Source organism: Gammaproteobacteria bacterium (genome assembly GCA_037388465.1).
GTDB lineage: Bacteria > Pseudomonadota > Gammaproteobacteria > SpSt-1174 > SpSt-1174 > JARRKE01.
Genome location: JARRKE010000002.1, coordinates 1 through 56923, shown reverse-complemented (window position 1 = coordinate 56923; position 56923 = coordinate 1). Strand labels below are relative to the sequence as shown.

56 protein-coding genes (1 of these 56 cut by a window edge) are annotated in these 56923 nt (G+C 63.0%); 22 read left to right on the top strand and 34 right to left on the bottom strand.

The features are described 5' to 3' along the window. Both P8Y64_00675 and P8Y64_00670 read left to right on the top strand, forming a co-directional pair. Positions 1-58, top strand: partial view of a HypC/HybG/HupF family hydrogenase formation chaperone gene (locus P8Y64_00675; GenBank protein MEJ2058990.1) — the end only. The gene continues 182 nt to the left of window position 1, outside the view; the window shows 58 of its 240 coding nt (coding positions 183-240); the start codon falls outside the window, past its left edge; the stop codon is at positions 56-58. Next, positions 55-513 (top strand): universal stress protein, encoded by a 459-nt coding sequence (locus tag P8Y64_00670; GenBank protein ID MEJ2058989.1) that lies wholly within the window; start codon positions 55-57, stop codon positions 511-513. Before P8Y64_00675 ends, P8Y64_00670 begins: the two co-directional genes overlap by 4 nt. A gap of 74 nt (positions 514-587) precedes the next feature. Here the strand turns inward: P8Y64_00670 and P8Y64_00665 are convergent, their stop codons facing one another. From P8Y64_00665 to P8Y64_00590, 16 genes are all read right to left on the bottom strand, one after another. Then, a complete protein-coding gene (locus P8Y64_00665) occupies positions 588-1010 on the bottom strand; it encodes a rhodanese-like domain-containing protein (GenBank protein ID MEJ2058988.1) in 423 nt (140 codons plus the stop codon). Between the two features lie 22 nt (positions 1011-1032). Then, on the bottom strand, positions 1033-2070 hold the full coding sequence (gene hypE, locus P8Y64_00660; GenBank protein ID MEJ2058987.1) for a hydrogenase expression/formation protein HypE: 1038 nt from the start codon (positions 2068-2070) through the stop codon (positions 1033-1035). Then, positions 2067-3215: a hydrogenase formation protein HypD gene (gene hypD / locus P8Y64_00655; GenBank protein MEJ2058986.1), complete on the bottom strand. Its 1149-nt coding sequence runs from the start codon at positions 3213-3215 to the stop codon at positions 2067-2069. The genes hypE and hypD overlap by 4 nt, the downstream gene beginning before the upstream one ends. An 83-nt stretch (positions 3216-3298) precedes the next feature. Further along, positions 3299-3964: an SIS domain-containing protein gene (locus P8Y64_00650; protein MEJ2058985.1), complete on the bottom strand. Its 666-nt coding sequence runs from the start codon at positions 3962-3964 to the stop codon at positions 3299-3301. A 26-nt stretch (positions 3965-3990) separates the two neighbouring features. Beyond that, positions 3991-4263, bottom strand: a complete 273-nt coding sequence (gene hypC / locus P8Y64_00645; GenBank protein ID MEJ2058984.1) for a HypC/HybG/HupF family hydrogenase formation chaperone — start codon at positions 4261-4263, stop codon at positions 3991-3993. A gap of 25 nt (positions 4264-4288) precedes the next feature. Continuing rightward, positions 4289-5347, bottom strand: coding sequence for a HoxN/HupN/NixA family nickel/cobalt transporter (locus tag P8Y64_00640; GenBank protein ID MEJ2058983.1), 1059 nt, complete (start codon positions 5345-5347; stop codon positions 4289-4291). Between the two features lie 35 nt (positions 5348-5382). Beyond that, complete coding sequence (gene hypB / locus P8Y64_00635) at positions 5383-6312, bottom strand: hydrogenase nickel incorporation protein HypB (GenBank protein ID MEJ2058982.1); 930 nt, start codon at positions 6310-6312, stop codon at positions 5383-5385. A gap of 150 nt (positions 6313-6462) precedes the next feature. Then, complete coding sequence (gene hypA / locus P8Y64_00630) at positions 6463-6804, bottom strand: hydrogenase maturation nickel metallochaperone HypA (protein MEJ2058981.1); 342 nt, start codon at positions 6802-6804, stop codon at positions 6463-6465. Next, entirely contained in the window at positions 6797-7987 is a 1191-nt protein-coding gene (locus P8Y64_00625) for a nickel-dependent hydrogenase large subunit (GenBank protein ID MEJ2058980.1), read from the bottom strand. Before P8Y64_00625 ends, hypA begins: the two co-directional genes overlap by 8 nt. Next, complete coding sequence (hybE, locus tag P8Y64_00620) at positions 7984-8448, bottom strand: [NiFe]-hydrogenase assembly chaperone HybE (GenBank protein ID MEJ2058979.1); 465 nt, start codon at positions 8446-8448, stop codon at positions 7984-7986. The genes P8Y64_00625 and hybE overlap by 4 nt, the downstream gene beginning before the upstream one ends. Then, the gene (gene hypF / locus P8Y64_00615; GenBank protein ID MEJ2058978.1) at positions 8445-10817 is read right to left on the bottom strand and encodes a carbamoyltransferase HypF; all 2373 of its coding nucleotides are present in this window, start codon (positions 10815-10817) and stop codon (positions 8445-8447) included. Before hypF ends, hybE begins: the two co-directional genes overlap by 4 nt. 123 nt (positions 10818-10940) lie before the next feature. Next, complete coding sequence (locus P8Y64_00610; GenBank protein ID MEJ2058977.1) at positions 10941-11426, bottom strand: hydrogenase maturation protease; 486 nt, start codon at positions 11424-11426, stop codon at positions 10941-10943. Continuing rightward, positions 11423-12721, bottom strand: coding sequence for a Ni/Fe hydrogenase subunit alpha (locus P8Y64_00605; GenBank protein MEJ2058976.1), 1299 nt, complete (start codon positions 12719-12721; stop codon positions 11423-11425). The genes P8Y64_00610 and P8Y64_00605 overlap by 4 nt, the downstream gene beginning before the upstream one ends. Then, on the bottom strand, positions 12714-13508 hold the full coding sequence (locus P8Y64_00600; protein MEJ2058975.1) for a sulfhydrogenase subunit delta: 795 nt from the start codon (positions 13506-13508) through the stop codon (positions 12714-12716). Before P8Y64_00600 ends, P8Y64_00605 begins: the two co-directional genes overlap by 8 nt. Positions 13509-13528: 20 nt before the next feature. After that, the gene (locus P8Y64_00595) at positions 13529-14362 is read right to left on the bottom strand and encodes an FAD/NAD(P)-binding protein (protein ID MEJ2058974.1); all 834 of its coding nucleotides are present in this window, start codon (positions 14360-14362) and stop codon (positions 13529-13531) included. Then, positions 14355-15452, bottom strand: coding sequence for a 4Fe-4S dicluster domain-containing protein (locus P8Y64_00590; GenBank protein MEJ2058973.1), 1098 nt, complete (start codon positions 15450-15452; stop codon positions 14355-14357). Before P8Y64_00590 ends, P8Y64_00595 begins: the two co-directional genes overlap by 8 nt. A 387-nt stretch (positions 15453-15839) precedes the next feature. On the opposite strand from P8Y64_00590, the gene ppsA reads away from it, so the two are divergent. From ppsA to P8Y64_00520, 14 genes are all read left to right on the top strand, one after another. Next, on the top strand, positions 15840-18248 hold the full coding sequence (gene ppsA / locus P8Y64_00585) for a phosphoenolpyruvate synthase (protein ID MEJ2058972.1): 2409 nt from the start codon (positions 15840-15842) through the stop codon (positions 18246-18248). Positions 18249-18312: 64 nt separating this feature from the next. Beyond that, a complete protein-coding gene (locus tag P8Y64_00580; GenBank protein MEJ2058971.1) occupies positions 18313-18858 on the top strand; it encodes a hemerythrin domain-containing protein in 546 nt (181 codons plus the stop codon). A 118-nt stretch (positions 18859-18976) separates the two neighbouring features. Beyond that, positions 18977-19465: a c-type cytochrome gene (locus P8Y64_00575; GenBank protein MEJ2058970.1), complete on the top strand. Its 489-nt coding sequence runs from the start codon at positions 18977-18979 to the stop codon at positions 19463-19465. A 173-nt stretch (positions 19466-19638) separates the two neighbouring features. After that, entirely contained in the window at positions 19639-19866 is a 228-nt protein-coding gene (locus P8Y64_00570) for a hypothetical protein (GenBank protein MEJ2058969.1), read from the top strand. Positions 19867-20159: 293 nt separating this feature from the next. After that, positions 20160-21134 (top strand): hypothetical protein, encoded by a 975-nt coding sequence (locus tag P8Y64_00565; GenBank protein MEJ2058968.1) that lies wholly within the window; start codon positions 20160-20162, stop codon positions 21132-21134. A 143-nt stretch (positions 21135-21277) separates the two neighbouring features. Next, entirely contained in the window at positions 21278-21790 is a 513-nt protein-coding gene (locus P8Y64_00560) for a hypothetical protein (protein MEJ2058967.1), read from the top strand. After that, positions 21777-23249: an ATP-binding protein gene (locus tag P8Y64_00555; protein MEJ2058966.1), complete on the top strand. Its 1473-nt coding sequence runs from the start codon at positions 21777-21779 to the stop codon at positions 23247-23249. Before P8Y64_00560 ends, P8Y64_00555 begins: the two co-directional genes overlap by 14 nt. Continuing rightward, entirely contained in the window at positions 23242-24633 is a 1392-nt protein-coding gene (locus tag P8Y64_00550) for a sigma-54 dependent transcriptional regulator (GenBank protein MEJ2058965.1), read from the top strand. The genes P8Y64_00555 and P8Y64_00550 overlap by 8 nt, the downstream gene beginning before the upstream one ends. Positions 24634-24854: 221 nt before the next feature. Then, on the top strand, positions 24855-25985 hold the full coding sequence (tal, locus tag P8Y64_00545; GenBank protein MEJ2058964.1) for a transaldolase: 1131 nt from the start codon (positions 24855-24857) through the stop codon (positions 25983-25985). Between the two features lie 5 nt (positions 25986-25990). Next, positions 25991-27481 carry a glucose-6-phosphate dehydrogenase gene (gene zwf / locus P8Y64_00540; protein ID MEJ2058963.1) on the top strand — a complete coding sequence of 497 codons (1491 nt, stop codon included), beginning with the start codon at positions 25991-25993 and terminating at the stop codon, positions 27479-27481. A 6-nt stretch (positions 27482-27487) separates the two neighbouring features. Further along, a complete protein-coding gene (locus P8Y64_00535; protein MEJ2058962.1) occupies positions 27488-28105 on the top strand; it encodes a DedA family protein in 618 nt (205 codons plus the stop codon). Then, entirely contained in the window at positions 28102-30450 is a 2349-nt protein-coding gene (locus P8Y64_00530) for a glycoside hydrolase family 15 protein (protein MEJ2058961.1), read from the top strand. Before P8Y64_00535 ends, P8Y64_00530 begins: the two co-directional genes overlap by 4 nt. 94 nt (positions 30451-30544) lie before the next feature. Beyond that, positions 30545-32116, top strand: coding sequence for an FMN-binding glutamate synthase family protein (locus P8Y64_00525; protein ID MEJ2058960.1), 1572 nt, complete (start codon positions 30545-30547; stop codon positions 32114-32116). Positions 32117-32146: 30 nt separating this feature from the next. Beyond that, on the top strand, positions 32147-33427 hold the full coding sequence (locus P8Y64_00520) for an APC family permease (protein MEJ2058959.1): 1281 nt from the start codon (positions 32147-32149) through the stop codon (positions 33425-33427). 50 nt (positions 33428-33477) lie between these two features. Here the strand turns inward: P8Y64_00520 and P8Y64_00515 are convergent, their stop codons facing one another. From P8Y64_00515 to P8Y64_00505, 3 genes are all read right to left on the bottom strand, one after another. Further along, positions 33478-36525 carry an efflux RND transporter permease subunit gene (locus tag P8Y64_00515; protein ID MEJ2058958.1) on the bottom strand — a complete coding sequence of 1016 codons (3048 nt, stop codon included), beginning with the start codon at positions 36523-36525 and terminating at the stop codon, positions 33478-33480. Next, positions 36525-37649, bottom strand: coding sequence for an efflux RND transporter periplasmic adaptor subunit (locus P8Y64_00510; protein ID MEJ2058957.1), 1125 nt, complete (start codon positions 37647-37649; stop codon positions 36525-36527). The genes P8Y64_00515 and P8Y64_00510 overlap by 1 nt, the downstream gene beginning before the upstream one ends. Positions 37650-38057: 408 nt before the next feature. Beyond that, positions 38058-39410 (bottom strand): phospholipase D-like domain-containing protein, encoded by a 1353-nt coding sequence (locus P8Y64_00505; GenBank protein MEJ2058956.1) that lies wholly within the window; start codon positions 39408-39410, stop codon positions 38058-38060. Positions 39411-39591: 181 nt separating this feature from the next. Here P8Y64_00505 and P8Y64_00500 point away from each other — a divergent pair, with 181 nt between their 5' ends. Both P8Y64_00500 and P8Y64_00495 read left to right on the top strand, forming a co-directional pair. After that, entirely contained in the window at positions 39592-40893 is a 1302-nt protein-coding gene (locus P8Y64_00500; protein ID MEJ2058955.1) for a citrate synthase, read from the top strand. A gap of 71 nt (positions 40894-40964) precedes the next feature. Next, positions 40965-41168, top strand: coding sequence for a DUF2892 domain-containing protein (locus P8Y64_00495; GenBank protein MEJ2058954.1), 204 nt, complete (start codon positions 40965-40967; stop codon positions 41166-41168). Positions 41169-41251: 83 nt separating this feature from the next. Here the strand turns inward: P8Y64_00495 and P8Y64_00490 are convergent, their stop codons facing one another. The 15 genes from P8Y64_00490 to P8Y64_00420 form a co-directional block, all read right to left on the bottom strand. Continuing rightward, entirely contained in the window at positions 41252-42403 is a 1152-nt protein-coding gene (locus P8Y64_00490) for a radical SAM protein (GenBank protein MEJ2058953.1), read from the bottom strand. 75 nt (positions 42404-42478) lie between these two features. Continuing rightward, on the bottom strand, positions 42479-43555 hold the full coding sequence (locus tag P8Y64_00485) for a geranylgeranyl reductase family protein (GenBank protein ID MEJ2058952.1): 1077 nt from the start codon (positions 43553-43555) through the stop codon (positions 42479-42481). Further along, entirely contained in the window at positions 43552-44592 is a 1041-nt protein-coding gene (locus P8Y64_00480) for a biotin/lipoate A/B protein ligase family protein (GenBank protein MEJ2058951.1), read from the bottom strand. The genes P8Y64_00485 and P8Y64_00480 overlap by 4 nt, the downstream gene beginning before the upstream one ends. A gap of 62 nt (positions 44593-44654) precedes the next feature. Beyond that, on the bottom strand, positions 44655-45839 hold the full coding sequence (locus tag P8Y64_00475; protein MEJ2058950.1) for a radical SAM protein: 1185 nt from the start codon (positions 45837-45839) through the stop codon (positions 44655-44657). 72 nt (positions 45840-45911) lie between these two features. Next, the gene (gene gcvH / locus P8Y64_00470; protein ID MEJ2058949.1) at positions 45912-46349 is read right to left on the bottom strand and encodes a glycine cleavage system protein GcvH; all 438 of its coding nucleotides are present in this window, start codon (positions 46347-46349) and stop codon (positions 45912-45914) included. A 60-nt stretch (positions 46350-46409) separates the two neighbouring features. Beyond that, the gene (locus P8Y64_00465) at positions 46410-46808 is read right to left on the bottom strand and encodes a DsrE family protein (GenBank protein MEJ2058948.1); all 399 of its coding nucleotides are present in this window, start codon (positions 46806-46808) and stop codon (positions 46410-46412) included. A gap of 5 nt (positions 46809-46813) precedes the next feature. Continuing rightward, positions 46814-47260: a glycine cleavage system protein H gene (locus tag P8Y64_00460; protein MEJ2058947.1), complete on the bottom strand. Its 447-nt coding sequence runs from the start codon at positions 47258-47260 to the stop codon at positions 46814-46816. 99 nt (positions 47261-47359) lie between these two features. Further along, on the bottom strand, positions 47360-48271 hold the full coding sequence (locus P8Y64_00455) for a CoB--CoM heterodisulfide reductase iron-sulfur subunit B family protein (protein MEJ2058946.1): 912 nt from the start codon (positions 48269-48271) through the stop codon (positions 47360-47362). Then, on the bottom strand, positions 48264-48980 hold the full coding sequence (locus P8Y64_00450; GenBank protein ID MEJ2058945.1) for a 4Fe-4S dicluster domain-containing protein: 717 nt from the start codon (positions 48978-48980) through the stop codon (positions 48264-48266). Before P8Y64_00450 ends, P8Y64_00455 begins: the two co-directional genes overlap by 8 nt. A 47-nt stretch (positions 48981-49027) precedes the next feature. Further along, entirely contained in the window at positions 49028-49873 is an 846-nt protein-coding gene (locus tag P8Y64_00445; protein ID MEJ2058944.1) for a hypothetical protein, read from the bottom strand. After that, complete coding sequence (locus P8Y64_00440) at positions 49848-50897, bottom strand: FAD-dependent oxidoreductase (GenBank protein ID MEJ2058943.1); 1050 nt, start codon at positions 50895-50897, stop codon at positions 49848-49850. The genes P8Y64_00445 and P8Y64_00440 overlap by 26 nt, the downstream gene beginning before the upstream one ends. Beyond that, positions 50898-52247, bottom strand: a complete 1350-nt coding sequence (locus P8Y64_00435) for a heterodisulfide reductase-related iron-sulfur binding cluster (protein ID MEJ2058942.1) — start codon at positions 52245-52247, stop codon at positions 50898-50900. A gap of 55 nt (positions 52248-52302) precedes the next feature. Beyond that, a complete protein-coding gene (locus P8Y64_00430) occupies positions 52303-52977 on the bottom strand; it encodes a 4Fe-4S dicluster domain-containing protein (GenBank protein MEJ2058941.1) in 675 nt (224 codons plus the stop codon). 139 nt (positions 52978-53116) lie between these two features. Then, the gene (locus P8Y64_00425; GenBank protein MEJ2058940.1) at positions 53117-53584 is read right to left on the bottom strand and encodes a DsrE/DsrF/DrsH-like family protein; all 468 of its coding nucleotides are present in this window, start codon (positions 53582-53584) and stop codon (positions 53117-53119) included. Between the two features lie 260 nt (positions 53585-53844). Next, a complete protein-coding gene (locus P8Y64_00420) occupies positions 53845-54201 on the bottom strand; it encodes a rhodanese-like domain-containing protein (protein ID MEJ2058939.1) in 357 nt (118 codons plus the stop codon). A 200-nt stretch (positions 54202-54401) separates the two neighbouring features. On the opposite strand from P8Y64_00420, the gene P8Y64_00415 reads away from it, so the two are divergent. From P8Y64_00415 to P8Y64_00400, 4 genes are all read left to right on the top strand, one after another. Then, complete coding sequence (locus P8Y64_00415; protein ID MEJ2058938.1) at positions 54402-54707, top strand: hypothetical protein; 306 nt, start codon at positions 54402-54404, stop codon at positions 54705-54707. 3 nt (positions 54708-54710) lie between these two features. Beyond that, positions 54711-56195, top strand: coding sequence for a M48 family metalloprotease (locus tag P8Y64_00410; GenBank protein ID MEJ2058937.1), 1485 nt, complete (start codon positions 54711-54713; stop codon positions 56193-56195). Between the two features lie 213 nt (positions 56196-56408). After that, positions 56409-56783 carry a sulfur oxidation c-type cytochrome SoxX gene (soxX, locus tag P8Y64_00405; GenBank protein MEJ2058936.1) on the top strand — a complete coding sequence of 125 codons (375 nt, stop codon included), beginning with the start codon at positions 56409-56411 and terminating at the stop codon, positions 56781-56783. A 21-nt stretch (positions 56784-56804) separates the two neighbouring features. Beyond that, positions 56805-56923: twin-arginine translocation signal domain-containing protein (locus tag P8Y64_00400; protein ID MEJ2058935.1), on the top strand; the 119-nt coding region annotated here is incomplete at its 3' end.

Genomic DNA, 56923 nt, shown 5'->3' with positions numbered 1-56923 from the left:
CGCCTCATGGGCGCTATATGACGAACTCTTCGCCCGGCTCGACGGAACGGCGGAATGATTCCCGCGGGCGACACCCTGTTCCACAATCTGCTGCTCGCTTACGACGGCTCGCAGCATTGCCGTGACGTCCTGCACAAGGCCGCGACGCTGGCCAGCCAGTGCGGGGCCCGCGTTCACCTGCTCTCGGTGGCACCCTACCCCGGCCCGATGGCGATCGGCGAAGGATTTGAAACCGGCCTGCTGCTGGAAGCGGACAAGGAACGCTACCAGCAGATACTGGATCAGGGCATTGCGGAAATGAAGACCTTCGGACTCGAGGTCAGCGGCCATCTGGAGATCGGCGATGCGGCGGAACGCATCGCCACCATCGCCGCGGAAGTGGACGCCGATCTCGTCATCGTCGGCCATCATCCCCGGCACGGACTGGAACGCTGGCTGCGCGCCTCGGTCGGCTCCGCCCTGCTCGACCGGCTGGACTGCAATCTGCTGATCTTTCAGGAAAGCACGGATTAATCGCGCGCACAGAATCTGTCTCAAAATCGCGGACCAGGTGTTCAGGCAAGGTGTGGCCCCTTTAGAGACGGGTTCTAGTTCTGCTCCCAGGGCAGCCCTTCATGACGCCACCCTGCGATGGCGCTGCGATGATGGTGCTCATCCAGCGGACCTTCGAAACCGTCTTTGATGGAATAGATGCGGTTGAAACCGGATTCCAGCAGCACCTTGCCGGCCTCCATGGAGCGACGTCCGCTGCGGCAGATGAGCAGGATGGCGGGGCATTCCCCGTCGTCGCAGATCACGCCGCCCAGCATCAGCTCGCGCACCTGCACCACGAAGCGCGGATTGGGCGCCCAGTCGGGCTCGTCCAACCAGGGGATGTGAACCGCCCCGACGGGATGGCCGATCATCAGGTACTCCATGGTCGAGCGCACGTCGACCAGGACGGCCTGCGGCTGTTCCTGCAAAAGCCGGTGGGCTTCGGACGGTTCGAGTTCTTGAGGTGTTGAATCCATAGGCTGACTCCGGGCCTTTAATCTAGCAGATGCGCGGCAATTGTTCGCCGATCAGGCGATCGACGATGCGCTCGCCGCCGAATTGGGTCTGCATGACCACCCTGTTCGCAGGGGCGCTCACCACCTCGCCGATGACCACAGCGTCCCGACCCGCCGGATGTTCGCGCATGGCCTGCAGCACCGCCTCGGCATGGGTCGGGGGGATCACGGCCACCAGCTTGCCCTCGTTGGCCAGGTAAAGCGGATCGAGACCGAGAATCTCGCACACGCCGCGCACTTCGCCGCGAATGGGCAGGTGTTGCTCGTCGACGCGAATCCCCACCGCCGCACTCTCGGCGAACTCGTTCAGCACGGTTGCCACCCCGCCGCGTGTCGCGTCGCGCAGGCAGTGGATGTCGGGACAGGCCGCCAGCATGGCTTCGATCAGGCCATGCAGCGCCTGACAGTCGCTTTGGATGTCGGTTTCCAGGGCCAGCTCACCGCGCGCCTTGAGGATCGCCGCCCCGTGGTCGCCCAGGTAGCCGTTGACGATCACCACGTCGCCCGGCGCGGCGCGCGCGGCCGAGATGTTCACCCCGGCCGGGATCACGCCGATACCGGCGGTGTTGATGAACACCTTGTCGCCCTTGCCGCGCGGCACGACCTTGGTATCGCCGGTGACGATGGTGACGCCGGCATCAAGAGCCGCCGCGCGCATGCTGGCGACGATGTCGCGCAGCAACTCCACCGACAGCCCCTCCTCCAGGATCAGACCGCAGCTGAGAAACAGCGGCCTGGCTCCGCCCACGGCCAGATCGTTGACCGTGCCGTTGACGGCCAGGGTGCCGATATCGCCGCCCGGGAATACCAGCGGGTCGACGACGTAGCTGTCGGTAGTGAATGCCAGCCGGTCGCCCTGCGGCGTGATGTCCTTCAGGTCCAGACGCGCCTGATCCTCCAGCTGCGACAGCCAGGTGTTGTCGAAGCTGCCGACCATCACGTCCTCGATCAGGTCGCGCATGGCGCTGCCACCGCTGCCGTGTGCCAGCGTGATGGTGGCGGCCTTCAAACGACGGCTCACGAAACGGTCTCCGGTGCCGGCTCGTCCACCTGGCGCGTCTTGGCGCCGTATTGAAAATACGCCGCACAGGCGCCCTCGCTGGAGACCATCAACGCTCCCAGCGGTGTTTCCGGGGTACAGGCCGTACCGAATACCTTGCACTCGCGCGGCTTGATGACGCCCTTGAGCACTTCGCCGCACTGGCAGGCCTTGGGATCGGCAATACGCACATTGGGCAGCGCGAACTTTCGCTCCGCGTCGAAAGCGGCGTAGGCGTCGCGCAGGCGCACCCCGGAATGGTCGATGGACCCCAGGCCGCGCCACTCGAAGAACTCGCGCAGCTCGAACACCTCGTTCACGGCACCCAGCGCCTGCGGGTTGCCGTCCTCGGGCACCAGCCTGCGATACTGGTTTTCGATTTCGCAGCGCCCCTCGTCCAGCTGTTTGATCACCATCCAGATCGACTGCAGGATATCCAGCGGTTCGAAGCCGGCGATCACCAGCGGCCGGTGATACTGCTCGGCGATGAACCGGTAGGGCTGCGAACCGATCACCAGGCTGACATGCCCCGGCCCCAGAAATCCGTCGATCTGCATGTCGGGGGAGTCGAGGATCGCCTTGATGGTCGGGATGATGGTGATGTGATTGCAGAACAGGGAAAAGTTATTAATACCCTGCTGCTCGGCCGCCAGCACCGTCAAGGCGGTGCTGGGCATGGTGGTTTCGAAACCAAGCCCGAAGAACACGACCTCGCGATCGGGGTTTTCCCGCGCAATCTTGAGCGCATCCAGCGGCGAATACACCATGCGCACGTCGGCGCCGTCCGCCTTGGCCTGCATCAGACTTTTGCGCGAACCCGGCACGCGCATGGCGTCGCCGAAGGTGGTGAAGATCACTTCGGGGCGCTCGGCGATCGCCACGCAGTCGTCGACCCGCCCCATGGGCAGCACGCAGACCGGGCAGCCGGGACCATGCACCAGTTCGATGGCGTCAGGCAGCATGTTCTTGAGGCCGAACTTGAAAATGGCGTGCGTGTGCCCGCCGCACACCTCCATCAACTGCAGCGGGCGATGCCGTACGGTGGTGTTGCGCGCCAGCAGGCGCTCGATGTCCTTGATCAGACGTCGTGCCTTGTCCGGGTCCCTGAATTCGTCGACGTATTTCATTCTATTCCGCAAATATTGCCAGGCCGGCCGGATCGCTGCGTATCAGCTGCCGACATGGGTTGATTGTTTGTTTTGATACGGCGTCATGCCGACGGGCCGCGATCGTCTGCAAGCAGCGTATGCACCAGATCCCAAAGAATGTGGTACGAGGCCAGCTGGCACTCCTGAATGCGATGAATGCTGTCGCTGTGCACCACCAGGCAGTGATCGAGCCCGGCACGCGCCATCTCGCCGCCATCCATGCCCGCCAGCCCGATGGTCAGCAGGCCCAGTTCCTTCGCCTTGGCGAAGGCGGCCAGCAGGTTGTCCGAATTGCCGCTGGTCGAGACGCCGAGCAGCGCATCGCCCGAACGGGCCAGCGCCACCAACTGACGCACGAACACGTGCCGAAAGCCGACATCGTTACCGACCGCCGTCAGCATGGCATTGTCCGCCGAGAGGTTGACCGCCGGCAGGGCCGGCCGCCCGGCCGTCACCGGATGCAGGAACTCCACCGCGATATGCGACGAGTCGCAGCTGGAACCGCCGTTACCCATGGTAAACAGCCGGCCCTTGCGGCGATAGACATCGGCCAATCCACGTGCAGCCGCCACCAGGGCCTCGCCCTGTTCGGCAAAGAATGTCTGTTTTGCCTGTACGCTTTCGGCGGCCTTTTCGCGTACCGATTCGAGCAGCGAATTCGCCTCCCGCTCGGGGTTCTTACGGCCGCCGCCGAGAAACGGATAAAGGGAATTAAGACCGTCGTCCATCGCTGGTAACGGGCGCAAGCCGCCGGTCAGGCCCGCCCGAACGCCTCCATCTCGTTCTGGAGTTCATCCAGCTGGTCGAGCAACTCGAGGGTGTTTCTGGCTTCCTCGGCGTCGATACGACTCATGGCGAATCCCACGTGCACCAGCACCCAGTCTCCGATGCAATCCGTCGCGGAATGGCCGTCGTCGACGATGCAGGCGATGTTCACTTCGCGCCGCACCCCGCTGACATCCACCGTCGCCAGCAGGTTTGCCTCATCGATAACTGCAACGATTTGTCCGGGAATGCCCAGGCACATGAAGTGAATCTCCTGATACGCGTGGTCAGTCGCCGTCGGCCGTCAATGCGGCACGCGGCGCGACGCGCAAACGGTAATAGGCGATGGCGAACGCCCAGGTGACGAGCATGATCAGTACCACCGCGAAACCGATGGTGCCGAAATCCAGGCCGTCCAGCCAGACCCAGAACGGCCCCCGGCCGCCCAGACGCGGACCCAGGATCTGCAACCACTCCAGGGTTCCGACGATCAACGCGACCCCCACCGCCATGGCGGTAATGATGGTGTTGAAGTACAGCCTGCGCAGCGCATCGGACAGGGCCCACTGATAGGCGCGCAGCATGACCAGCCCGTCCAGCGAATCCAGCAGGGTCATGCCCGCGGTAAACAACAGCGGAAAGATCATGATGCCCCAGAGCGGAAAATCGGAGGTGGTCGCCAGGGCTGCGGAAATGCCGAGGATGGCGATCTCGGTGGCGGTATCGAAGCCGAGGCCGAACAGCACGCCCAGCGGATACATGTGCCAGCTCCGGTTCACGCGCCGGAACAAAAAGCGGAATACGTTGGCGAACAGGCCGCGCTGATCGAGCAGCACATTGATGTCCTCTTCGCGCAGCGCCTGGGTATCGCGTCCACGGCGGTGGTCTCGCCAGGCCTTGATCAGTTGCCACAGGACCACCAGGTTGATCAGGCCGATCAGGGTCAGGAAGGTGGCCGAAACGCTGGTGCCGAAAATGCCGCCGAAATGACTGAACTCGCCGAACTGCGTTTTCAGGCCGCGCGCGCCGAGCGCGACCACGGCCGACAGCGCGATCACCACGGTGGAATGGCCGAGGGCGAAAAAGAAACCGACCGCAACGGGACGTTTGCCTTCCTGGCGCAGCTTGCGGGTGACGTTGTCGATGGCGGCGATATGATCGACGTCGAAGGCATGCCGCGCACCGAACACCCAGGCCAGACCGGCAAGAGCGAGAATGCTGGGCTGGATGGCGGCGAGACCGAAGGCGGCGAGCCAGGACAGGACGTTGAAGGCCAGCAGCGTGAGCAGCAGTACCGCCAGGGGACGACGGGGGATGCCCTGCAGTGCCTGATCGAGGTAACGCATGCGGTCTCTCCTGAGTGTCGGATCGGAACCGGCCGTCAAAGCTGGGTCCTGATCGCGTCCATGGCGGCTTCCAGACTGGCGAGACGATCGCGCAGCATCGTGCTGCGTTCTCCCTCGATCCACTCCAGCCAGTGCTCCATGCCTTCACCGGAACGGGCGGACAGCTGAATCACTTCGATGCGCGGATTCACGCGCCGCGCGTATTCGATGCAGCGGTCCACGTCGAAATCGACATGCGGCAGCAGGTCGGTCTTGTTGAGCAGCATCAAATCGGCCGCGTGGAACATGTCGGGATACTTGATCGGCTTGTCCTCCCCTTCCGTGACGGAAAGGATGGCGACCTTGTGCGCCTCACCGAGATCGAACCCGGCGGGACAGACCAGGTTGCCGACGTTTTCGATAAACAGCAGCCCGTTGTCGTCCAGCCCCAGGCCTTCCAGGGCATGCCCTACCATATGCGCATCCAGATGGCAGCCCTTGCCGGTATTGATCTGCCGTGCGGGCACGCCCGTCGCACGAATGCGGTCGGCATCCATCACCGTCTGCTGGTCGCCCTCGATGACCGCGATCGGCAGACGCGATTTGAGCATCTCGATGGTTTTGGTCAGCAGCGTGGTCTTGCCCGAACCGGGACTGGAGACCAGATTCAGGGCCAGGACGCCGTGTTCGGAAAAGTAGCGGCGATTGCCTTCCGCGTAGCCGTTGTTCTTGGCCAGGATGTCCTGCTCGATCTGCACCATGCGTCCCTGATCGAGCCCCGGGGCATGGGCATGCGCGGGGCCCAGACCGAAATGCAGATCCTGACGATCCCCGTCATGGTCGTGATCATGGGCATGATGACCATGACCGTGGTCATCATGATGGTGATGCTCGTGATGATGAGGGTGGGCGTGATCGTGGTGATGATCGTGCTCGTGTCCTTCGACCTTCACTTCGCCTTCACCGCAGCCACAAACCGTACACATGGTGACACCTCCCTCACTCGAAAAACACCAAACCGCATACCGGCGGTACCATCATCGCGTTGCCGGCGTACGCGAATCCAGGCCTGCCGCCTTCGTTTACACAAAGAGACACCGGTGCGGTGTCGTGGAACGCTGCAGTCTTGCGCAGGCCTACTCGACTTCGAGGTCCTTGACCCGTAACTCGTCGCCGCCCGTCACCTGCAATGTGTAACTGCCACACGCAGGGCAGGGATCGTAACGCTGGGATATTTCAACCGATTGACCACAGGTCAGACACCACGCGCGTCCCGGCAGTTCAATGATGTCGAGTGTAGCGCCTTGGGCGATGCTTTTGCGAGTCACGGCGTCGAACCCGAAGCGCATCGCCTCGAGCTCGACCCCCGCCAGGGCGCCGATCTCCAGGCGCACTGTCTTCACCCGCTGAAAGCCATTCGTCTGTGCCTGCTGCTCGATGATCTGCAGGACGCTCTCGCACAGGGACATCTCATGCATCGTGCCTGATCTCCAGTTGATACTGTACGCAGGGGTCGATCGCGGTAATCCACAGCGCCGCCTGACGCCGCAAGGCCTCCGCATCGGCGGCGCGCAGCCCGGACAACCCCTGCCACAGGGCCCCTTCAGGATGAAAGTTCCATTCCGTCGGCGCAACAATCTGATAAGTATCTACCCGCCCGTCCCGCACCGCCACGCGGTGAATCAGGCGTCCCCGAGCCGCCTCCACCTGGGCGATGCCGGCATCCTCCCCGACGGCCGAACCCTGCAACAGCGCCGGCATGGCATCCACCTCCGGTGCGCACAGCGTGTCCAGCCGCCCGGGCAGCATGGCCAGCTCGACCAGCAGCGCCGTCAGCCGGGTATAAACGCCGCTGCCCTGTCCGCTCACGGCCGCCGCGACACGCGCATGCCCCGACTGCCGCTGCAGCGGCGTGGTCTCGCGCGGCACGCCTTCCCAGTCCGGCTTGGCGACAAACCCCGCGGCGTCCGCGTGCAGACGGGCATCGACCGCCTCGGCCTTGAGCACCGGCAGCGGCTCGAACCCGCCGCCGGAGATGCCGGGGTCCGATTCGCGCACCGCGCGCAGCAACCGGGCGGCCTGCTCAGAAGAATCCGCCTCCCAACGCGCGGCGGCAGCCGCGTCCAGCTCCAGCCAGTCGACCGCCGGCATGCCGAACAGCCAGTCCGACAGCCACGCATCGAGACGGCGTGCCGTCTCCCGCACGGCCGGCCCGGCGGCGGACAGGCGTTCGCCGCTCAATCGATGCACCTGCCCGCCTTCCGCCAGCTGCGCCATCAGTGCCGGCAGCAGGCCGCGCACCTCGCGCAAACACCGGGGATCCGGCGCCTCGTTCCACAGTAGCATCGGCCAGTCGAGCAGCAGCCGCCACAGGTGTTCCTGGGCCGTCTCGGCCAGTACGGCCGCGCCCATGGCGCGCTGCGTGGCCGCATCGGTGGCCAACCCCCGGGCCGCGTCGGCGGCCAGCCGGGCCGCCACACCCTGCGCCACGCCGCACAACGAATAAAGCCGCGGCAGATGCTCCAGCACCTCGTCGACCGGTTTTCCCGCAAAGGCCCGGCTCAGGCCCACCGGCCGGCTGGAGGCGATGTGCACGTCCTGTACCACGCCGTCCCGCCAGTCGATGATAATTTCAAGTTGTCCTTCCAGCGCGGCGCTCACTTGCGCCCGCCCCTTAGCACGCCCTGCAGGAATTCACGCCGACTCATGCCGCCGGATCGCTCGGGCGATGCGGCAAGAAACAGCCCCTTCATGACCGCCTCGGCCGTTTCACGCGCCTGGGCCCGATCGGCAAACGGCTGCATGGTGGTGAACAAGGCGCAGTTGCGATAGCGCCCCAGCCCTTCCGCCTCGGCCAGAACGAATGAATACGGCCCGGCAGGAAAGTCGAGGATCAGTACGTGTCCCAGCGGCAGCTGATCCCAACCGTTCGGCGGCGGCACCAGGTAGGTCAGGTTCATGAACCAGGGGGTAATCAGCACACCGATCTCACCCGCCTCCCAGGACCGGAACCCGACCGCCTCGACCTCGAGGTCCGGATGCACGATGGGCAGTCCCCGCATCCGCTCGCGGTGGATGCGCTCGAAGGTCTCGACCAGGCGCTGCACCATCGGCGTAGTCATGAGCCCTGCGCCTCGAGCAGTTGCGCCGCCGCGATCACGGCCTGCCCCAGCGCCACCCCGCCGTCGTTGCTCGGCACCTGGGCGTGAGTCAGCACCCGCAGGCCCAGGCGTTCCAGCCGATCCTGCAGACCGGCGAGCATCAGGCGGTTCTGGAACACGCCGCCGGACAGTGCCACGGTGTCCAGATGCTGCGCCGCGGCGAGTTCGCCGGCCAGTGCGGCGAGCGCGTCCAGCAGCCCGGCATGAAAGCGCCATGCAATGCACTCGCGGCTAACGCCCGAGGCCAGGTCGGCCAGCAGGGCAGCCCACATCGGGGCCGGATCCAGCCGGGGCGGATCGCCATCGATGCGTGCAAATGGATAACCACCTGGCTCGTTGCCGACGCGGCGTGCCAGCACTTCCAGTTCGATGGCCGCCTGACCCTCGTAATGTATGACGTCGAAACAAATCCCCAGCGCCGCCGCCACCGCGTCGAACAGCCGCCCGCAGGCCGAACTGAGCGGGGCGTTTATCCCTTTCTCCAACATGGCGTCGAGGGTGGACAGCGGCTTGGCCTGGAGGCGCTGCAGCAGGTCGAGCGAGGCGTACCGTTCGCGCAGTTCGGACCAGTCCGGCAATCGCACCAGCTGGGCATAGGTCAGCCGCCAGGGTTCGAGGATGGCGCGCACCCCGCCAGGCAGCGCGACCGGCTGCAGCGCGGCCAGGCGATGCATGGCGCGATAATCCGCACGCAGGAATTCGCCGCCCCACAGGGTGGCGTCCTCGCCGTAACCCAGCCCGTCCAGGGCGATCCCCAGCACCGGCCCGGCGTTCAGCGACCAGCCATTTTCCGCCAGGCAGGCCGCGATATGAGCGTGGTGATGCTGAACGGGCGTGAAGGTCAGGCCGTCGCGCCCGGCCCGGTCCCTGCCCAGTTGGGTGGACAGGTAGCCGGGGTGGGCATCGCCGGCCAGACAGGCCGGCCGGAAGTCGAACAGGCCCTGGAACCGGTCCAGCACCTCCTCGTAGGCGGCCAGGACCCGGGCATCCTCCAGGTCGCCGAGATGCGGAGACAGAATCGCCTGGCCCTCCTTAAACAGGCAAAACGTGCTCTTGAGCTCACCGCCCAGCGCCAGCACCGGTGGAGCCTGCTCAAAGCCGGGCGGCAGCGGCAACGGCGCCGGCACGTAACCGCGCGCGCGACGCAGCAGCCGCGCCTTGCCGGTCACGACCCGCACCACGGAATCATCCACCCGGTTGACGATGTCGCGATCGTGCAGCAGCAGGCCGTCCACCAACGGCGACAGGCGTTCGCGGGCCTCGTCGTTGTCGATGCACTGCGGCTCGTCGCTCAGATTACCGCTGGTCATCACCAGCGGCGTTTCGAACCCGGCCAGCAACAGATGATGCAGCGGCGTGTAGGGCAGCATGAAACCGAGCGCGTCCTGGCCGGGCGCGATGCCCTCGGGCAACGCGGCATCCTCCCTGGCGTTCAACAGGACGATGGGCGCGGCCGGGCTCGCAAGCAGGCCCGCCTCGATTGCATCGCAGTCGGCATAACGCCGGATCACGCCCGGATCACGCGCCATCAGGGCGAAGGGTTTGGCATAGCGCCGCTTGGCCGCGCGCAGCCGGTTCACCGCCGCCGCATTGGCGGCATCGCAGGCCAGGTGAAAACCGCCCAGCCCCTTGACGGCGAGGATCGCTCCCTGCCGCAACCAGGTGGCGGCGGCCGCGACGGCGTCCTCTCCCTCGAGCGCCGTGTTACCCGCGGTCGGCTCCAGCCACACCCGCGGCCCGCATACGGGACAGGCGTTGGGCTGGGCGTGGTAACGGCGGTCGCCGGCATCCTCGTATTCGCGCCGGCAGGCGTCGCACATTACAAAGCCGGCCATGCTGGTCCCGGCCCGGTCATAGGGCACCTGTCGCTGGATGGACAAGCGCGGTCCGCAGTGGGTGCAGTTGATGAAGGGATAGCGGTAACGGCGGTCCGCCGGATCGAAGAGTTCGCGCAGACAGGCGTCGCAGGTTGCCGCATCCGGGACCACGCCGGTGCGCACCGCGCCGTGCTCGCTGGTACGGATGGAAAAACCGTGCGGCGGGGTATCATGCAGCGGCCACGTCTCCACCGCCTCGATGCGCGCCAGCGGCGGAGCCTCATCTTCGAGCCGGGCGAGAAACGCGGCCCTGACCGCCGCTGTCGCCCACAGGTGGATCAACACCCCCTCGCCGTCGTTGCACACGTCGCCGTCGACACCCAGCGCCTGCGCCAGTCGCGCCACATGGGGCCGGAAGCCCACGCCCTGCACCAGGCCGCGCACGCGCACCGCCAGACCTTCCGCGACAGGGGATTCGGGAACCGGCGTGCTCTCCTCGATACTCAAGGACATATCCGCGCTGGGAGGGTCTTCGGCAAATGGATATCCATCATAACGGATGGAGAAACCGCGGGCAGGCGGATACCGGTCTACCAGCATGCCCATGCCGCTTCGATGACACGGCCAAGCCTGCACTCAGGTCTCGCGCCACCGTTCCAACAAGCGATGAATCTCGTGAATACAGACATCGATGGCGGCCGCCACCGGAACGCTCAGGGGATGGTCACAGAACTCGGGGCGGGCGGCCAGCGGATCGATCTCGATCCCCAGCAGTGCGAAGTGATCAGGTAGCGTGCCCAGCTCACGCCCCAGCGCCAGGGCCTGCGACACGCCGAAACCGTGGCTGCTGAGGCTGTCGGGCTCGGTGATCGTCGTTTGCGGATCGAGCTGCAACAGCGTGCCCTGCGCGGCGTCGGAACACACGGCATCGATCAACACGGCACCCTGCGCACCGTCGAGGTGGGACAGCAGCGCCATGCCCGGCCGGTCGCAGGCGAGCGCGGCGCAGTCGGCGGCGTAGGCCGTCCAGGTGGCATTCGCGGTCAACGCATCGATCACCCGCCAGCCGACCTGATCGTCACCGTACGGCGAACCGATGCCGATGACACGCCAGGGTTTCAAGCGCGCTTGACGTGGATATTGAGAAAGTGGGTCGCGCAGGAAATGCAGGGATCGTAATTGCGGATCACGGTCTCCGCCCGCAGGCGCAGCGCCTCATCCGCCTGGTCCAATCCGAAGGCCGTCAGCGAACGATGCAGGTCTTCCTCGATGCGCAACTGGTTCTGGCTGGTAGGCGGCACGATGCGCGCCTCGGCCACCTTGCCTTCGTCATTGAAGACATAGCGATGCCAGAGCAGACCGCGCGGCGCCTCGGTGCCCGCCGCCCCGATACCGGCCTTGGGGACGGCCTCGACATGGGTTTCGGCCGTCGGCGCGTACTGCCTGAGTATGGCCACGGCCTCGACCAGCGCCAGGTGAATCTCCACCGCGCGCGCCACCACGCTGTGGAACATGTTGCGGCTGGGGAACGTCACATTGGCCTGAGCGAGATTGTCGGCCACCTCGGCCGGCAGGCGGTCGAGATTCAGGTTCAGGCGCGCGAGTGGACCGACCAGATACGGTCCGTCGTGATAGCGCGAAAACAGCGCCGTGGAATGCGGTGCATGGTATTCCTCGAAATGCTCGGGGTACTCGCCGGCATCGATGTCCAGCCCGTCGCCGCTGACGATGTGGCCTTCGTTCATCGCATATTCGTCGGGGTGACGCAGACAGACCGTGACGAAGTCCTGCTCATCCTCGGGCAGTGGCAGCGCCGCCGTCCAGCGCACCAGCGCCGCAGCCTCCGGGATGGCGGCCTCGAGCTGACTGCACAACTGCGCCGCGTCCTCCGCCGACGGGGCGTGATGAAAACCGCCCACCATCACGCCGACCGGATGCACGGAACGCCCGCCGAGCAGGCGCAGAATGGCATTGCCCAGCCCCTGCAGGCGCAGGCCGCGCGCCACCTCTTCCGGGTGCTGCTTGCCCATGGCCAGCGCCGATTCGAAGCCGAGAAAATCCGGCAGGGCCAGCAGGTGTATGTGCAGGCTATGGCTTTGCAGCCATTCGCCGCAATACATCAGGCGGCGCAGGGCCCGTACCCACGGCGTGGGCTGCACGCCGAAGGCCTGCTCCATGGCGTGCACCGCGCTCATCTGGTAGGCGACCGGACAAATGCCGCAGATGCGCGGCACGATATCCAGCACCTCCCAGCCCTCGCGGCCCTCGAGGAATTTTTCGAAATAGCGCGGCGGCTCGAAGATGCGCAGGTGCAGGGTCTCGATCCCGCCGTCGCGCACCTCGAGCTCCAGGGCACCTTCGCCTTCGACCCGGGCCAGCACCGGCACATGAATGCTTACATTGCGCCGTTCAGTCATCCTGCTTCCCCTTGGCCATGCCGGCGGAACGGAACGGCTCGGCATGGCTGGTGATGAAGTGGAAACGCCGCCGCACCGCCTCGGGTGCCAGACCCAGGCCCGCGAAGCGTTGACTCAGACTCGCCGGATTGGCGTTCTCGGCCGGTCCGTAGCAGGCGTAGCAATCGCGTCCGAAACGCGGGCAGATCGCGCCGCAACCGGTGCGCGTCACCGGCCCCATGCAATGGGCGCCCTGGGCGACCAGCACGCACACCGCCTGGCTGCGCTTGCACTCCAGGCAGACCTTTTCATTTTCCTCCACCGGAGCCACGCCGAACAACAGGGCGCGCACGGCGGCAAGCACCTGCCGAGTGTTCACCGGGCAGCCCCACAGTTCGAGATCCACCTTGATGTGTTCGGCCACCGGGGTGGCGGTGTCCAGCGACTCGATGTATTCGGGACTGGCGTAAATGGCCTGTTTCCAGGCTTCGGCATCGGCGAAGTTGCGCAACGCCTGCAGGCCGCCGGCGGTGGCACAGGCGCCGATGGTGATGACGTAACGGCTTTGCGCCCGCACCTGACGCACGCGTTCCAGTTCGTCGGGCGTGGAGATGCTGCCCTCGATAAAGGCGATGTCGACCGCCGCATCCGGGTCCATCGGGCCCGCCTCGGCGAAATGCACCAGGTCCACCAGCTCGCTCAGCTGCAGCAGGGCTTCGCCGGCATTCAGAAAGGCGAGCTGGCAGCCGTCGCAGGAGCTGAACTTGTGGACCGCGACGCGTGGCTTGGGAGTATCGGATTCAGACATGACTCACGCTCCTCGCCGCCTCAGAAACCCGGCGTGCCGAACAGGTCACTGATCTCGGGCCAGCTGAATACCGGACCGTTTTTACACACGAAATGCGGGCCCATCTGGCAATGGCCGCAATGACCCACCGCGCACTGCATGTTGCGCTCCAGGCTGAGCCACAGCGATTCGGCGGGAATGCCCTGCTCAAGCAACAGATGCGCGGAGGCCTGCATCATGCGCTCCGGACCGCACATCATCACCACGGCCCGTTCCGGATCGATCTCGGCCTGATCGAACAGCACCGTGACCGGGCCCTCCGCTCCGTGCCAGCCCGGGCCGGCCACGTCGGCCGCCAGCAGCACCTGGGTCTGCGGCAGGGCGGCCCAGCGTTCGTACTGGGTGCGCCAGATCAGGTCGTCGGAATGCTTGACGCCCTGAATGATGGTCAGCCTGCCGAATTCCCCACGCCGTTTGGTGACGTAATTGATCACCGACATCACCGGCGCACAGCCCAGTCCGCCGGTGACCAGCACCACGTCGCGGCCCCGTGCCTCGGCCAGCGGCCAGCCGCGGCCGAAGGGACCGCGGATGCCGACGCGCGCGCCCGCCTCCAACCTGGCCAGTCCGTCGGTGACGCGGCCCAGCGCACGGATGGTGTGGTCCAGCAGATGATCGTCCTCGGGATCGGAAACGATGGAGATGGGCACCTCGCCCACGCCGTACAGGTACAGCATGTTGAATTGGCCCGGCGCGAACTCGTAGCGCGCATGCGCCTCGGTGTCCGTCATGCGCAGGCGCAGGGTGAAAATGGTGGAAGATTCCTGGATACGCTCGACGACCTCGGCCTCGCGCGGCAGCAACGCCTCAGTCATGGCCGTCCTCCTGCAGCGCGGCAACCTCTTCGGTCAGGTCGATGCCGACCGGGCACCAGGTGACGCAGCGCCCGCAACCGACGCAGCCGCTGCGCCCGTACTGGTCGTGCCAGCCGCCTAGCTTGTGCGTGAGCCACTGGCGATACCGTTTGCGCGTGTCCTCGCGCAGCACGAAACCGGCCAGATAGCTGTGGCCGGCGGTGAAACACGAATCCCAGGCGCGTACGTGTTCGGTGACGTCGCCGGCCAGCGTCGGATGATCCGATTCGGCGTGACAGAAACAGGTGGGGCAAACGGCCGTGCAGTTGCCGCAGGACAGGCAGCGCTCCGCCACCGCCTCCCAGCGCGGATGTTCCAGGTTGCCGAACAGCAGGCCGCGCAGATCATGTGACGGCAGTCCCCGTTGCTGGCTGCGTGCGGCCTGATCGATTTCCTCGTCGGCCTTTTCCTGTGCGCCGTCCGGCACCGGCTGCAGCGGCAGCTCCTCCAGCAGGGCGGTCCCCGCCTCGGTGCCGGCCTCGACCAGAAAACCGTCGTCCAGCTCGTGCAGCGCCAGATCGTAGCCGGCTTCGGCATGCGGCCCGTCGCCGGTGGACGCGCAAAAACAGGTGTCCGCCGGATGCGTGCAATGCACGGCGACCAGGAACAGGCGCTGGCGGCGGGCGGCGAAGTTCGGCGCGGCGACCTCTCCCGCCATGAAATGCTGTTCCTGCAAACGCAGGGCCGCGAGATCACAGGCGCGCACGCCGATCACGGCCAACGGTGCCTCGTCCAAACCCGGGGATTCAAAATGCAGCGTGCCCTGGTCGTCACGGCGCGCGCGCCAAAGCGTTTCGCGCGGCACGAAGGTCAGGGGCTTGAGCGCCTGCGGGCCGTTGGCCCAGGCGAACCAGCGGGAATTGTCACTCGACTCGATGCGATACGAACCGGGAGACTGGGCGTCACGCAATCCTTGAGGAAGCTGATCCGCGCGCTCCAGGCTGTCGTACACGATGGCACCGTCACGCACCTGCGGTCCGACCAGGCGATGGCCGCGTGCGCGCAGGCTGGACAACAACACTTCAAACTGTTTCCGTGGCAACCAATCCATTCGCCCGTCTACCTTGACCCGCGTGATCTGGATGGGCGTTCATCTTGGTGCCTTCCCACCCGCCATTGCAAGTGTTCCTCTCCCCGGCCGTGCGATGACATCCCTCGCGCTGAGGGTAACGTCACCATGTAATCCCCCGACGGTTTCAGCAACATGACGCCATCGGACACATTAAAGTTGCGCAAGCCGACGCCGGTCCGGCTTGCTTGCCATCCTGCGCCGCAACAGCCGGTACGACGTTTCGCAATCCGGCAAGAAATGGCGCATGGCGGCAAGCGGATTGTCCGAATGCGTGAAACCGCCTCGCTCGTCTTGGCGGGTCATTGAACATGTGGCACATTGTGTGACGACAAGTGGGGGCAAATCGTCAACGCCAGGGAGCCATGAATGACTCAGTACCGCTACATCCGCCGTTTTGATGAACTCGGCATCGATGACGTACCGCAGGTAGGTGGCAAGAACGCCTCGCTGGGGGAGATGTATCGCGAGCTGTCCGCCGAGGGGGTGAAAGTACCCAACGGCTTTGCCACCACCGCCGAGGCCTATCGCCATTACCTGGAACACAACGGCCTGACCGAGCGCATCAGCAAGGCCCTCGACGGACTGGACAAGAACGACGTCACCGCCCTGGCCCGCACCGGCAGCCAGATCCGCAGCTGGATCATGCATGCCGAGGTGCCCGAGGACCTCGCCAAGGAAATCATCGCAGGCTATCACGAGCTGGCGACCGACAAGCTGCCGGAGCCCGACGTCGCCATCCGCAGCTCCGCCACCGCGGAGGACCTGCCGGACGCCTCCTTCGCCGGCCAGCAGGAGACCTACCTCAACATCCGCGGCGTGGACAACCTGCTGCTCAGCTGCCAGCGCGTGTTCGCATCGCTGTTCACCAACCGCGCCATTTCGTATCGCGTGGACAAGGGCTTCGGCCACATGGACGTAGCCCTGTCGATCGGCATCCAGCGCATGGTGCGCTCCGACCTGGCCGCGTCGGGGGTGATGTTCACGCTGGACACCGAAACCGGATTCCGCGACGTGGTGTTCATCACCGCCGCCTACGGCCTGGGCGAGAACGTGGTGCAGGGCGCGGTGAATCCTGACGAGTTCTATGTCTTCAAGCCTACGCTCGCCACCGGCCACCGGCCCATTCTCAAGCGCCAGCTCGGCACCAAGCATCTCAAGATGGTTTACGGCCACGACTCCATGGCCGGCCATTCCACCCGCAACGTCGCGGTCAACGAGGCGGAGCGTTCGCGCTTCACGCTCAACGACGACGAGGTGCTGGAGCTGGCCCGTTACGCCGTCATCATCGAAAAGCACTATTCCGAAAAGGCCGGCGTGTCACGCCCCATGGACATCGAATGGGCCAAGGACGGCAAGACCGGCGAGCTGTTCATCGTCCAGGCCCGCCCCGAAACCGTGCAGTCGCTGCGCGGCGCGGCCACCGAGGACATCTACCGGCTGGACGAGCGCGGCGAGGTCCTGGCCGAGGGCAAAAGCGTCGGCCAGAAGATCGCCGCCGGCAAGGCCCGCGTGATCATGGAAGCCAAGAACATGCACCAGCTCAAGCCCGGCGAGGTGCTGGTGACGGACATCACCGACCCGGACTGGGAACCGGTCATGAAGATCGCCTCGGCCATCGTCACCAACCGCGGCGGACGCACCTGCCATGCCGCCATCATCGCGCGCGAGCTGGGCATCCCGGCGGTGGTCGGCTGTGGAGACGCCACGCGCGAGGTCACCGACGGCGGCGAGGTCACCGTATCCTGTGCCGAAGGCGACACCGGTTTCGTGTATCGGGACAAACTGCCCTTCAAGTGCGAGTCGCTGGATATCTCCGGACTGCCCGAACCCGCGACCCACATCATGATGAACCTGGCGAACCCCGAACTCGCCTTCGAAACCAGCCGCCTGCCGAATGCGGGCGTGGGGCTGGCGCGCATGGAATTCATCATCAACACCAGCATCCGCGTCCATCCGCGCGCGCTGCTGGAATACGACAAGCTGGACCGCAAACTGCGGCGCAAGATCGACGACCTGGTGGCGGGCTATCCCGACCGCGAGTCCTTCTTCGCCCTGCGCCTGGCCGAAGGCATCGGCATGATCGCGGCATCGTTCTACCCCAAGCCGGTGATCGTGCGGCTGTCCGACTTCAAGTCCAACGAATACGCCGCCCTGATCGGCGGCGAGCAATTCGAGCCGGACGAGGAGAACCCGATGCTCGGCTTCCGCGGCGCCTCCCGCTACCCCTCCAAGGAATTTTCCGCCGCCTTCGCACTGGAATGCCGTGCCCTGCGCATGGTGCGCGAAGACATGGGGCTGGATAACGTCAAGGTGATGATCCCGTTCGTGCGCACCGTCGACGAAGCCGTGGCGGTGCAGGAGGTCATGGCCGAGCACGGTCTCAAGCGCGGCGAACACGGCCTGGAGATCATGCTGATGTGCGAGATCCCCGCCAACGCCCTGCTGGCCGACGAATTCCTGAAGCACTGCGACGGTTTTTCCATCGGCTCCAACGACCTGACCCAGCTTACCCTGGGCGTGGACCGCGATTCCGGCATGCTGACCGGCTACGACGAACGCAACCCGGCCGTGCTCGCCCTGATGAAGCTGGCCATCGAGGCCTGCAAGCGCCACGGTAAGTATGTCGGCATCTGCGGCCAGGCGCCCTCCGATTTCCCCGAGATCACCAAGTGGCTGGTCGAACAGGGCATTCAGTCCATGTCGCTGAATCCGGACAGCGTGTTGTCCATGACCCGGGTGGTACTCGATACCGAGGGCAAACTGCCCAAATCTTGAGCCTGCGCACCGGCGGGCATTCCCCGCCGGTGCAGACTATAGTCAGCCCTGGGAGGACGGCACGATGGGCGATATGCTGGACACGCTGCGTGAGGACCATGTCAACCTGAGCAAGCTGCTCGTCTTGCTGAGCGATCAGCTTGCCACGCTGCAGGCCGGCGACACGCCCGACTACAACCTGATGCGGGACATCGTCGATTACATCGACAATTACCCCGATCTGGTCCACCACCCGCGCGAGGATGTGATGTTCGAGGTCTATCTCGAACATCACCGCAAACAGCGCAAGGAAATCAACGAACTCATGGAAGAGCACAAGCTGCTGCCCGAACTGACCGACCGGCTGCTGGAAAGCATCGACGCCATCCTCAGCGACGCCATTCAGGAACGGGAAGCCTTCGAAACACGGCTGTACGATTACATCCAGATCCAGCGCCGTCACCTCGATACCGAAGAAGCCACCGTATTTCCGACCATTCGCGCCGCCCTGAAGGAAGATGACTGGCGGCGCATCGAAGCCGAAGTCCCGCATCGCCACGATCCCCTGTTCGGCGACATCCTCGAAAAACAGTACGCCGACCTCTACGAGCGCATCCGCGCCAGCGACTGAACTTTCATCGTTTTACGCGGTCTCCTGCCGCGGCACGGGTGCGTCCGGACGGCACGTTGAAGTGCAACGGCAAACCGGTCCGTTTTTCAATCTGCCACTCGAAATTCAGGAGGCCCTTTTGAAAGAATTCAAACTCGAGGAGCACCTCTGGCTGCAGATCCTGCTGCTGCTCGTCGGCATGGCGATCCTGCTGATCATGGCCAGCCAGGTCTCACAGTTCTATCACGCACTGGTTGCGGATCATGAACGCCACCTGCCCGACGTCATGGACTCCAGCATAAGCGAACGCCTGCAACCGATCGGACACGTCGCCGCCAGCAACCCGGATGCGCTACCCGCGCCGGTCGCCAAGGCGAAAACCGGCAAACAGGTGGTCGAGGCCGTGTGCATACACTGCCATGGCGCCGGTGTGCTGGGCGCCCCCAAGATCGGCTCGCACAGCCTGTGGGCGCCGCATTACGCCAAGGGCATCGCCACGCTGCTCGACCACGCGGAACACGGCTTCAAGAACATGCCGGCGCGCGGCGGCGATCCATCGTTGAGCAATCAGGAACTGAAAAACGCCATCCTCTACATGCTCGGCCAGTCAGGCTTTCATCCCTCGTGAGTCCCCTCCCCAACCGGGCGTGATAAACGCTCGGTTGTTTGCTTCTGTCAGCCATGATCCGGCCCTTTCGGATCATGGCGTGCTTTGTGCATCTTTTCTTCCGTGTCGGGTCTCGACCCGACGGGTCTGAACTGCCGATGTCAATCGCGCCGTTTGCCTGGAGGAAAGCGATCATGGAATCACTCACCGATTCATCCTTACGAATACTGGGACTGTTCATCATCGTCCCGATAACGCTATTCGTCATCCTGGATTTTGGTGTGTTTCTTTTGCTGTTCAGTCTGTTCTGGCTATTCGGGCTCGGCCTGTTGTGCTGTGCCAAAATCGCCCATTGGGCGCCATTGCCGCCGCTGGACACGGCGGAATTGCACCTGCTCATCCGTCATTTCGAGGATCGCTGACCTCGCGGTAGCCATCCCGGCCATGACGGCAGCGGGTTCCATGCTGACGTAACGGCGGCACGATTCAACCCGTCGCCGGCTCAAATCAACCATTCAAACTGGTTGATTTGCCCCGTTCTTCTCTCCTGTTTTCATCCTCTTTCAACCACGCCAAGGGTTTACGCACCCGCCACACGTGGAACGAATACTGCTTGGTTCAAGGCAGACGATACATCCGGAAAGCACAACTTTCGCACCGGCTTGGTGCGCATCAGGGATACATGGTGAAAATTGGACCCGTCAGGAGTGAACGCATGACACGACTGCACTTCGCCATTCCACGCTTCAAATTCGTCCTCGCGGCCGCCTGCATCGGCCTGACGATCGCCTGTGCATCAACCGTACGGGCTGCGACGTCTCTTCATGTCGACGACGGAAACCAGGGCGGGGAAAACGTCATGGACATACGCGGCATCCCTGCCGACTTCAGTCTCAAGCTGCTGAGCGATGGGCGCGATATCTACCACGATCTGCAACGCAGCCTGGAAAGCGAACAGAACCGGGACATTCAAAACACCCTCCTCTACCTGCGCGCGGCACACGACCGGATCGGCGATCTCGATGCGTCACCCGAGCTGGCTTCGGTCAGGGCGCAGACCGATATCATCCGCACCGATCTCGAAGATCAAAGCAAACGTCCCGCGGCCGATTTATGGATACCCGTTCATGCCGAACTCTCCGACGTGCTGGTCGGCGCCGACCCCAAGACACGGGCCCGGCTGCTTGACGATCTCCGCCAGGGACAACAGGCGACCTCGCGCGCGGAACGCAAAATCGCCACCGCGCGGCTCAACGACCTGCTGGACGTGATCGACTACCGCTTCGAGGTCATCCCCCTGAACCACGTGCGCGAAGACGTCAACGCCGCCCTGCGCTCGGCGACCCTGCCCGAGGTCGACTGGCACGCGGTGCGCGAAGCGACCCGCCACGCCATCGGCCTGACCGAGTGGCTGACACGCAGCGAATCGCACGGCCTCGTCCTGGCCTACTACGACGTCGTGGACGCCTACTACACCTGGCCCTGGCACAAATCGCGCGCCCGCCATGATCTCGCCATGGCGGCAAACGACCTGCGGAAAACCGCGGGCGAGCGGGTGCTGGCCGAAACGGCCTCCAAACTCGCCACCGCCGGGCACGACACCATGGCGGAACTCGTCAAACTGCGTGCCGCCCTGCTTTCCAGAATTCACCAACACGAATCGAACGCAAGGCCGCAAGCCAAGTCATAAAAACCAGAAGACAAAGCGAATGCGCCCGCTGCGGACCCGCACAAAACCGCTTACGGACTCACTACCACAGGAGCACGCCATCACATGCCCGCTGCACTACGATTTCGCCACCCAGTGCCCGCCTGCGGCACGGGGTACTGACCATGTTCTGGCTGGTTGCCGCACTGCCACGCTACTTTTATCTCGCGGTGAGCCTGATTCTCATCACCGTGGCATTGCTGCTGGTGTCCTACGGCCTGTTTGAGGTCTGGGTCGCCATGCACGCCGGGCGCGATTTTGTGACGGACGAACTGCTCAACGCCATCGGCGTCATCGTCATCTCGGTCGCATTGGTCGACGTCGCCAAGTTCCTGCTCGAAGAGGAGGTCATGCGACGGCGTTCGCCACGCTCCAGCACCGTGGAAATGCGCCGCAGTCTGAGCAAATTCGTGTCGATCATCGCCATTGCGGTTTGCATGGAATCGCTGGTCTATATCTTCAAGGCCGGCAAGATGGATATGAAGCTGCTCATCTATCCGTCCCTGCTGCTGCTTTCAGGCACGCTCATGATCATCGGGCTCGGCGTGTATCTGCGCGTCACCCAGTTCGCCCTGCGAACCGAATCGGACGCCCTGTTCCGTGATACGAAGAAACGCCCTGACGATGAACGGGCCTGACACGCAATCGCTGGGGAAACGGCTGCGCACCAGCCCTTACCGCTCGATCTGGCTGCCGAGCCTGATCAGCTTTTGCCTGCTGCTGGTCGCGCTGGGACTGCTGGTCGGCATCTCCTGGCTGAACGTGCATCGTCTGGAACCCCTGAGCACCCATCTGCGCGAACTGAGTCGCGTGCAGGACGCTCAGCTCCGGCTGCAGGAGGAACTGGTACGCAGCCTGAGCCAGGGCACATCGGTGTCGGTTGCACAGCTGCATCACCTGCGCGGCGAGGTCACGCAAATCATGAACGACGCGCAGCACCTGCTGCCGCAGACCAGCGCCCATCTCAAACTCGCGCGTCAGGCGCTCAGCAACCTGCAGGACAAACCCGAGGAGGCGTTGATTCTGACCCTGGGCCAGCTACGCCAGGTCATCACCCAGGAGACCCGCGCCCACGAGCAACTGCTCAGCGAGGTGCGGCGCAATACCGAACTCGAATTCCATATCGCCCTGGCCATCGTGATCCTGCTTCCGTTGGCCTCATTGCTGGCCCTGTTCATTTTGCGCAAACGCATCCTGCTGCCGTTGGACAATCTCAGCACGCTCATGTCGCTGCTGGCGAAACAGGATTACAGCACAGCGAACGCACAGGGGGCGGACCCGCTGATCGAGCCGCTGATACAGAACTACAACGTTCTGGTCAGCCGGCTGGCGGAGCTCGAGGCCGAACACCGCAGCCGGCACGCCGACCTGGAGGCGCAGGTGCGCAGCGCCACCCAGACCCTGCTCCAGCTGCAGCGCACGCTGGCGAACTCCGAGCGCCTCGCCGCCGTCGGGGAGGTCACCGCCCGTTTCGCGCACGAACTGCGCAATCCGATGGCCGGCATCCAGATGGCGCTCAGCAATCTTTTGCAGGAGACCGACAACCCCGAACATTGCGAACGCCTGGAACTGGTCATCAGGGAGTTACACCGCATCACCCAGCTCATCAACAGCCTGCTGGATCAAAGCCATCACCAGCCCGAGGCGGCCCGCAAGGTGGAACTGAACACCACCATCAAGGAACTCCTGAGCCTGGTTCGCTATCAAACACCTGAGAACATTCGTCTCGACCACGACGTGGCCCAGGGGCTGCGGTGCCTGGTGCCGGAGGATCGCCTGCGCCAGACCCTCATCAATCTGGTGCTGAATGCAGAACACGCAATCGGCGCACGCGAGGGGCAGATCATCCTGTCCGCGGAACCGGACAGCGGAAAACTCGTCCTGCGCGTCAGCGATAACGGACCAGGTTTTCCCGACACCCTGATCGAACACGGCATTCGCCCCTTCGTCAGCGGCCGGGCCAACGGCACCGGGCTTGGCCTGTCCATGGTCGAACGCTTCGCCCGCGATCTGGGCGGGCAAATCGAACTCAGCAACAAACCCACGGGAGGCGCCTGCGTCACCCTGAGACTGCCCTGCCTAAGCCATGATGCCTAAGACTCTGCTTATTATCGAAGACGAAAACCTGCTGGCCGCCGAACTCGAACGCCATTACCGGCGCCAGGACTGGGAAGTACTGCGCACGGACGACCTGGCCGGGGCAGCCGACCTGTTGTTCGAACAGGGTATGGAGCCTCTGGTCGTGTTGTCGGACATGAGCCTGCCGGACGGCAACGGGCTGGACCTGCTGGAGCGGGTACGCTCGCGGGGACTGACCAGCGAATGGATCTTCCTCACCGGCTACGGCACCATCCCCGACTCGGTGCGCGCGATGCAGCTGGGCGCCTTCGACTTCATCACCAAACCCTGTGACCAGCAGCACCTGGACCTGATCGTCAACGGCGCCGCCCGCAGTGCCCGGGCCCAGCAGCGACTGAACGACGAAAGCCGGGCACGCACCAAACGCTATGCGCCCGAATCCTTCGTCGGCCGCTCAAGCGCCGCGCGAACGGTGCGCGAGATGCTCTGCAAGCTGACCGAGGTGCCGTTCTCCGCCCTGATCATCAGCGGGGAGACCGGTACCGGCAAGGGACTCGCGGCACGCATCCTGCACCATGCCGCGGAACGCGCCGGTTACCCCCTGGTCGAGATCAACTGCGCCGCCCTGCCGCGCGATCTGCTGGAATCCGAACTGTTCGGCCACGAGGCCGGCGCCTTTACCGGCGCACGCGGCCGGCATCGCGGCCTGATGGAACAGGCCAACGGCGGTACGCTGTTTCTGGACGAAATCGGCGAAATGGATCTCGACCTGCAGGTCAAGCTGCTGAAGGCCATCGAAGACCGCACCATCCGCAGGCTGGGCGGCGACCGGGAAATACCCATCGATGTCCAGATACTTGCCGCAACCAATCGCGATCTCATGCAAAGCGTGCGGGAAGGCAGCTTTCGCGCCGACCTGTATCACCGGCTCAGCGTATTCCGCCTCGAACTGCCGCCGCTGCGCGACCGCAAGGAGGACCTCCAGGACCTGACGCCGATCTTCGTCGAGGAATTCAACGCCAAGGCCGGCAAGCGGGTGCGCCATATTCACGACGAGGTGATAACACGCCTGATGAGTCATACCTGGCCGGGCAACGTGCGCGAACTGCGCAACGTCGTGGAGCGCTGCGTATTGTTTTCCACCGACGAGACCTTCCCCGGCAACTGGCTGCAGCTCGGTCCGCGCCTGTCCGAACCCAGCATCGCCTTTCAGGACGAAGAACGGGTATGGCTGCCGCTGGACGGCACCATGACCCTGGAGGATATGGAACGCCATATTCTGGAGACCGCGCTCAAGCGGCATCAGTACAACGTCACCGCCACGGCGCGCGCCCTGGCGACGACCCGCGAGACCTTGCGTTATCGCGTAAACAAGTACAGGCTCAAACCGATGGAACAGTAACCCGCTGCGCAGGCCGGAGGGCCATACGCCTCCGCTCGCAGAGCGGTTCAGGGACGAACAGGAAAGACATCCTGTCCGGTACATATCAACCAATACCGGGCCGACCATGTGGACATCTGGTCCACTGCCAGTCCTAACCGACTGATTATGGAGAAATCAGCGACTGGTATCCCTTTTGCTTCATATCAGGGAAAGGCCACGACTCAGAGAGGAGAGCCAAGATGAGCGAAGCATCCCCCAATCCCCTGGCAAGACTCCATGCCCTCGGCCAGTCGATCTGGGTCGATCACATCGACCGCCAGATGCTCGAGGACAACACCCTCGCCTGCCTGATCGAACAGGACGGTGTGCGCGGGGTCACCACCAACCCGTCTATTTTCGCAGAGGCCGTGGACAGGCATCGCGAATACCAGCAGCAGATCCAGACCCTGGCCGCGCAAGGACACGCCCCCACCGAGATCTACGAACGGATCACGCTCGACGACGTCCGGGCGGCCGCGGATGTGCTGCGGCCGCTGTACGATCGGGCGCAGGGCGGCGACGGCTACGTCAGCCTGGAAGTGCCGCCGGATCTGGCCCGCGATGCGGACGCCACGGTGAAAACGGCGCGTCGGCTCTGGGAACTGATCGGCCGCCCCAACGCCATGATCAAGGTGCCCGCCACCCTGGAGGGACTCGGGGCGATCCGCACGCTCACGGCGGACGGGATCAACGTCAACGTCACCCTGTTGTTTTCCGTGCAGCGCTACCTCGAGGTTCAGCAGGCCTATATCAACGGCCTGAGCGACCGGCTGGAACGGGGTTTTCCAATCGGCCAGATCGCCTCCGTGGCGAGCTTCTTCCTCAGCCGCATCGACACCCGCGTCGATGAACTGCTTACGGAAAACGACGGTCCCGCGACCGAGGATCTGCAGGGCCATGCCGCGCTGGCCTGCGCCGGCCTCGCCTACCGGCACTACGAACAAACCTTTCATCAGGGCGATGTCTGGCAGGGCCTGGCCGCACACGGCGCCCGCCCGCAGCGGCTGCTATGGGCCAGCACCAGCACCAAGAATCCGGCCTACAGCGACGTCAAATACATCGAGGCCCTGATCGGGCCGGAAACCGTGAACACGGTCCCGCTCGATACCCTGGCGGCCTATCGAGATCATGGAAATCCGCAGGCACGCATCCACGACACCATGAAGCAGGCGCCGGCGGTGCTCGAGGCACTCGCCCATCACGGCATCGACCTCAACCCCATCAGCGTGGAACTCGAACATCAGGGGCTCGACAAGTTCGAGCACGCGTACCGGCATCTGCTCGACACCATCGCCGCCCAGGCCGGACAGCCCAAACGGGCGGCCGGCTGACCGGCATGACGGCAGGCGCCGCCGACAGACAGGCAGGGATACTCGTCCTGTTCGGCGCAGGCGGCGACCTGGCCGCCCGGCTGGTCATCCCCGCCCTGTATGCGCTCTACCACCAGGACAAGCTGCCGCAACCTTTCCGGCTCCTGGCTGTGGATCGCGAGGCGCTTTCCCCCCAGGCGCTCGGCAAGCACTGGCAGGGCTTCGCGAAGCATTCCGACGTGTTCGATACGAAGACCTGGCGCGACTTCATGTCCCATCTTGCATGCCAGGCGCTGGATGCAACCGACCCGCAGGACTTCAAGACGCTGCGGGCACCGATCGCCGACTTCGAGAAACAGGCGGGCAAGGCACACCGCATCTTCTACACCGCGGTGCCGCCGAGCCTGTTCGCGCCCATCGCCAAGGGACTGACCACGGCGGAACTGAACCGCCCGGTCAAACGCACCCGGCTGATCGTGGAAAAACCGTTGGGATACGACATCGACAGCTTTCGCATGTTGAACGAAACCCTGCGCGAAGGTTTCGAGGAAACTCAGATCTATCGCATCGATCACTTCCTGGGCAAAGAAACGGTACAGAACATTCTCGCGCTGCGCTTCGCCAACCCGATCTTCGAACCCCTGTGGAACCGCCAGTACATTCGCCAGGTGGTGGTGGACGTTTCCGAATCGCTCGGCGTGGAGCACCGTGCCGGCTATTACGAAAAGGCCGGCGCCCTGCGCGACATGATCCAGAACCATCTCATCCAGCTGCTCACGCTGGTCGCCATGGAGCCGCCCGCAACCTATGAGGCCGAGGACCTCCGCAACCGCAAGATGGACGTCATGTACGCCCTGCGCCCCATCGAACGCGCCCACGCGCACGCGGTACGCGGCCAGTACGCCGCCGGGCGCATCGCCGGCAAACCGGTGCCCGGTTACCGGGAGGAAACGGGGGTGGCCGCCGATTCCAACACCGAGACCTTTGCCGCCCTGCGCCTGCATATCGACAACTGGCGCTGGGAAGGCGTGCCGTTCATTCTGCGCACCGGCAAACGTCTGGACGAAAAACGCTCCGAGATCCGCATTCACTTCAAACCCACACCGCACCGCGCTTTCCCGGCGACTGCCCGCGACGGCACGCATCGCGACTGCCTGTGCCTGCACCTGCAGCCGCAGGAGGGCATCAGCCTGCGTTTTCATGCCAAGGCGCCGGGCCAGCCACTGCGTCTGCAGGACGTCAACATGAAGTTCGATTATCAGGAATCCTTCCAGGGCCATGAGCCCACCGCCTACGAAACCCTGATCCACGACGCCCTGCACGGAGACGCCACCCTGTTCATGCGCGCCGACCAGGCGGAAGCGGCCTGGCGCCTGGTGCAGCCGGTGCTGGACCACTGGGCGGCGACAACGGCGGAGGATTTTCCGAATTACCCCGCGGGCAGTCGGGGTCCCGAGGCGGCGGAACGGTTGTTCACCACATTGCAGGATGGGGAGCCCGATGGCGATACGGCATAATAGGCCATGCCCTTTCTGCACCATGCCCTCGCCACCGCTGCGCCGTGGCTCGATCATTACGGCTACGCCGCCATCTTTCTCACCGTGGGCCTCGAATTTCTCGGCATTCCGCTGCCCGGCCTCACCATGGTGCTGGCCGCCACCCTGCTCGCCAGCCAGGGCGAGATGAACATGGCCACCGTGCTGCTTACCGCGAGCCTGGGTGCCGTAGCCGGCGCCAACGGTGCCTACGGCATCGGACGCCTGGGCGAACGCCGGCTGCTGCTCAGAATCGGCATCAACCGCCGTCACCTGCATCGGCTGCACAACCTGTTCGGGCGCTACGGCGCCGGTCTGGTGCTCGCCGCCCCCTTTCTGGACGGCCTGCGCCAAACTCACGGCCTCGCGGCCGGCATGCTGGAGATGCGCTGGCGGCGCTTCCTGCTGGCCAACCTGATCGGGGTGGCCTGTTGGCTGGGCGGATGGACGCTGATGGCCTACCAGCTCGGACATCACATCGGCGGCCTGCTGGAGCAGATCCATCGCTACCGCCCCTGGCTCATCGGGACTGGGCTCGCGGTACTGGCGCTCCTGATCGCCTATTTGCTGTATCGCCGCAGTTCGCGCCCGGAGAACGGTGTGTGAAGGCGCCGGGCGCGCCTGGCAGCGAAGCGCGCTGGGCCCCCGGCGACAAGTCCCTGGTCGGCTGCGCCCTGCGCAGCGCCCGCCTGTGGTTCACCATCGGACAGGGCATCGTGACCGAGGTGTATTACCCGCGGGTCGACATTCCGCAAATCCGCGACCTGGACTTCGTGGTCGCGGACGGCCGGGGATTCTGGGTCGACATCAAGACCCTGCCCGATCCCCGCCTGCGCCTGCTGCGCCCCGGAACGCCGGCCGTCGAAATGCTGCATCACCACCCACGCTTCACGTTGCGGCTGCAGGTCTGTCCGGATCCGGTACGCGACGTGCTGCTGGTGGAGGTCGAACTCACCGGAGACGACACCCTGCGCCCCTACGTGCTGCTCACCCCGCGGATCGGCGAAAGCGGCGACGCCAATCTCGCCTGGGCGGAACGCCATCACGGACGCAACGTGCTGTGGGCCGAGCAGGGCCCCTTCGGCATTGCTTTGCTTGCGGCAAACGGGGATCAACGCGACACCTTTGAGCGCACCAGCGCCGGCTATGTCGGCGCGAGCGACGGGCTGGAAGACTTTCGCAACCACGGCCGACTGACCTGGGCCTGGGATCAGGCCGGCCCCGGCAACGTGATGCTGACCGGCGAGATCGGACGCCATAGCGTGCTCGCGCTGGGCATAGGCAGCAGCAAGGAATCGGCCGCCACGCTGGCGGCCGGGACGCTGGCCCAGCCGTTTGTGAACATCCTCGAGGACTTCGCCACGGACTGGCTGCACTGGCACGGCCAGCACACCCGCGATCAGGATCTGCATCAGCTGCCGGCGCGGGTGCAGTCGCAGTTCAAGACCTCCGCCATGGTGCTGCGCTCGCACATGGACCGCACCTATCCCGGCGCCATGGTCGCCAGCCTCAGCATTCCCTGGGGGGACAGCCGCGACGTGCGCGGCGGATACCACCTGGTCTGGCCGCGTGACCTGGTCGAATGCGCCGGCGCCCTGCTGGTGCTCGGCGCGGAGGCCGAGGCCCGCAACGTGCTGCGCTATCTCATCGCCACCCAGCACGAGGACGGCCACTGGAACCAGAATCAATGGCTGGGCGGCAAGCCCTACTGGCTGGGGGTGCAACTCGACGAGGCCGCCTTCCCGGTGCTGCTCGCGGCCATGCTGGCCGAGCGCAACGCTCTGGACGGCATTCGCGTCGCCGGCATGGTGCGCGCCGCCCTGGGGTTCATCGCCCGCGAGGGGCCGGCCAGCGATCAGGATCGCTGGGAGGAAAACCGGGGCGTCAACACCTTCACCCTGTCCGTCTGCATCGCCGCACTGGTCGCCGGCAGCCGCTTTCTGGACGATACCGCGCGCGACCATGCGCTGGCGCTGGCCGACTTCTGGAACGCCAACCTGGAACACTGGACCTCGGCAGCGGATACCGCCCTCGCCCGCCGCCTGGGGGTAACCCGCTATTACATGCGCATCGCCCCCAGCCCCATCGTCGGGGACCAGCAGGCCGCCTGGCAGATCCTGCCGATCAAGAACCGCGTCCACGACCCGCATCTGCCTGCCGAGGAACAGGTCGGCACCGACTTTCTGCAACTGGTGCGCTTCGGTCTGCGCGAGGCGGATGATCCGCTGATCCTGGACAGCCTCAAGATCGCCGATACCCTGCTCAAGGTGGACACCCCGACCGGACCGAGCTGGTACCGCTACCACGGCGACGGCTATGGCGAACACCGCGACGGCAGCCCCTACGACGGCGCCGGGCGGGGCCGGGCCTGGCCGCTGCTGACGGGGGAACGCGCGCACTACGAACTCGCCGCCGGCTATGACCCCTTGCCGCTGATCGAATCCATGTGCGCCATGACCGGCGGGCTGGGCATGTTCCCCGAACAGATCTGGGACAGCGAGCCCATTCCCGGGCGGCGCCTTTATCCCGGACGCCCGACGGGATCGGCCATGCCGCTGGCCTGGACGCACGCGGAATTCATCAAGCTCGTCGCCTCGCGCCAGGAGGAGCGTATCGTCGACTGCCCCACCGCGGTATGGGCCCGCTATCACGGCCGGCGCCCCGAGGCCGACCGGGCCTTCTGGTCGCCTGCCGCACCCATCAGCCGCCTCGCACCGGGGCAGACCCTGACCATCTGGCTGCCCGAACCGGCCCGGCTCCACTTCGGCTACGACGGCTGGCAACACATCGCGGACCGTCAGACCCGCGAAACCGGCCTGGGGTTGCACGCGGCCTCCTTTACGGCACAGGAACTGTCCGGACATACGCAGGTCGATTTCACCTGGCAGCGCCACGGGGACGGGCACTGGAGTGGGGAGGATTTCTCGATCCGCCTCGACACGCCGTCGTAGCGGACCGACCACAGGCCGGGAAGCGGCCTGTTAGGATAATAATCAAACACAAAAAAGCAGCGCGGCCGACAGGCCGCGCCATGAGCGGTCTACCATGCGTATACCCTATTACTTCAGCCTGGCCGTGCTCTGGACCGGTGTGGCCGTACTTGCGACCTTCTGGCGGCCGGCACTGTACGGATTGTGGTTCGTGGTCCCGTACACCCTGCTCGGTCTGTACGACATCCTGCTGTCGAATCACAACGTCCTGCGCAACTACCCCGTCATCGGGCATTTGCGTTACATGATGGAATTCATCAGCCCGGAGATCCGGCAGTATTTCATCGAAACCAACCAGAGCGGCCGCCCCTACAACCGCGAGACCCGCAATCTCGTCTACGCGCGCGCCGAGGGCCTCTCGGAAACGCTGCCGTTCGGCACGCAGCAGGAAATCACGGCACCGGGCTTTGCCTATGCGCAGCCCACACTCGCCCCCACGGTACCCTCACCCGCTTCCACCCGCATCCTCATCGGCGGCCCTGACTGCACCCAGCCCTACGATGCCTCCCGCCTGAACATCTCCGGAATGAGTTTCGGCGCCTTGAGCTATACCGCGATCCAGGCCCTGAATCGCGGCGCGCAACTGGGCGGCTTTGCGCACAACACCGGCGAAGGCGGCATCAGCCCCTATCACCACAACGGCGGCGATCTGATCTGGCAGATCGGCACGGCCTACTTCGGTTGCCGCACGCCGCAGGGCAGATTCGACCCCGAGGCCTTCGCCCGCCTGGCGGGCGAGCCGCAGGTCAGGATGATCGAACTCAAGCTGTCGCAGGGCGCCAAGCCCTCGCACGGCGGCATGCTGCCGGCCGCCAAGATCTCGCCCGAAATCGCCCGGATCCGGGGCATCCCCGAAGGCGAGGACTGCATCTCGCCGCCGATGCACAACACTTTCGACTCGCCGTTCAGTCTGCTGCAATTCATCGCCCGCCTGCGCGCGCTGTCGGGCGGCAAACCAGTCGGTATCAAGCTGTGTATCGGCCGGCGCGAGGAATTCATGGGCATCTGCAAGGCGATGCTGGAAACCGGCATCACACCCGATTTCATCAGCGTGGACGGCGCCGAGGGCGGCACGGGCGCCGCGCCGGTGGAATTCACCGACAACCTCGGCACGCCGCTCAACGAGGCGCTGGTGTTCGTCCACAGCTGCCTGAACGGCATCGGTCTGCGTGACCGCATCCGCATCATCGCCAGCGGCAAGATTGCCACCGGCTTCGACATGATCGAAAAGATCGCGCTGGGCGCCGATCTGTGCAGCATGGCCAGACCGATGATGTTCGCGCTCGGCTGCATCCAGGCCCTGCGCTGCAACCGCAACACCTGCCCGAGCGGCGTCGCGACCCAGGACCGCCGCCGGGCGCGCGCCATCGACGTGACCAGCAAGGCCGCCCGGGTGTGCCGTTTCCACCAGGCGACGATGCGCAGTTTCGTCAACCTGTGCGGCGCGCTGGGGGTCGACGACCCGGACGAACTGCAGCCGCACCACATCATGCGGCGCATGGCTGAAGGCACGCCGCGCACCTGCGCGGAGATTTATCCGTATCTCGAAACCGGGGCCCTGCTCGGCGGCTCGCCGCCGCCGGCCTATGCCGCGGAATGGCGGGCTGCCAGTGCGCAGCATTTCTGACCCCGCCCATACCAATCGACAAGGAACCACATGAAGCAACAAGGCAAAATCGGCCTGTGGGGCGCCGTGGCCATCGGCATCGGCGGCATGGTCGGCGGCGGCATCTTCGCCGTCCTCGGACTGTCGGTCCAGCTCACGCACGGCGGCGCACCGCTGGCCTTTTTGTTCGCCGGCCTGGTCGCGCTGCTGACCGGCTACTCCTATGCGCGTTTGTCGGTTGCCATACCGTCGCAGGGCGGTACGGTCGAATTCCTCAACCAGGCCTTCGGCAGCGGCCTGTTCAGCGGTTCGCTCAACATCCTGTTGTGGCTCAGCTACATCATCATGCTGGCCCTGTACGCCTACGCCTTCGGCAGTTATGGCGCCAGCCTGTTCGGCGACCCGCACAGCGCCATGCTGAAGCACAGTCTCATAACCGCGGTCATTCTCGCCCTCACCCTGCTCAATATCGCCGGCTCACAGATCGTCAGCCGCGCCGAGACCGGGATCGTAGTCGTCAAGGTGATCATCCTGCTGGGTTTCGTATTGCTGGGTCTGCAGGCCGTACAACCCGCCCGTCTCACGCCTGACACATGGAGTCCGCCGCTGACCCTGCTCGCCGGCGGCATGCTGATCTTCCTGGCCTATGAGGGTTTCGAGCTGATCGCCAATACCGCGCGGGATATTCGTGATCCGGCCCACAACCTGCCGCGCGCCTTTTACATCGCCATCGGTTTCGTCATCCTGCTCTACATCGCCGTGGCCGCCGTCACCGTCGGCACCCTGTCGCTGCCGCAGATCATTCATGCGCGCGACTATGCCCTGGCCGAGGCGGCCCGCCCCTTTCTCGGTGCGACCGGCTATACCCTGATCGGCATCGCCGCACTGCTTTCGACCGCATCGGCCATCAATGCAACGCTGTACGGTGCGGCGCGCGTCAGCTATATCCTCGCCAAGGACGGCGAACTGCCGGAACAGCTCGAGCACCGCATCTGGAACCAGCCGCTGGAGGGACTGCTGCTGACCACCTTTGCGGCGCTGCTGGCTGCCAATCTGTTCGATCTGAGCAGCATCGCCACCATCGGCAGCGCGGGATTCCTGGTCATATTCGCCCTGGTCAACTTGGCGAACTTCAAGCTGCACGACCGCACCCATGGGAAACGCCCGCTCGCCGCGGCCGGTGTGCTGGCCTGCCTGGCGGCACTGGCCGCCTTGCTGGTGCAAACCTGGCGCGAGGACCCGCAGCGGATCTGGGTGCTGGCAGGACTGGTGGGACTATCGAGCCTGATTGAATGGCTCTACCGGCGGCGGCGCAACCGAAGGCGGCAATAAAAAAGGCCCGGCATTCGCCGGGCCTTGTCTTTTTCAAGCCACCTGAGAAATCAGGCGCCTTGCACGCGGTCCTTCGAATGATCCTTGGCGATCAGCATGTAGATCGCCGGCACCACGAACAGCGTAAACATGGTGCCGATCAGGATACCAGTGAAAATGGTCAGCCCGATATCGAAGCGGCTCACCGCACCGGGACCGGCGGCGATCAACAGCGGCACCACGCCGGTGGCCATAGCGGCCGTAGTCATCAGAATCGGGCGCAGGCGGATGGCGGCTGCCTGCTCGACCGCCTCGCGCTTCTGGCGTCCCTGATGTTGCAGATCGTTCGCGAACTGCACGATGAGGATACCGTGCTTGCTGATCAGTCCGATCAGCGTGATCAGACCGATCTGGGTGTAAATGTTCACAGTCGACAACCCGAGACTGATGAAGATCAAGGCGCCCGAAATCGCCATCGGCACACTGATCAGCACGATGATCGGATCACGGAAACTCTCGAACTGCGCCGAAAGCACCAGGAAGATGATGATCAGCGAGAACACGAAGGTGACGGCCAGCGCACTGCCTTCCTGAATGAACTGGCGTGATTCACCCGCATAATCGTAGCCGAAGCCTGCGGGCAGGAGCTGCTTGGCCTTGTCGCGCAGGAAGGTCAGGCCCTCGCCGATCGACTGCCCGGGCATCATCACGCCCGAGATGGTGGCCGAATTGAGCTGCTGGAACTGATTCAGCTTGTTCGGCTCGACCGTCTTGGATAGCGACGCCACGGTCGAAAGCGGCACCAATGTCCCGCTGGCCGTGCGGATACGGTAATTGTCGAGCATTTCCGGCGTCGCCCTCGCGGCATCGGGCACCTGTGGAATCACCTTATAGCTGCGCCCGGCGAGATTGAAATAATTGATATAGCCGCCGCCCAGCATCGCGCTCAGGGAACTGCCGATATCCCGCATGGAAATGCCCAGCTCGCCCGCCTTGGCCCGGTCGATCTTGATATGGATCTGAGGATTCTGATATTTCAGATCCGAATCCACGAAGATGAACTTGCCGCTTGTCTGCGCCGCCTGCAGCAGTTGTTGCGAAACGTCATAAAGCAGACGCGGATCGCCGGTGGAGGTAATCACGAACTGTACCGGCAGACCCTGGCCGCCGCCCGGCAGGGTGGGCAGCGGGAACACCACCGACTTCAGGCCCGCGACCCCTGCAAGCTCCCGCTGCAGAATAGGCTTGACCTGACTCTGCGACCGGGTACGCTCGCTCCAGGGTTTCATGATAAAGCCGGCGATGACATTGTCGACCTCGCCCCGACCGTTGATCATGAAGTAACGGTCTTTCTCAGGGAAGCTGTCGAATATCTTCTCGAACTCGTGGGTGTACTTTTCCACGTAGGGCAACGTGGCGTCCTTCGGCGCGTTGGCGCTGATGAACAGCACGCCCTGATCCTCTACCGGCGCCAGCTCGTGCTTGGCCGTGCCGTAAAGAAAATAGATGCTGCCGAGGATCACTACGGCCATCACATAGGTGACCGGGCGATAATTCAACGAGCCGTGCAACAGATTCTGGTAACGCCTTTTGAGCCCCTCGAACAGGTGCTCCAGAAAATGTTCGAAACGGTTTTCTCTCTCCCCGCCCTGCAACAGCTTGGAGCTCATCATCGGGGACAGGGTGAGGGCGACCACGCCGGATATCAGTACCGCGCCGGCCAGCGAATAGGCGAACTCAGTGAACAGCGCACCGGTCAGACCACCGAGAAAGCCGATCGGGGCATATACCGCGGCCAGGGTGAGCGTCATGACGATCACCGGTCCGCCCAGCTCCCGCGCGCCGTGCAGCGCGGCCTCGAACGGCGACTCACCATCCTCGATATGCCGGTGGACGTTTTCCACCACGATAATGGCGTCGTCCACCACCAGACCGATCGCGAGCACCATCGAAAGCAGGGTCAGCAAATTGATGGAATAGCCCATCAACAGCATGAGGAACGCCGCACCGATAATTGACAATGGAATGGTCACCGCCGGGATCAACACCGCCCGGAAGTTGCCCAGGAACAAATAGATCACCACCATGACGATGACCAGGGCTTCCAGAATCGTCTGCAACACCTCCTTGATGGAATCGCGGATGTATTGCGTGGCGTCGTAAACGATCTTGGAATTCAGCGCGCTCGGCATCTGCGCCTGAACCGAGGGGAAGATTTTCTTGACGTCGGAAATAACCGTCAGCGGATTGGCCGTCGGTGTCGCCTGGACACCGATAAAGGTGGCGCGCTGTCCATTGAAGACCACCGACGAATCGTAGGTCTCGGAACCCAGATCGACCTTGGCGACATCGCCCAGCCGCACCAGGGTGCCGTTATCCTGGGCCACGACCATCTGACGGAATTCGTCCGCGTTGTGCAGATCGGTATTGGCGGAAATATCGATGCCGACCTCATTGCCCTTGGTCTTGCCGACCGACGCCAGATAGTTGTTGGCCTGCAATTTGGCGACGATATCGGCCGGCGTCAGGTTGTGCGCGGCCAACCGGTCGGGTTCCAACCAGACACGCATGGCAAACGAATGGCCGCCGATCACCTCGGCCTGCGCCACCCCCGACACCGATTCGAGCTTGGGCACCACGACGCGATTCAGATAGTCGGTCACCTGCTCGGCCGACATCTGCTCGCTCCAGAAGCTCAGATACATCAGCGCGGTGCGCGAACCGGTGCTTTGCGTGATCACCGGACTTTCGGCGGATGCGGGCAACTGGTTACGGACCTGATTGACCTTGGCCATGATCTGGGTCATGGCGACGTTGGGGTCGAAGTTCAGGCGGATATTGGCCGTAATCGTACTGGTGCCCTGGGTACTGGTGGCGGTGATGTAATCGATGCCATCCGCACTCGCGATGGCCCGCTGAATCGGCGTGGTCACGAACCCCTGCATCAACTGGGCGCTGGCACCGGGATACGAGGTGGTGATGGTAATGACGCTCGTTTCCGTTTTCGGATATTCGCGGACCGGCAGATTGAACACCGCCCGCAGGCCGAGAAGCAGGATCAGCAGACTGATCACCGTCGCCAGCACCGGCCGGCGAATGAAGATGTCCGTAAAACGCATTAGTCGCTGTCCTTCGCCGAATTCTTACCGGCGTTCGAACCCTCGTTCGTAATGACAATGCGCGAACCATTGCGCAGTTTCAGCTGGCCGACCGTCACGATGCGCTGCCCGGCCTGCAGGCCGGTCGTGATCACGACGTGATCGCCCTGTGTCTCGCCGGTCTTGACGTACTGGCGCTTGACCGTCAACTGCGGCTTACCCTGCTTGTCCTTGCCCTCCTCAACCAGGAAGACCGCATCGCCATAAGGGTTGTAGGCGACGGCGGTAACCGGCACGGTAAGCACGTTCTCCTGGATCGGCAGCAGCACGTCAGCCATGGCGAACATACCGGGACGCAGCAGGCCCTCCGAGTTGTCCAGGGTCACCTGAACCTTGAAATTGCGGGTGGCGGGTTCGACGCGCGGGTCCATGCCCGTCACCTCACCCTTGAAGACGTGGTCCGGATAGGTGTCCACGTGCAATTCGACGCTTTGCCCGATCTTGACCTTGGGCAGATCACGCTCCGGCAGGGTGAAGTCGGCGTGCAGCTTGTCGAGGCTCTGCAGACTGACGATCTCGGTTCCCGCCTTCAGGTATTCCCCGGGATCGACGCGCCGAATGCCGACCACGCCCGCAAAGGGTGCGCGAATCGCCTTCTTGGCGATATAGGCCTGCTGCGCGTCCACTTCGGCGGCGGCAGCCTGGTAATTGGCCTTGGCGGTGTCGTAATTCGTCTGGGAAACCGCCTGGGTCTTGAGCAGGCGTGATTCACGATCGAAATTGAGCTTGGCGAGTACCAGCTTGGCCTTCAGGCCTTTCAGGTTCGCGACATCCTGCTCGTCGTCCAGCTGGACCAGGAGCTGGCCTTTTTCGACCTTCGCGCCCGGCTTGAAGTCGATGGACTTGACCACGCCCTCGACCTCGTTGCTGACGATCACGCCTTCCAGGGCGCTGAGCGAGGCCGGCGCCGCAAGACGCGGCTGCCATTGGACCGCTTGTACCGGCTTGACCTCGACGCTCGACGGCGGCGGCTGGAAAGTGGCGAAGTACTTCGCCATGAAGTAATTGCCCACGGCCTTGTAGCCGAAGACGCCGCCGAACACGACGACGAGGGCTATCACCATGATGATCATGCGCTTGGTCATCAATACGCTCCTTGCACCGAATGCCGGCCCCGCTCGCCCACGCCTCAAGGGGCGCGGGCGGAAAGGGGCCGGAGGGAATTTGGTAGCTTGTTATACCGTTCTAAGACGCGAGTATGACATGTTCGTTTAGGGCAGAACACCGTCCCGGTCGATATTTACCAATCTTTACCGAACGCGGCCGAAATCCACCGCGGGCGCCACGTGCAGCACCCCGCAAGTGTCTGATTCCACGGCATATCGGCTTGGCATGCACCCTGCATAAGATCTACTGCCGGCATGTAAGCCCAGCCGCCCCGGGCCCAGTGGGGCCGGCATGCGGCGACGGCTTACACCGGTATTGATCGCTCTCCCTCCTCAGTATTTGGCGGCCACCCGGCCGCCTTTTTTAATCCCCCGGCGTCTTGCATCCTACAGCAACGGCGACAGCAGACGCGCCAGCCCCTGCACGGTTTCGCGCAGCACACCCGACTGTGGCCGAAAGGGCCGGCAATCGGGAAACAACCCGACAAACCATCGCTCGGTTTCGACCACCGCCTGCGGGACATTCTGTACCAGAGCCAGCTCGAAATTGAGAAACAGGGAGCGCATATCCAGGTTGGCGGAACCCAGGGCGCACTCCTCACTGTCGAACAGCGCGGCCTTGGCGTGCAGCATGCCCGGTTCATACAGCAGGACCTTCACCCCATAGGCCACCAGCTCGTTCAGCCAGGTCGCGCGGGCCCAATCGGCCAGCGGATGATCCGAGCGGGCCGGCATCACCAACCGGACATCACATCCCCGCCGCGCCGCAATGCCCAACGCACGCGTCACCATCTCATCGGGCACGAAATACGGGGTGGCGAACCAGATCCGTTCCCGCACCTGAAAAACCTTCTGTATATAGTGGTCATACAGCGTATCGCCCGGCACGTCCGGCCCGCTGGCAATAAGCAGGGCATTGGCCGGCGATACGCAACTCTGCCACTCTATGCTGGGTGTCTCGTCCCGGGCGAAGGCCCAGTCCGCCGCAAAAATCGCCTCCAGCGCACCGACCACCGGCCCCTCCAGTGCCTGGGCCAGATCACGCCAGCGATCGGCACGCGGGCCCGGCCCCATGTACTCCTCGGCGATATTCATCCCGCCGATCACGGCGCGCTGACCGTCGACCAGCAGCACCTTGCGATGATTGCGCAGGTTGGCCCGGCCGCTCCAGGGCAGATGCAGCATGGGCATGAAGAACGCCACCTCGCCCCCGGCCTCGCGCAGCGGCCTGAGACGGGCAGCAGACAGGCGAAAGCATCCCATGGCATCCAGCAGCAACTGCACCCGCACGCCCTGGTGCGCCTTTTCCGTCAGGACATCCAGAATCGCCCTGCCGGTGACATCGTCCTTGAGGATGAAGGTGGCGATGCGGATGGACCGGGTGGCGCCGGCCAGCATCTGCTGTATGGTTTCATAGGCCGCCACGCCATCCGCAATCACGCGGCTCGAATCCACCCGGCACTTGAACAACCCATCGATTTCCTGAGGGCTTTCTTCGGACAGCCGCTTGCCGGCAACCCTTTTGCGCAACTTGCGTCCGCCGAAAATCAGGTAAAAGGGCACCCCGACGTAGGGCAGAAACAGAATGACCATGAGCCACGCCAGCGTGCTGGATGGGGTGCGGGGTTCGCGCAGCAGTTGCACGACCAGCAACAGGCCCAGGACGAAACCCAGCACCACCACACCATGCAGCAGCAGGGATTCAGCCAGCGGGCTTATGTCGATTTTTACGGTATCCATCACTCCGTGGCCGTTTTTTTAAAATTATTCCGCAACCCACTATCCAACCGCGACGTGGTCCGGCGCAAGCCCGTCGCTGTCGTTTTTTTCCGCCCCGGCGGCCCGCGTTCCATCTGCAGGCAGGTCGCGAAGCGGGAAGTTTGCTAGCATTACGCTTCTCACCTCATCAGCGAACGATGCCATGACCAAGGACACCGTCACCCTGATAGACAATCGCACCGGCAGACAGATCGAACTGCCCATACTCAATGGCACCGCCGGGCCGGCGACCATCGACGTGCGCAGCCTGTACAAGGAACTGGGTTATTTCACTTACGACCCGGGCTTCCTCTCCACCGCGAGTTGCCGCAGCGCCATCACCTATATCGATGGCGATCAGGGCATTCTGCGTTACCGCGGCTACCCGATCGAGCAGCTGGCCGAGCATTCCAGTTACCTGGAGGTCTGCTATCTGCTGCTGTACGGCGAACTGCCGACGACCGAGCAGCTCACGGAGTTCCAGGAAATCATCTGCGAACACACCATGCTGCACGAGACCATGCGTGGCTTCTACAGCGGTTTTCGCCATGACGCCCACCCCATGGCCATCATGGTCGGCGTGGTCGGCGCCCTGTCCGCGTTTTATCCGGACTCGACGGACGTACACAATCCGCGCCACCGCGAGATCAGCGCCCACCGCATGATCGCCAAGATGCCGACCATCGCGGCATGGAGCTACAAGTACGCGACCGGCCAGCCTTTCATGTATCCGGACAACAGGCTGTCCTATACGGAAAACTTCCTGCACATGCTGTTCGCGCTGCCGTCCGCCGACTTCCAGCCCAACCCGCTGTTCGTGAAGGCGCTGGACCTGATCCTCATCCTGCATGCGGATCACGAACAGAACGCCTCCACCTCCACCGTGCGCCTGAGCGGTAGTTCCGACGCCAACCCCTTCGCGGCCGTATCCGCCGGCATCGCCTCGCTGTGGGGCCCGTTGCACGGCGGTGCCAACGAGGCGGTCATCAACATGCTCGAGGAAATCAGCGAGACCGGCAAGATCGACAAATACGTCGAACGCGCCAAGGACAAGAACGATTCGTTCCGTCTGATGGGCTTCGGGCATCGCATCTACAAGAACTACGACCCCCGCGCCAAGATCATCCGCGAGATCGCCCACGAGTTGCTGAACGACCTGGGCATACAGGACCACCCGCTGTTCAATACGGCGCTGGAGCTGGAACGCGTGGCGCTGGAGGACGACTACTTCCAGGAGCGCAAGCTCTACCCCAACGTCGATTTCTACTCGGGGATCATCCTGCGCGCCATGGGCATCCCGCTCAACATGTTCACCGTCATCTTCGCCCTGGCCCGTACCGTCGGCTGGATCTCGCACTGGAACGAGATGATGCACGACCCCGAGTCCCGCATCGGACGGCCCCGTCAGCTCTACGAGGGGCATGCGGAACGCGATTATCAGCCCATCGATCTGCGCAAGGCGTGATTGCGGCAGTACTGGACCAAAATATTAGCTCTTGCTAATATAAGCTAACCATCTGACTGGAGGTTTCCCCAATGCCGATCGATCGCATCGTGATGGCCTTTGCAGGTACCGTGATCCTCGTGAGCCTGGCACTGGCCTACTTTTTCAGCCCTTACTGGATGTGGCTCACCGCCTTCGTGGGCGCCAACCTGCTGCAGTCCAGCTTTACCGGCTTCTGCCCGCTGGCCAGCATTCTGAAGAAGCTGGGCGTACGCCCCGGCTGCGCCTTCGAATAAGCCGTCAGCAGCTTCATCATCAGCAACAAAAAAGCCCCGCAATGCGGGGCTTTTTTGTTGACCGGATGGAACCGGGCAGCGGGTCAGTCTTCTTCCTTGTCGAAGTCGAAGGTGCCGACTTCCTCGCCCGCCATCTGACGGCGCACGAAACCGACATCGGAATCGCTGAGGGCGAAGGGGAAGGACAGAATGTCGGTCGGGCTGGAATCGCCGTAAGGACGGTTGCAGGCCGAGACCTCTTCATCCGACTTGCCGGGGCAGCCCGAGGTCTGGAACGGCTTGCCGGAGGCAATCAGCTCTTCGAGCTCGTCCTGCGGCACACCGTAGTCGACCACCTGACCGGCCTCGTTGAACTTCATGTTGTCGACGCGGCCGCCTGCGTAGTCGATCAGGAAACGCGCCAGCTGCACACGGCGCCACTGGTCGCGAGGCACCGGCGGCCAGTCCTCCATCAGGGAACCTTCCTCGGGGAAGAAGGCGAACATGTGGTTGTGGCCACCCATGTCGCGGATCTTCTGGCAGACCTCGAGGATCTCCTTCTCGGTCTCGCCCATACCGCAGATCAGGTGGGCACCGAACTTCTCGGGGCCGAAGATCTCGGCGGCCCATTCGATGGCCTGCCAGTACTTGTCCCAACGGTGCGGGCTGTCCACGGTCTTGCCGCGGGTACGCTCGAAGATCTCCGGCGTGACCGCATCCAGCGCGACCGTGAAGATGTCGGCACCGGCATCGCGCAGGGCGACCAGGTCCTCGTAACTCATGGTGGTCGGATTGGACAGGATGGAAACCGGGATGTGAGACGCCTTTTCCATCCACTTCTTGAGCAGCACCATGGTGTCGTGATCCGAGTTCGGGTGCGTGATCATGGAGATGCACATGCGCTCGAACTGGGCGTTGTCCTTGCCGTCCTGCACGCGCTGAATCACCTCGTCGTAATCGACGGTCGGCCAGTCGACGCGGATGAAGTTACGGTCGGCGTAGTCACGGGCCTCTTCGCGGTGGCGGGCCAACCCGCAGTAGCTGCAGTTGGCGCGGCAGCCTTCGGGATAGGTCACCAGCAGGTTGAGGCAGTGGGTGCAGGAGGTCCGATGCATCGAACCGGGCACGAGACCCAGGGTGATGGCCGCAGCCGTCGACATCTGCACGTACTTCGGAGAACGCATCTCCGGGGTCTTCACGTGATAGTCGGGACGGTAGAAATTTAAGGGCTGAACGGATTCGGCCGTAGCGCTCATGTCGTATCCTCCGGATAGAATGCTGCCAAATATATCAGTTAATGCAGTCTGCCTTGAAGTCGCGGGCAGTGCCTCTCAGGAGGCCAGTTCTTTGAAATACTCGTCAAAGGCGATCCAGCCACGGCGCATGGGATGATCCTCGTTCGCCGCCTGGGTGCGCCAGATCGTCTTTAAATATTCGCGCCGTTCGACGCCGCGCTGGACGCTGGCCTCGTACTGATCGCGCACGTCTTCCTCGAAATCCTCGAACGCATCCGCATCGCCAGCCAACCAGGCCGCCGCGGCCTGCCCCGCCCGTTCGCCGGACACGACGGCGGCGGCGATACCGGCCCCGGTGATGGGATGGGTCAGCCCGGCAGCGTCGCCAACGAACAGCACGTCGCCCTCATACAGGCGCTCGCGCAGTCCACCCACGGGGATCGCCCCGCCGGTGCGATAAAGAATCTCTTCCCCAACCAGGCCGGCCTCCACCAGTTGTTGGTGCAGCCGGTCCAGCGGCGTCTTCAGGTTGTCCTCGAAGCGGCGGTCCGCCCCCAGGCCCAGATTGGCCAGATTCCCCTTGGGGAACAGCCAGGCATAGCCGCCCGGGTATTCGTCCGAAAGCCAGATATCGGTGTCGAAATACGGTTTGAGCAGCGGTACCGTGTACTGGCGGGTATTGACGGTTTCGAGCCTGGGCAGGCCAAGCAGGCCCGCCACAGGCGAGTGTGGACCGTCCGCCGCCACCAGTACGCGGTAAGACACGGTTTCGCTGGCACCGTCACACACGATGGTGGCCTGGTGCGCATCGGGGTCCAGCGCCTTGATGGCCATCCTGGTCTGCAGGATTGCGCCTGCCGCCTCTGCCTGCCGAGCGATGGCGCGATCAAAGGCGGCGCGATCGATCATCAGGCCGGGAAACTCGGATTCCTCCGTCGTACCTGACGGCAGAAAGGATTTCATGCCGGTGATTTCCTGCAGCAGGACCCCTTCGTCGCGCGCATAACCGCGCATGGGCAGAGGAATGAACTCCGCGCACTGCACGGGCTCGCCCAGCACGCGGTTCTTCTCGACGCCGAGGACGCTCAGGCCCGCCTCCGCACCGGTCCGCGCGGCACTGGCCCCGCCCGGACCGAGGCCGATCACCAACAGGTCGACTTCGCGCCGGCTCACGCCTGTTTCCCCGCAGCGTGTTGCGCGTCATCCGCAACGCCGACGGCTGTGCGGATGGCCTGGATGAAATCATCGCGCTGAAGCAGCAGCATCTCGGCCGGGTATTCGTCGAAGAATGCATTGACGCGTTCTTCCAGCTTGTCGAGCGGGGTATCGCGCAGTGCGGATTCCAGATCGACGACCATGCGGCGCGGATTGACGAAGAAATCGCCGGTGATCCAGACCTGCTTGAGTTTTTGCCGCTCGGTGTCCAGCAGCACGCTGACGCGCATCAGGCCACCGGCCGCCTTGTAAACCCCATCGAGCTGCGGTGCGGTCTCCACCGGCCGGTTGTGCTGGTAGATCCATTCATCGCTGTCGATCTCGGCCAGGGCTTCCTCATACAGCGCCTGTTCGGCCTCGTTGAGGTCTGCGGCCTCGGCAAACTCTACATTGAATTCCTCGGCGAAGGCGGTCGTGATAGCGGCCTTGACGACCTCAAAATCGGGAAGTTCGCCCAGCAATTCCTTGAGATTCGCGACCCGCTCGCGTGCCGAGGCGATCGCCTTGTTGGAAAGTTTTTCGGCCGGGATGCGCAGCACGCGCAGCATGCGCTCGACGTCGAAATCGATCAGCAGAGTTCCCTGGAACATGATCGAATCGCCGTCGAAGGCACCCCCGGTGCCGGAGATCTTGCGCCCGTCCACTTCGATGTCGTTGCGCGGACGGTAACGGGCATCCACGCCAAGCCGGCTGATGCCTGCGGCGGCGGCCTCGCAGATACGCTTGGAGATCGCGGACATGTCCGCGGTCCCGAGCACCCGTTTATCCAGAAAGAGTTCCCAACCGAGCTGGGTCGGATCGAAATACAACGCTCCACCGCCGGTGATGCGGCGCTGGATGTCGATGTCCTGTTCGGCACAGACGTCCCGCCGCAGTTCCTGATCCACATCCTGGTGAAACCCCACCAGCGCGGTCGGCTTGAAGCGCAGGAAACGCAGGGTGTGCGGCGACTTGCCGGCCTGATGAGCCTCCAGGATCGCACGATCCATGGCCATGTTCTCGGCCGCCCGGAGAATGCCCGTATCCAGCACACGCCAGGCCTTGTCGGCGCGGCCGGTCAAACCTGGCAACCTCCACCTGCTGCTGCGGTGTTCGACTCGGTCACGACACGGATACCATTCAGGCCCTTGGCGGCCGCGCGCGCCTGCTGCCGGCGCGCCTGCTCCTCGGCCAGGATGGTGTCGAGATCGAGTTCGAGGCCGGCATCCTGGCCTTCAATGGCCATGACCTCATCCCCCACCGCGATCGAGCAGCAGGCAGGCGTCACCTTGACCTTACGCTCCAGGCGGGCCGCCAGTTCGACGGCGCCGTCGGCCGGATGGGCAATGCCGTTCAGCCCCGCCATCACGGCGTAGGTATCGATCTGGGACTTGGCCAGCCCCGGTGGCCGGGCGCAGCCCAGCAGCAGAGGCGTTTCACCCAGCGTCTTGCGGGCGTCCATGAAAAAACGCCCCACTGCGGCCGTATCGGGCGTCACGAAGGGCCGGCTCTCGGGGGCATAAAACGGCATGACGACCACCAGTACCACCGCGTCGGGCAGATGCCGGCTGAGCATTTCGAGTGCATTCCACTCGCCCAGCAAGCGGCCGTAGTGCAGTCCCACGACGATATGGGGCACGACCTTCATGTTGGTGTTGACGAGGTGTTCGAGGGTCGCCTCGAAGTCGTCGACGGACCGACGCAGGTGATACACCTGGGTGATCGTGTCCTGCGACCCGATGACGTCCATCATGGCCGCATCGATGCCCGCCTGCTCCATGGAGCGGGCGATGTCTTCATCGACCAGCGCCGTGTGCATGGCGATCTTGAACCAGGGGAATTCATCCTTGATGCGGCGCACCGTAGGATAATAATCGTCGTATTCGACCTGATTCTGGTGGTTGGAGCCACCCGTCAGCAGCATGCCCTGGGCACCCTGCTCCACGATCTCGTTGACGGCGCGCCAGAGATCTTCCGGCGTGCGCGCGGGAATCATCGGCTCGAGGATCTTGGCCTTGCAATGGTCGCATTGCAGCTTGCAATCGCCACCGGTAATGGAGACCGCGGGCCACGCGCTCTTGCCGCAATCACTGATCTCAGAGGTCTGATAGGACTTGAAGGTCGGCGTGTAGAAATTGATCGCGGGAATGGCCGAGGTTTCGAACCTCCCCCATTCCTGCTCAAGGCCGCGGATGAGTTCAGAATCCAGCGGCAGATCCTCGAGCGGTTCCACACGCTGAACCAGATCGTACCAATCATTCATGGCGGTCAACCTGGGATTGAGAAAAAAATCCCCCCGATAGACGGGGGGATATCACTACGGGATGCAGGGTGGTTAGCAACCACCAAAGCCATCGGCTTCCATCTTGGACTCGAAGGCGGACAGGGCATCGGCGCCGGTCTTCAGGTCGCCGCTGTCGCCAGCCCAGTCACCGGGCTTGAGCTTGACCAGCCAGCCTTCGCCATACGGGTCTTCGTTGATCAGGCCGGGGTTGGCGGCCACCGCATCGTTGATGGCGGTCACTTCGCCGCTGACGGGGGTCTTGGCCGGACCCACCCACTTACCGGATTCGACGGTGGCGCAGGACTTGTCTTTCTTGACGTCCTTGCCAACCTTCTTCGGGGTGTAGGAGACGATCTGGCCGGCCAGTGAACACGCATAAGAGGTCAGGCCCACGGTGGCACTGCCGTCGCTCTCTTGACGCACCCACACGTTGCTCTCGACGTTATACATCAGGTCTTCGGGGATATTACAACCGCGAACGGCACCCATGGTATTCCTCCTAAGTGAGTTGCAAACAGGGTTAGGACTCGCCCGGCGATCGCTCAGGCATCAGAAGGTAATGACATTGTGACTTTGCAGAATCAGGTCTGCGAGCGCGCTGGCCCGCGCAACGTGATCCACCTCATCGATAATATCCTTAGAATCGTCGATTTTATACCCCGGCAAAGCGGGCTGGCAAACGTGCAGTTTGACCCCGGCCCGCTTGGCGTCGCGGATGAAATCGATGATTTTCTTGCCCCCTTCCATGGCGGTGAGATTCTCGGCGACGCCCTTTTCCATCAGGCGCACGCCCTCCATGGTGAAGAAGATATGAACGTCGACGTCCATCGAGGCCATGATCGACCCGAGATAAAAAGGCGTGGCACAGCGCTGCGGCGTGCTCGGACCGCTCGTCATGATAAAGACGACGGTCTTCTCTTCGTTATCCAGGTAATGGTCTTCGGACATCGTGTTCAACGAATCTTGCGATGGCACTCGATTTCCTCGTTCTTGGCCCGCGCGCAATAGCCTTTATAGGCCTCGTCGCCGGTCAGGAACGTGTCCAGGGCAGCCTCCGCACCGGCGCTGGCCTCCACCCGGGCTATCCAGGCGTTGTACGGGTCGCTGTTCAGCAGAACCGGGTTCTCGAGTACATCGGGGTTGCCTTCCACGATCACGCAATCGATAAAGTTGGGGATCGGGCCCGCCCATTTCCCGCTTTCGATCGTAGCCACCGGTTTTCCCGGAGGACGGCGCGTACCGGGACGACGCACACGGACATGCAGAATCTTGCCCGCGATGGTCTGGGAAATGTCGGTCATGCCGACCGTGAGGGTATCGTCGTCCTCCCGCCTGACCCAAATCTGGTACTCGTCATCGTAGTACAGCTCGGGGCGGAATTCGCAGCCGTTACACTCCATCGAGACGCAACTCTCCCATGGCTAGTCTAAACAGGTCGTGGTAAGGCGGTATAAAGAACGAGCGGGCCCTGGGGCCCGCTCGTATTCAGGCCGTCCGAATCAGATGACACCCTTTTCTTTCAGGAAGCCGACTGAATCGCTGACGTTCTCGTGGATGCCCAGCTTGCGCGGGGACAGGCCGAGGGCCAGGCCGAGCAGCTGTGTGAAGTACAGGACCTTAACGCCGGTCTTGATACCGAACTCGGTCTCGGCACGCACCTGGTGCATTTCCAGGCCGGAATGGCAGGTCGGGCACTCGGTGGCGACGACCTCGGCACCGGAATCCTCCGCCGCCTGCAGGATGTTCAGCACCAGCTGGGTGGAGGTATCCGAATCGGACAGGGTGTGCGCACCGCCGCAGCAGGCCGTCTTAAGCGGAAAATCCACGTTCACGGCACCGGCTGCACCGAGCAGGTCGTCCATGAAGTGCGGCTTGTAGCTGGATTCCGAACCCGGGCCCTGATCCTTTTCGGGGAAGATCTGACGCGGACGGGTGTACATGCAGCCGTAGTAGTTGGCGATCTTGATCCCGTTCAGGCTCTTGGTCATCTTCTGCTTGATACCCTCGGGACCCAGTTCCTCCATCAGCCATTCGAGCAGGTGGAGGGTGCGCACGTCGCCGCGGTAGACCGGGTCTTCAGCCTTCTGCGCCAGCTCCTGCACGGTCTGCATGGCCTTTTCGGAGGTGGCGGTCTCGTACTCGGCCTTCTTCAGGTTGTGATAGCAACCATTGCAGGGTGCCATGACGGCGTCGAGACCCATCTGCTCGCTGGCGATGGCCAGGTTGCGCGCGGACAGGTAGGTCTGCAGCATGGGGTGGACGTTCTTGACCTCCATCGCGCCGCAGCAGTTGTAGTCACGCAGGTTCTCCATCTCCAGACCGAGGGCCTTGACCAGCGCACGGGTGGACTTGTCGTAGGGGCCGCCGGAACCCTCGAGGGCACAGCCCGGATAGTATGCAACCTTAGCCATGAGCGGCCTCCTTCTGTTCACGCACGTACGCCGCCAGCACTTCGCCGGTCTTGCCCCAGGACTTTGTCTTGGGCGTGAAGACGGTGTTCAGACCCATCTTCATCAGCTGAGCGACAGGCAGGTACTTGATCATTCGCATCATGAACACCTTCAGCCATTCCTGAATCAGCGGCTGCTTGGTCTTCTTGAAGAAATCCATCATCACGTGGCTGTCTTCGATGCGGCCGCTCTTGTGGATCTGTTCCCAGAACACATGGTCGAAGGTCGTCGAAGGGCGCTCATCGGTGATGCCCTCTTCTTCCAGCCAGTGGGCCAGCGCCTTCATCACGCCTTCGGGACGGACGTCCTTGGGGCAGATGTTGGTGCACTTGTTGCAGGACACGCACTGCCAGATGATGTCCTTGTCCTTGATGATCTCGTCTTTCAGGCCAAGGCGGGTCAGGTAGATCCAGTAACGGGGATTGAACTGGACGTTCTGGGCATACATGGTGCAGGAATTGGTGCAGGAACCGCACTGCCAGCAACGATGAACGTTTTCGCCACCACCGTACTTCTGGATGATCTTTTCGAAATCATCGTCGTAGTTACGGATCGTGCGTGGCTCGATCATCGTGTTCCAGTGGCCGGACACGTCCACACCATCGACCACCAACGAGTCGTGCTGCAGCAGGCGCTCTGGCTCAATCAGTGATTTCTCATGAATCGCCATGATCTTCTCCGTCAAAATATGACTGCTCAGGGCAGTCGATAACTTTTTTAATGCAATGTATCTGGTCGGGATCCCGGCTCAGCCCCCGCTCCAGCGGTACGACTGTCCACACCAAGAAGCTTTACCAAAAACTCCAGGGGATCCTGCTGAGCGCCAAACTCTGCGTCGATCATTCCGAAACCGCTGGACATCGCCTTGACGTAGTCCGCGTAGGCCTGCGCCATGACAAGGTCCACCAGGTAGGGCACCTCGCGGTAAAAACCCCGCTCGTTCAGCACCTCCGCCAGCCAGACACGTCCGCCTTCGAACGTTTCCGGACGGGTATCCAGCGGTACGCTGTCGAGGCTGTCACCCAGTCGGATGAACTCCCGCAGCGCACCACTTGCGGTACTGGAATCCCATACCCAACGCGTCATGAGGGGTATCGCCTCCGGCCTGCGAAAGTGCAGGATTTCGGCGCCCAGGTCCCACATGGCGCGTCGCTGTTTCTTCTGCTCTTGCGGCACGACTTCCACGAACTGCTGCAACCGGTCAGTCAGCGATTCATCGCTGTAGGCCAACTGCTTCAGCGCGTCGAACAGGGCCGTTTCCTCGATTTCGGCGAGGAACTCACGCAGCTTGCGGCGTGCGGTGAACACGCAGTTGATCACTGCGTTTACCGCATCGCGTGACAGCTGCTGCGGCTCCTGCTCAGGCAGCGCGGCCAGAAAGAGCTCATGTTTCGCTTGGAGGGAAGCAAGGAACGGTTCAAGCCCGCCTCGCTCCTCAAGCTCACTCAGCAGAGCATCGAGCTTGGACTCCGCAATGCGGTCGTCCATCTCGACAGGCAAGGCGGCGGGGGTTATCGAATCCCCCGCCGCCTTGGCTTCAGCTTGCTTTCCGAACCAGAGCATGCAGGTCGGCCACGGCACGCGAACCCGCTGCGGCGCCCTGCGAGATCGAGTCGTCGATCGTTTCCGGCCCGTAGGCAGCACCGCAGGAATAAACACCGCGACGGCTGGTACCACAGGTGTTCGTGTAGTGCTCGGCACGCTCGATGAAGCCGTGCTTTTCGAGACCCACACCGAAAACCCTCGAGATCTCGGGGTTGTCCTCGTTCGGATCCATGCCGACAGCGTGCACCACGATATCCATCGGGATAATGATGGGACGCTTGACCAGGGTGTCTTCGCCCTTGACCAGCAGGCGGCCGTCACCGGAAGCGGTCACTTCGGCGATACGCGCCTTCACGAACTTGGTCTTGAACTCCTCCTGGGACTTCCAATAGAACTTGTCCTCATAGAGGCCGAAGGTACGGATGTCCATGTAGTAGATGAACACGTCCGTCTCCGGGGAGATTTCCTTGATCTCCATGGCCAGGTTCGCCGACACGGTGCAGCAGATCTTGGAGCACCACTCGCGGCCGATCTGACGGTCACGGGAACCCACGCACAGCAGAATCGCGACGCGTTCCGGCACACGACCGTCCGAAGGACAGGCGATCTTGCCGGTGGCGACCATCTGCTCCATCTGGGTGGTGGTCAGCACGTCTTCGTAGGTGCCGAAACCCCATTCGGGCTTATTGATGGAGTCGAAATGGGTAAAGCCCGTGGCGAGCACCACCGCACCGGCATTGACCTTTTCGCCGTTGCTCAGGGTCGCGGTGAAGTTACCGGCCTCACCATCCAGCTGGGCAACCTTGGCACCCTTGTGGACGGTCACATTGGAGTCGTCTTCGGCGCGGCTGACCATACGACCGATGGCATCCTTCGCCCACTCACCGGAGGGTACCAGTTTGGCATAGCCCGACAGAATCGGGGCACCACCAAGCACCTCTTCCTTTTCGACCAGGACGGCCTTGAAACCGGCCGCGGTGACGCTAGAGGCTGCGGACAGGCCAGCGGGGCCCGCCCCAACAACGAGTACTGTGTCCTGCATTTAAGCCTTACCCCCGTATGCGAGTTCTGGGTTGTAGAGATATTCAATGTTGCCTGCTTCGACTTCCTTCAGGTATTCCTGGAAGGTGGACTTGGCCTCACTCCAGCTGATACCCATCTTCTCGACGAGATCCTCGCAAGGCGAAGCGTGCCACTGAAGCTGGACAATTTTAAAGGGATCGGCGCCACATGCAAGCGCGGCGAACTGAACGTCAGCCATGATCGGGATGGAGAAGTTCTTGTCGTGCGCACGACCGATCCACTGGTTCTTGTCCATGGTGGTGACGCAACCGGTGTCGTTGGCCAGCATCACATCGGCGTTAGCTTCTTCACGCGCCACACGGATCTTGCGGTCCATGGTGAAGGAACGGGTGAATTCGCGCTCGGAGATGATGTGACGGAAGCCGAAGCCGCAGCAGTCATACCACGTGGAGTAGTCGATCACCTGGGCGCCCAGCGCCTGAGCGACGGAGGTGATGATGGCGGTACGGTTGCCGCCCAGCACGGTCGGATCGTAGACCGCATCCTCGTGCACCATCTTGTAGTAATGGCAGGCCACGTGGGAGGTCGCGCGGATGTTGGACACGTCGATCTTCTGCAGATCGGAGGCGATGCGGTTGCGCATCACGTGCACCCACTCGGAGTAGTGAATGATCTCTTCCGGGATCACCAGCTTGCCGTCGACCAGACGACCCAGCTTGCCGAGGATCTTGGTGACCTTCTCGCGCAGTTCGGCGGATTCCACCAGGTACTTGCGGATCTCCTTGTAGTTGCCGAAGGAGGTGCCGCAGTGAACCAGCGGGAAGAAGTGGCCGAGCTCGAAGCCGTGCTGCTTGCCGGACACATAGGCCTGGTGGAAGTTGCGCAGGAACACAGCCGCCAGGGCTTCCACGTTACCGATACCGGAACCGTGATAGTTCCAGGCGGTGCAGGAGGTCTGATCGGTTTCGTCCAGGTAATCCTTGCCCGGCACGAAGCCGAACTCGTTCATGAACCAGATAATGGAAGTCGGATAACCCGGGATGTTGCCGCACTGACCACAGGATTTGTGGTGCCACAGCTGCTTGGTGGGGACCTTCTTGTCCCAGCCGAACATGGTCTTGACCGAAATCGGCTCGTGGTCGTCCGTGATGCGGTGAATGATGATCTCACCTTCCTTCTCGAGCTCGTACATGTGCTCGCGCACGTCGTCCATACGGTCGCCGAGATCGACGGTGCGACGGTCCACATGCTTGCGGACCCAATCGGTAGCACGTACGGCTTCTTCAGCGGAAAGATCGGTCTGCTGGAAGAAGGAACCGTGACCGGCGATGCCTTGGCCTTCAGTGCTGTTAGGAGTCTGATCTGTCATGGCAATTCTCCTAGTTTGTATTCGAGAACTTATGGCTGATTAGTAAGCCAGAGCGTTAATCGTCGTCTTCCTCTTCCTGCTCCTCGAGCCAGTCTTCGTAGTCTTCACGCTTTTCATCGATGAAGTCTTCGATAACGTCAAAGAGGTTTTCATCCATCAGCTCGAGGGAATCCAGCACGCCCGTCATCTCCCAGATGGTGTACATCTCAACGGAGGTCTTGAGGGAGACTTCCCAGGCCGTTTCGACGGTCTGCAGGGTCTTGACCGGAATGGCCTTGCGTAGGGTCAGCAGGTCGCCTTCGACCTTCTGGATGTTCGGACCCCAGTCCGGGAAGTGATCGGGCTGAATCATGTCCGGGGAAAGCTGGTTGCCGGTGGTGATGAGCTTGAGCATCACGCGACCAAAGGGACGGAGCACGTCCTTGGCGGACTGCATTTCGTGCTTGATGGCAACCTCGCGCATGATGGCAACCAGACCACCGGGCGAATTCTTGAAGGGGCAACGCGCGGCGCAGGTCATGCACTGGGCGCAGGCCCAGATCTTTTCTTGCATGGCGTCGTAAATCTGTTCGACGTTTTCAGTCCAGAGCAGCTGGACGATTTCGCGGGGGCTGTAGTCGTAGAACTGAGCGGAAGGACAAGTCGCGGTGCAGATACCGCAATTGAGGCAGCCGTTCAGCTCGTGGTCGTAACGGAAATCGCCACGAATGTCGTCGTAAATCTGCTGCATCTCAGCATAGGTTGCCATAGAAGTACCTCAGCTAAAGGTCTGACGTGAATACCTTACCAATTCGGTCGTCTATTCCAGTCGAATGAGTATATATCAAACCACCAAGAACAGACCTAATGACCGCACAAAATCCAAGAGTTTAAATGTAAAGACAAATATCGGATTCGCCGGCAAATTCGAAGAAAGTCGCAGCGCCGCCGTACTCGATACCGTCGATGAATTCCGAGGTGGACATTTCGAACAGGTCCACGGTCATCTGGCAGGCGACCATCTTGACGTCGGCCTCCTGACAAAGTTCCCGCAGGTCCTCCAGACTGGCCACGCCCTTGGAGGCCATTTTCTTTTTCATCATCATGGTCATCATGCCCTGCATACCGGGCAGCGCCTGCAGCATGACGGGCATAGGCATCGGCATGGGCATGCCGGGATTGCCCAGCGAAGTGACCTGCAGATTCAGCTTCTTCTTGAGCAACTGGAGACCGTAGAAGGTGAAGAACACTTCGACCTGGTAACCCAGTGCGGCGGCGGTCGAGGCCAGGATGAAAGGAGGATAGCCCCAGTCGAGCGTCCCCTTAGTGGCGATGATGGCGAGCTTTTTTTCAGACATGTATATGCGCCTCTTTTAAGAATCGGTCTCGGGTTGTTCGCACCACACACCCGGCCCGGGCATGAGGCGCGACCGGCCGCACGGCGGGTCAAAACTCCAAGGCAGCGACCGACCCGAAGCCCGCGCGGAACACGCACACGGGGCCTTTGCCCCGCTCAAAGGGCGCATCTTATAGGCGATTAAGCCGCGGAAGGCAAGTCGAACGGCCAACAAACTGGTGCAAGAAAACCGCCGCCGGGCCGAATCAGCCGCCCCCGGTATCAGCGGGCGGAAGCCGTAAGCGCGTCCTCGGAGGGCGCCCCGATGGGCAGCCCGGCCCCCAGCCAGCCCATGATGCCGCCGCGCAGGTTGTAGGCCTCCCCCACGCCGTTCTGGGCGAAAAAGGCGCAGGCCTGCGCCGAACGGGCGCCGCTCTGGCAATAGAACACGACCTTGGTGCCGTCACCGACGAGATCCTGGATCTTCAGCGGCAGCAGGTGCAGCGGCAGCAGTTCCGCGCCGGCAATCACCCCGCGGGATGTCTCGGCAGGTGTACGAACATCCACCAGGCGGAGCTTTTCACCAGTCTTCATCCATTCCGCCAGGGTGGCAGCATCAAGCTCGTTGAAACCAAACATCTCGATTCTCCTGAAAAGCCGGGTCTCAGCAGGACCGCGTCAAATATAAGAAAATTGTAATATAGTTACTATCCGAGGGTACAGTACGAAGATTCCGCACGGTCTCCCGCCCCGCTGTGAGATTGTCACCGCCCAGCCCGGCGTGATATTTTTACGAGCTTAGCTTATCTCAGCCCAGATCTTTACGAGGAGAGGCAGCCTTGGACAAGAACGTATTCTCCACCGACACGATGTACTCCGTCACGCTGCGTGACGAGCAGGGTAAGCTTCGCCCCGCGAACATCTACGTCTATCGCCTGTACGACGACTACATGATTGCCCGCATGACCGACAAGGGCGGCATGCTGCTCAAGATCAAGTACGACGACGTGACCAAGATCGTCAAAACGATCAGCGTCGCCGACCCCAAGAAGTTCATGCTCCCCGAAGCCGTGCTTGCCCAGAAGACCTGGGAAACGCGCAACAGCATGACCACCTACAGCTCGGCGCCCGGCCTGGGCAAGTAGTCCATGCTGCACAAGGTCTTCACGACCTTTGCAAAGCATATCGGCAGTACCAGAGGCGGCCACTCGCTGTGGCCGCCTTTTTTCTTATCCCTGCTGCTGACGTTTCAGCCCGCGCTGGCCGCCGAAAACGACCTCAACCTGCCGGATATCGGCGATCCGGCCAGCCAGGTGATGACCCCGCGCCAGGAGTCCATCCTCGGCCAGGAACTGCTGCGCCAGATCCGCGGCAACCTCAAACTCGTCACCGACCCGCTGCTGAACAGCTACATCCAGTCGCTGGGCGACCGCCTGGCCGCACACAGCGGCAGCAGCCAGCACGACTTTCATTTCCTGATCGCCGACGACCCGAATATCAACGCCTTCGCCACACCCGGCGGCGTGATCGTCGTCAATTCCGGACTGATCCTGACCGTCAAAGACGAAAGCGAACTGGCTGCCGTCATGGCGCATGAGGTGGCGCATGTCACGCAGCGCCACATCGCACGCATGTACGCCAGCAGCAAGACCTTCAACATCACCACAGGGCTCGCGCTGCTGGCCGCCATCATCGCCGGCGCCTACAACCCGGAGGTCGGTCAGGCGGCCGCCCTGTCCACCTTGGCGGCGGGCGAGCAGCATCGCCTGAACTTCTCACGCGCCAATGAAGAGGAGGCGGACCGCGTCGGCATCCAGATCCTCGCCCACACCGGTTACGATCCGGAGGCCATGCCCGATTTCTTCGCTCAACTTCAACGCCAGACCTTGACCGGCAGCGATCAGGTGCCCGAATTCCTGAGAACGCACCCGGTCACGGCCAACCGCCTGGCGGACAGCCGGGCGCGGGCGGATCAGTTCAAGGGCAAGTTCCGCAAGGATTCGGTTCATTTTGAAATCGCCAGGGCACGCCTGCAGGCGCTGGAGACTCCGGCCGCGGACATGTTGGCGCAATACGAAAAATCGGGCGCCGCCTATCGCAGCAAGACCTCCTCCCGCTACGCGTACGCCATTGCCCTGATACGCAGCGGCCGCTACGCACCTGCAATCAAGCAGTTACAGGCCCTGACCAAGGCCTCGCCCAATGAGGTCGCATTCCAGCTCAGTCTGGCCCAGGCGCACCTGGAAAATGGTGATCTGAAAACCGCACTGGAACAGTTCGAACGCCTGAACAATGTCTACCCCGGATACGAGCCGGTGATGATGGCCTATGGAAACGCCCTCATTCGTGCCGGGCGCTATGATCAGGCCTATCGGTTGCTCAACAACGTACTCAGCACCCAGCCGGACAACCCCGAAGTATTCATGATCCTAGCCAAGGCCGCGGACAAAGCGGGTTATGCCGCCGTCAGCCACGAGGCCCTCGCCGAATACAGCTTCGCGCATGCGCAATACAATCAGGCCCGCGAGCAATTGCAGATCGCACTGCGCAATCACCCGCGCGACTCGATTACCCGCGAACGCATCCAGAGCAAGCTCAAGCTGCTGAGCAAGGTCCCCGAACAAAATAAATAACCCATATTCTCTAATATTCTAATTTTTGAATTTAACCAGCATGTATTTGAACTTGCATGCCCCTCATCAATAGGTATTCTATGCGGACGTTGAATGCATACGTTTTACGACGTTCAACATTAATAAGAAGTATCCACTTGACCGAACATTTTAAATAAAGACCAAAGGAACTAGGTCGGTCAAAACAAACCACTGACTTTTGAGGAGGTCATCATGCGGAAACCCGCGAAGTTGATTGCGACCGTCGCCTCGGTATGCGCAATCCTTGGCAGTCTCGCACTGGTTCCCACCACTGCCTCGGCAGCGGATGGTGCGTCGGCTGTCGAACAAGGTAAAAAGCTGGCATTCGATCGGAAACTGGGCAACTGCCTTGCCTGCCACCAGATCAAGGGCGGCAGTTTCGGCGGCGCCATCGCCCCCCCGCTGGTGGCGATGAAGGCTCGCTTCCCGGACAAAGCCGTGTTGCGGGAACACATCTACAATCAGCGCAAGTTCAACCCCAGCGCAATGATGCCCCCCTTCGGTCCGAATCACATCCTGACTGCTGAGCAGATCGACAAGATTACGGACTACATTTACACGCTTTAAGCGCCGAGGAGTAAGTACCCCATGAGCATGAAACGCAGAACCTTTCTGAAAGGCACGCTGGCTGCGGGCAGCGTGGGTCTGGCCGTTGGTGCGGGCCTGCTGAGCCCCCGTGCCGTGCTGGCCGCCGCCTGGCCCAAGGC

What these genes read in the sequence shown, in the direction of transcription:
- P8Y64_00670 (MEJ2058989.1), top strand. Translation starts at nt 55, where the DNA reads ATGATTCCCGCGGGCGACACCCTGTTCCACAATCTGCTGCTCGCTTAC.
- P8Y64_00665 (MEJ2058988.1), bottom strand. Translation starts at nt 1,010, where the DNA reads ATGGATTCAACACCTCAAGAACTCGAACCGTCCGAAGCCCACCGGCTT.
- hypD (MEJ2058986.1), bottom strand. Translation starts at nt 3,215, where the DNA reads ATGAAATACGTCGACGAATTCAGGGACCCGGACAAGGCACGACGTCTG.
- P8Y64_00650 (MEJ2058985.1), bottom strand. Translation starts at nt 3,964, where the DNA reads ATGGACGACGGTCTTAATTCCCTTTATCCGTTTCTCGGCGGCGGCCGT.
- hypC (MEJ2058984.1), bottom strand. Translation starts at nt 4,263, where the DNA reads ATGTGCCTGGGCATTCCCGGACAAATCGTTGCAGTTATCGATGAGGCA.
- P8Y64_00640 (MEJ2058983.1), bottom strand. Translation starts at nt 5,347, where the DNA reads ATGCGTTACCTCGATCAGGCACTGCAGGGCATCCCCCGTCGTCCCCTG.
- hypB (MEJ2058982.1), bottom strand. Translation starts at nt 6,312, where the DNA reads ATGTGTACGGTTTGTGGCTGCGGTGAAGGCGAAGTGAAGGTCGAAGGA.
- hypA (MEJ2058981.1), bottom strand. Translation starts at nt 6,804, where the DNA reads ATGCATGAGATGTCCCTGTGCGAGAGCGTCCTGCAGATCATCGAGCAG.
- hybE (MEJ2058979.1), bottom strand. Translation starts at nt 8,448, where the DNA reads ATGACTACGCCGATGGTGCAGCGCCTGGTCGAGACCTTCGAGCGCATC.
- hypF (MEJ2058978.1), bottom strand. Translation starts at nt 10,817, where the DNA reads ATGTCCTTGAGTATCGAGGAGAGCACGCCGGTTCCCGAATCCCCTGTC.
- P8Y64_00605 (MEJ2058976.1), bottom strand. Translation starts at nt 12,721, where the DNA reads ATGACTGAACGGCGCAATGTAAGCATTCATGTGCCGGTGCTGGCCCGG.
- P8Y64_00600 (MEJ2058975.1), bottom strand. Translation starts at nt 13,508, where the DNA reads ATGTCTGAATCCGATACTCCCAAGCCACGCGTCGCGGTCCACAAGTTC.
- P8Y64_00595 (MEJ2058974.1), bottom strand. Translation starts at nt 14,362, where the DNA reads ATGACTGAGGCGTTGCTGCCGCGCGAGGCCGAGGTCGTCGAGCGTATC.
- P8Y64_00590 (MEJ2058973.1), bottom strand. Translation starts at nt 15,452, where the DNA reads ATGGATTGGTTGCCACGGAAACAGTTTGAAGTGTTGTTGTCCAGCCTG.
- ppsA (MEJ2058972.1), top strand. Translation starts at nt 15,840, where the DNA reads ATGACTCAGTACCGCTACATCCGCCGTTTTGATGAACTCGGCATCGAT.
- P8Y64_00580 (MEJ2058971.1), top strand. Translation starts at nt 18,313, where the DNA reads ATGGGCGATATGCTGGACACGCTGCGTGAGGACCATGTCAACCTGAGC.
- P8Y64_00570 (MEJ2058969.1), top strand. Translation starts at nt 19,639, where the DNA reads ATGGAATCACTCACCGATTCATCCTTACGAATACTGGGACTGTTCATC.
- P8Y64_00565 (MEJ2058968.1), top strand. Translation starts at nt 20,160, where the DNA reads ATGACACGACTGCACTTCGCCATTCCACGCTTCAAATTCGTCCTCGCG.
- P8Y64_00560 (MEJ2058967.1), top strand. Translation starts at nt 21,278, where the DNA reads ATGTTCTGGCTGGTTGCCGCACTGCCACGCTACTTTTATCTCGCGGTG.
- P8Y64_00555 (MEJ2058966.1), top strand. Translation starts at nt 21,777, where the DNA reads ATGAACGGGCCTGACACGCAATCGCTGGGGAAACGGCTGCGCACCAGC.
- P8Y64_00550 (MEJ2058965.1), top strand. Translation starts at nt 23,242, where the DNA reads ATGCCTAAGACTCTGCTTATTATCGAAGACGAAAACCTGCTGGCCGCC.
- tal (MEJ2058964.1), top strand. Translation starts at nt 24,855, where the DNA reads ATGAGCGAAGCATCCCCCAATCCCCTGGCAAGACTCCATGCCCTCGGC.
- zwf (MEJ2058963.1), top strand. Translation starts at nt 25,991, where the DNA reads ATGACGGCAGGCGCCGCCGACAGACAGGCAGGGATACTCGTCCTGTTC.
- P8Y64_00535 (MEJ2058962.1), top strand. Translation starts at nt 27,488, where the DNA reads ATGCCCTTTCTGCACCATGCCCTCGCCACCGCTGCGCCGTGGCTCGAT.
- P8Y64_00525 (MEJ2058960.1), top strand. Translation starts at nt 30,545, where the DNA reads ATGCGTATACCCTATTACTTCAGCCTGGCCGTGCTCTGGACCGGTGTG.
- P8Y64_00520 (MEJ2058959.1), top strand. Translation starts at nt 32,147, where the DNA reads ATGAAGCAACAAGGCAAAATCGGCCTGTGGGGCGCCGTGGCCATCGGC.
- P8Y64_00515 (MEJ2058958.1), bottom strand. Translation starts at nt 36,525, where the DNA reads ATGCGTTTTACGGACATCTTCATTCGCCGGCCGGTGCTGGCGACGGTG.
- P8Y64_00510 (MEJ2058957.1), bottom strand. Translation starts at nt 37,649, where the DNA reads ATGACCAAGCGCATGATCATCATGGTGATAGCCCTCGTCGTCGTGTTC.
- P8Y64_00505 (MEJ2058956.1), bottom strand. Translation starts at nt 39,410, where the DNA reads ATGGATACCGTAAAAATCGACATAAGCCCGCTGGCTGAATCCCTGCTG.
- P8Y64_00500 (MEJ2058955.1), top strand. Translation starts at nt 39,592, where the DNA reads ATGACCAAGGACACCGTCACCCTGATAGACAATCGCACCGGCAGACAG.
- P8Y64_00495 (MEJ2058954.1), top strand. Translation starts at nt 40,965, where the DNA reads ATGCCGATCGATCGCATCGTGATGGCCTTTGCAGGTACCGTGATCCTC.
- P8Y64_00490 (MEJ2058953.1), bottom strand. Translation starts at nt 42,403, where the DNA reads ATGAGCGCTACGGCCGAATCCGTTCAGCCCTTAAATTTCTACCGTCCC.
- P8Y64_00480 (MEJ2058951.1), bottom strand. Translation starts at nt 44,592, where the DNA reads ATGGCCATGGATCGTGCGATCCTGGAGGCTCATCAGGCCGGCAAGTCG.
- P8Y64_00475 (MEJ2058950.1), bottom strand. Translation starts at nt 45,839, where the DNA reads ATGAATGATTGGTACGATCTGGTTCAGCGTGTGGAACCGCTCGAGGAT.
- gcvH (MEJ2058949.1), bottom strand. Translation starts at nt 46,349, where the DNA reads ATGGGTGCCGTTCGCGGTTGTAATATCCCCGAAGACCTGATGTATAAC.
- P8Y64_00465 (MEJ2058948.1), bottom strand. Translation starts at nt 46,808, where the DNA reads ATGTCCGAAGACCATTACCTGGATAACGAAGAGAAGACCGTCGTCTTT.
- P8Y64_00460 (MEJ2058947.1), bottom strand. Translation starts at nt 47,260, where the DNA reads ATGGAGTGTAACGGCTGCGAATTCCGCCCCGAGCTGTACTACGATGAC.
- P8Y64_00455 (MEJ2058946.1), bottom strand. Translation starts at nt 48,271, where the DNA reads ATGGCTAAGGTTGCATACTATCCGGGCTGTGCCCTCGAGGGTTCCGGC.
- P8Y64_00450 (MEJ2058945.1), bottom strand. Translation starts at nt 48,980, where the DNA reads ATGGCGATTCATGAGAAATCACTGATTGAGCCAGAGCGCCTGCTGCAG.
- P8Y64_00445 (MEJ2058944.1), bottom strand. Translation starts at nt 49,873, where the DNA reads ATGCTCTGGTTCGGAAAGCAAGCTGAAGCCAAGGCGGCGGGGGATTCG.
- P8Y64_00440 (MEJ2058943.1), bottom strand. Translation starts at nt 50,897, where the DNA reads ATGCAGGACACAGTACTCGTTGTTGGGGCGGGCCCCGCTGGCCTGTCC.
- P8Y64_00435 (MEJ2058942.1), bottom strand. Translation starts at nt 52,247, where the DNA reads ATGACAGATCAGACTCCTAACAGCACTGAAGGCCAAGGCATCGCCGGT.
- P8Y64_00430 (MEJ2058941.1), bottom strand. Translation starts at nt 52,977, where the DNA reads ATGCAGCAGATTTACGACGACATTCGTGGCGATTTCCGTTACGACCAC.
- P8Y64_00425 (MEJ2058940.1), bottom strand. Translation starts at nt 53,584, where the DNA reads ATGTCTGAAAAAAAGCTCGCCATCATCGCCACTAAGGGGACGCTCGAC.
- P8Y64_00420 (MEJ2058939.1), bottom strand. Translation starts at nt 54,201, where the DNA reads ATGTTTGGTTTCAACGAGCTTGATGCTGCCACCCTGGCGGAATGGATG.
- P8Y64_00410 (MEJ2058937.1), top strand. Translation starts at nt 54,711, where the DNA reads ATGCTGCACAAGGTCTTCACGACCTTTGCAAAGCATATCGGCAGTACC.
- soxX (MEJ2058936.1), top strand. Translation starts at nt 56,409, where the DNA reads ATGCGGAAACCCGCGAAGTTGATTGCGACCGTCGCCTCGGTATGCGCA.